We start from the raw sequence: 45,311 nt of genomic DNA, 5'->3' as shown, positions 1-45,311 counted from the left end.
GTCCGCGGACTGATCAACATCCAGTTCGCCCTGTCCGGCGACATCCTCTACGTCCTGGAGGCCAACCCCCGCGCCTCGCGCACCGTGCCGTTCACTTCCAAGGCCACGGCCGTCCCGCTCGCCAAGGCCGCCGCCCGCATCTCCCTGGGCGCCACCGTCGCCGAACTGCGCGCCGAGGGGCTGCTCCCGGCGGAGGGCGACGGGGGCACGCTGCCCGCGGACGCGCCGATCGCGGTCAAGGAGGCGGTGATGCCCTGGAGCCGGTTCCGTGACGTCCACGGCCGCGGCGTCGACACCGTCCTCGGTCCGGAGATGCGCTCCACCGGCGAGGTCATGGGCATCGACAAGGTCTTCGGCACCGCCTACGCCAAATCCCAGACCGGCGCCTACGGCGCCCTCCCCACCAAGGGGAAGGTCTTCATCTCGGTCGCCAACCGGGACAAGCGCAACCTGGTCTTCCCGGCCCGGGCGCTGGCCAGCCTGGGCTTCGAGATCCTCGCCACCGCCGGCACCGCCGAGGTGCTCCAGCGTGCCGGGATCCCCGCCACCGTGGTGCGCAAGCACAGCGAGGGCGAGGGCCCGAACGGCGAGCGGACCGTCGTCCGGCTGATCCACGACGGCGAGATCGACCTCGTCGTCAACACGCCGTACGGCACCGGCGGCCGCCTCGACGGCTACGAGATCCGCACCGCCGCCGTCGCCCGCTCGGTGCCCTGCCTGACCACCGTGCAGGCCATGGGCGCCGCCGTGCTGGCGATCGAGGCCCTCCAGTCGGCGACCGCCATGACGGTGACCCCGCTTCAGGAACTGAGCGTCCGGTACGACCGGTCCGCGTAGACCAGCGGGTCACCGCCGTCCGCGAGCCGGACGGCGGTGACCTCGCCGACCAGGATCAGGTGGTCGCCGGCGGGGTGCCGGTCGTACACCGCGCAGTCGAGCTGGCAGAGGGCGTCGGCCACGGCCGGCAGGTCCCGGGGCGTCGGCTCGGTGTCCGCCGCGCGGAACTTCTCGGCCCCGCGGGTGGCGAACCGGGTCGCCACGGCGGACTGCTCCCGGCGGAGCACGCTCACCGCGAACTCCTCGCAGCCGGCGAGCGCCTTGTAGGCACCGGCCGTCTCGGCCACGCAGACCAGGATCAGGGCCGGTTCCAGCGAGACCGAGCAGAACGAGGTCGCGGTGAGGCCCTGCGGGGCGCCGTCGCTCCCCCGGGTCGTCACCACCACCACGCCGGCGGCGGTCCGGGCCATCGCGGCGCGGAGGTCGTCGCGGGTCACCGTCCGGCCGGTCACGGCAGCACCACCGTCTGCGCCGCGTAGTTGAGTCCGGCCCCGAAGCCGACCAGCAGCGCGGTGTCCCCGCTCGCCGCCGTGCCCTCGCCGAGCAGTGCCTCCAGCGCGAGCGGGATCGAGGCGGCGGAGGTGTTGCCGGTCTCGACGACGTCGCGGGCGACGGTGGTCGCGGCGGTCAGGCCGAGGCGCTCGACCATCAACTCGGTCATCCGGAGGTTGGCCTGGTGCGGGACGAAGGCGCCGAGGTCCGCGACCGACTGGCCGGCCGCGTCGAGGGCCGCCAGCGCGGCCGGCGCCACCTCCTCCATCGCCCAGCGGAACACCCGGCGGCCGTCCATCCGCATCCAGGGCCGTTCGTCACCGGCCCACGGCGCGGTCATCCGCAGGGCGTCGGCGTACGCGCCGTCGGAGCGCCGGACCACCGGGCCGATGCCGGGGTGACGGGCCGCGCCGACCACGACGGCGCCGGCGCCGTCCGCGAAGAGCAGGGCGCTCGTGCGGTCGGTCGGCTCGACGATGTCGGTCATCCGCTCCGCCCCGATCACCAGCACCCGCCGGGCGCCGCCGGTCCGTACCGTGTCGGAGGCCACCGCGAGGGCGTGGCAGAAGCCTGCGCAGGCCGCCGACAGGTCGAACGCGGCGGCGCCGCCGGCGCCCAGCCGGTGGGCCACCACGGCGGCCAGCGCCGGGGTCTGGACCAGGTTGGACATGCTCGCCACCAGGACGAGGTCGAGATCGGCGGGGCGCGCCCCGGCCCGGTCGAGGGCCTGCCGGGCGGCCGCGACGGCCATCACCGGCAGCGTCTCGTCGGGGCCCGCGAATCCGCGCCGGCGAATTCCGCTGCGGGTCTCGATCCACTCGGGGGTGGAGTCGATGCTCCGGCAGAGCTCGGCATTGTCGACGCGGCGGCGGGGCCGGTAGCCACCGACCCCCTGTATTCCGCTGTGCCCCGTGCCGGCGACGCGTATTGGGCGTTTCCTCGCGTTCACCACTTCGGTTCTCCATTTCGCGTCCACGATGCGGGCGAGGCGATCCTCACAATCGACACTGGAAAAGCCCTTGAGGCTCGCTGGGCGGCCCTACAATTCACCTGACGCACCGTCACACCGAGGGACGGCTGCGAACGGGGAAAGGGGGACTCGGTGATCCGGCTGCTCATCGCCGAAGATGTACGGATGGTACGCGGCGCACTGGTGGCGCTGCTCGAACTCGAACCTGACGTCAAGGTGGTCGCCGAGGTCGGCAGCGGCGACGCCGTGGTGCCGGCCGCGCTGGAGGTCCGGCCCGACCTGGCGATCCTGGACATCAACCTGCCGGGGCAGGACGGCCTCACCGCCGCCGCGCAGCTGCGGTCGTACGTACCCGACTGCCGGGTGCTGCTGCTCACCAGCCTGAGCCATCCGACCGTGTTGCGGCGGGCGCTCGCACTGCCGGGCACGGGGCTGCTCCTGAAGGACGCACCGCCGAGCGAGCTGTTCGCCGCGGTCCGCCGGACGATGACCGGCGAGCGGGTCGTCGATCCGCAGCTCGCGCTGAGCTTCTCCACTCCGGTGGACGGGCTGCTCACCCCGCGCGAGGTCGAGGTCCTGCGGCTGGCCGCCGAGGGCGACGACGTCCGGCAGATCGCGCGCCAGCTCCACCTGTCGGTGGGAACGGTCCGCAACTACCTGACCGCGGTCGTCCAGAAGCTGGACGCCCGCAACCGGGTCGACGCCGTCCGGATTGCCCGGGAATCGGGCATGATCTGACGGTGCGTGCACGGTCCCGGTATGAGAAATTCACAGACCGCCCGTGAGATCATCACTAGGGCTCCCTCAGTTCCTCGTGCCACACTCGAGGAAACCGAGATTTCCATGGAGGCGCACGTATGGACATCAGTGTTCTGGGGCCGCTGGAAATACGAATCGACGGAAACTTCATCGTGCCGAGTGCCGGAAAGCCGCGACAATTGCTCGCACTGCTCGCACTTCGGGCGGGCCGGCTGGTCCAGGTCCCCACACTGATGGAGGAGGCCTGGGGGGCCCGAATACCGAGGAGCGCCCAGACGACGTTACAGACCTACGTCCTCCAGCTCCGCCGGCGGATCGCGGCCGCGCTGCCGGCCGGCACGCCGCAGACGGCCAAGGAGGTGCTCGCCACCCGGCTCGGCGGCTACCAGCTGACCGGCGCCGTGCACGACTCCGACCTACGGACCTTCCACCGGCTGACCGCCGAGGGCAGCGCGGCCCTCGACGCCGGGGACGCCCACCGGGCCGCCGACGCGCTCGGCCGGGCGCTGCGGCTCTGGCGCGGCCCGGCGCTGGCCGACGTCCCGGTCGGGCCCGTACTGGAGACCGAGGTCCTGGGCATGGACGAGGCCCGCACCCGGGCGATGGAACTGCGCGTGGAGGCGGACCTGAGGCTCGGACGGCACGCCGAGATCCTCGGCGAACTCCGGATGCTGACGGCCCGTCACCCGTTGCACGAGAACTTCTCCGCCCAGCTGATGGTCGCCTACTACCGCTCCGGCCACACCTGGCGGGCCCTGGAGACGTACCAGCGGCTGCGCGGCGCGCTGGTCGGCGAACTGGGGGTCGAGCCCTCCCGCCGGGTGCAGCGGCTGCACCAGCTGGTCCTCGGCGGCTCCCCCGAGCCGGCCCACCCGGAACTGCCCGAATTCGCCCTGGAGGTGGCGCGGTGACCGCACGTCCGACGACCTACCGCAGCGCGGCGGTGATCGGCACCGGCACGATCGCGCTGGGCTGGATCGCCCTGTTCGCCGCACGCGGGCTGGAGGTGCGGATCAGCAGCACCCGCGCCGACGCCCGCGCCCACGTCACGGCGGCGCTGCCGCTGTACGCGGCCTCCCTGCCCGACGGACCGGCCGACCCCGACGAGCTGGCGGCCCGGCTGGTCTTCGCCCCCGACCTCGCCGGCGCGGTGGCAGGCGTCGACGTGGTGCAGGAGAACGCCCCGGAGGACCTCCCGCTCAAGCAGCGGCTGTTCGCCGAGGTCGCGGCGGCGGCAGCACCGGACGCCCTGCTGCTCTCCTCCACCTCGACCCTGCTGCCGGACGACCTGGGCGCCGGGCTCGACACCCCCGGCCGGGTCCTGGTCGGCCACCCGTTCAACCCCCCGCACATCGTGCCGCTGGTCGAGGTGGTGGCCGGCCGCGACACCGATCCCTCGACCGTCGGGGCCGCGGTGGAGTTCTACCGGTGGCTGGGCAAGACACCGGTCGTGCTGCGCCGCGCGGTGCCGGGCTTCGTGGCGAACCGGCTGCAGTCGGCCCTGCTGCGGGAGAGCATCCACCTGGTGCGCGAGGGCGTGGTGACGGTGGACGAGCTGGACGAGGTCGTGACCGCCTCGATCGGCTCCCGGTGGGCCGTGGTGGGCCCGTTCCACGCCTTCCACCTGGGCGGCGGGCCCGGCGGCCTGCGGCACTGGCTGGAGCACCTGGGCAGCGGCCTGGAGCGCAGTTGGTCGCTGCTCGGCTCGCCGCCGGTGGACCGGGAGACCGTCGACACCATCCTGGCGCAGGCCGACGCGTCGTTCGGGGCGGTGCCGTACGAGGAGCTGGCCGCCCGGCGCGACCGCGGGCAGAACGCGGTCATCGCGGCGGCGGCCCGGGCACGCGAGGACTGAGGACGCGCGCCGCACGCCGGTGCCGAACGGGAGGCGGGAGGGAGCGCCGACCGTCGGCACCGGCCCGGGGCGACGCCCCGGGGGCGGACGGACCGAGTGACGACGGGGCTCCCGGCCGTGACGGCCGGGAGCCCTGCCCGTGTGCCCTGCCCGTGGGCCCGGCCCGGGTGCCCGGATCAGAACGAGGCGTGGTCCTGGGTCACCCGCCGTTCCAGGGTGCGCAGTTCACCGTCCTCACGGACCAGGACGTCGCGGACGACACAGCTCGGCGCGATGACCGGCTGGAACTGCCCGGGCCGGGTCGTCACGACGAGGGCGTAGAACTCGGTGTGCACGCTGCCGTCGGGCTGCTCGCGGACGTCGAGCATGTTGAACCAGTGCCGGCGCCGGACCGGGTCCTGGGCGAACCGGCGATCGTTGTAGGAGCGCACCTCGGCGGCGATCGCCGCCCGGCCGCGGACGGCGGGTGCGTCCGGCGAGTGGTCGAACACGCCGTCCGCCGCGAAGGTCGCCGCGAACGGCTCGGCCCGCACCGCGTCCAGGTGCTGCATCTGGCGGGCGTAGAACAGTTGCACCTCGGCGTAGAGCCCGGTACGGGCCGGATTCGCCACGGGGGTGGTGGTCTCCACCAGCTTCCTCCTCGGTAGGAACGGTTCGTGGAAGGTCCCGGCCACCCTCGCCGGGCGGGCTCAACCCGTCCTGGAGACGGTCTGGAGGAACTCGGCCGCGTGGTCCTCGACCCAGGCGCGGAACGGCCGGGCCGGGCGGCCCGTGTACTCCTGGACGGTGCCCGTCAGCGGCGGCGGCACCCGGCGCAGGTACTCCTCGACGCCGAGCAGCGCGCGGGCGTAGGCCTCGGGCAGCCGGTCGCCGGCCAGTCGCACCCAGGCCTCGGCGCTCAGCCTGCGGACGGTCAGCGGACGGCCGGTCACCTCCGCGAGGATCCGCACCCGTCCGTGGGTGTCCAGGGCCTGCGGGCCGGAGAGGACCAGCGGTCCGGGGGCGGGGGCGGGGCCCGCGAGGACGGCGGCGGCGACGTCGGCGATGTCCCGCGGGTCGACCACCGGAAGCGCGAGGTCCGGGTGGACGGCGCCGATCACCCCCGCGCCGCGCACGGCGGGGATCCACTGCCGCGTGAGCGAGGCGAACGGGCCCGGCCGCAGCACGGTGACCGGCCGGCCGGTGACCGCGAGCGCGGCCTCGCCCTGCCGGTGCTTGCGGAACAGCGGGTTGTCCGGCACCGGGGCGTCCGGCACCGGGGCGTCCTGCGTCGGGGCGTCCTGTGTCGGGTCCTCCTGCGCCTCGGCAGCCTGCGCGGCGGGGGCCGCAGGGGCGGCGGGAGCCGCCGCGGAGAGCAGGACGAGGTGCTCCGGACCGCCTCCGGGCACGTCGCGCAGCGCCTCGGCGACCGCGGCGCCGGCGTCGTCGGCCAGCAGGACGAAGGCCCGCTCGACCCCGACGAGCGCGGCGCGGACCGCCGCCGGGTCGGTGAGGTCCCCCGGGGCGAGGTGCACCCCGGCCGGCAGCAGGGCCGCGGCCCGCTCCGGCTCCCGGACGAGGGCACGGACCTCCGCGCCGTCCTTCAGCAGACGGCGCACCAGATGGCTCCCGACCGTCCCGGTGGCCCCGGTGACCAGTACTTTCCTCGGCATGCCGCCTCCCTGCGGTCCGTGGGCGGCGGTGTGCCGCCCCGGCGACCAGCAGAGCGTGCGGGGCTCGAAGAACGCTCCAGCGGGACTCGGCCGCCGGTGCCGGACCTACGGGCGGGGGCGGGAGGCGCCGTTCTCGTAGGCCTCGATGGTGCGGACGAACAGCGCCCGGTCCTCGGGGGCGAGCGGCTCGAACGCCCTGCGCCAGGCGTCGGCCCCGTTGGCGAGCCAGCGCTCGATGGCCTCGCGGGTGGCGGGCTCCTCGGTGATGCTGACGATGGTGCGACGGCGGTCGGCCGGGTCGGCCAGCCGTTCGACGACTCCCTGCCGGGTGAGGTCACTGACCATCAGGCTCACCGTGGTGGGGGCGACCTCCAGGCGCGCCGCGAGCTGGTTCACCGGCATCGGCCCGTCGAAGAGCAGGTAGGACAGCATCGACAGGTGACGGGGCGCCAGGTTCATCGACTGGAGCCGGTCGGGCACGGGCGTGCGCTTGAGCCGTGCCGCCACGCGCGGCATGAGGAGCAGCATCGCGCGGATCGCCTCGTCGGTGCTGAGCCCGTGCGCGGACGAGGCGTCGGACACCTGTTCCGTTGACATCCTCCACCCCTCCCCATAGCTTTGCTTTCAAAGCAAAGTCTCCTGTCGGCTTCTCACACAGTACCGGAAGGGGCGCTCCATGCCCGAGCCCCGGCCCGCATCCCCGCAGTACAGCCCACGTCGCTGGGCGGCCCTGGTGGTCACCATGGCGGCCACCGTGATGGACCTGATCGACGGCACGGTCCTCCAGGTCGCCTTACCCACGCTCCGCCGCGAGCTCGACGCCTCCTCCACCCAGCTCGAATGGGCCATGGCCGGCTACACCATCGCCTTCGCCTCCGGCATGATCACCGCCTCCCGGCTCGGCGACCGCTACGGCCGGCTGAAGGTCTTCCAGGCCGGGCTGATCACCTTCACCCTCACCTCGCTGCTCACCGGACTCTCCGTCAACCCCGAGATGCTGGTCACCGTCCGGATCCTCCAGGGGGCCTCCGCCGCCCTGATGGTGCCCCAGGTGCTCGCCATGCTCCGGGTCGAGTTCCCGCCCGGCGAGCAGCAGCGCGCCGCCACCGTCTACGGCCTGACCTTCTCGATCGGCGGCGTCGGCGCCCCGCTGCTCGGCGGCCTGCTGCTCGACGCCGACCTGTTCGGCCTCACCTGGCGGCCGATCTTCTTCGTCAACGTGCCCGTCGGCATCGCCGCGCTGATCGGCACCGTGCTGCTCTGCCGGGACTCCCGCTCCGAGCACGCCTCCACCATCGACGCCCGCGGCCTGGCCATCGCCGGCGTCGCGGTGCTCGCCCTGCTCTACCCGCTGGTCGAGGGCCGCACCCTGGACTGGCCGTGGTGGACCTTCGCCGTCATGGCGGCCTGCCCGGTGCTGCTCTGGCTCTTCGGCCGCTACGAACGGACGGTCGTCGCCCGGGGCCACACCGCGCTGATCGACCCGGCACTGCTGCGCCAGCGGGCCGCCCTCGGCGGGCTCTCCGTCGCCGTGCTGTTCTTCGCGGGCGCCGCCTACCCGGTGATCCTGACGGTCCATCTGCAGAGCACCGTCGGTTTCACCCCCCTGCACACCGCGCTGACCATGGTCCCGGCCGCCGTCGGCGTCGGCCTCTTCTCGCCCTTCGCCACCAGGCTGCGCCAGCTCGGCCGTCCGCTCGCGGTGGTCGGGTGCGTGGTGCTCGCCCTGGGCATGGGCCTCACCACGCTCGCGGTGGTCCGCTACGGGACCGGACTGCACTCCTGGCAGCTGATCCCGGGCCTGCTGATCGGCGGCGTCGGCATGTCGATGGCCTCGGGCGTGCTGATCGCCACCGTCCTCGCGAAGACCCCGGGCCATCACGTGGGCGCTGCGGCCGGACTGGTCAACACGGCCATCCAGATCGGCACCGCCTCCGGGGTGGCGCTGCTCGGCACCGTTTACTTCGGCCTGCTGGACGACGGCCACCCGCCGATCCGCTCCGCCGCCACCGGCCTGCTGGTCGTCGTCGGGCTCTACCTGCTGGCCGCCCCCGCCGCGATGATCCTGCCCGGCGGCCGTCTGGTCTTCATGGCCGCCCGGCCCCCGCAGCAGCAGCCCCAGCCGCAGGCCTCGACGACGCGGCCGGGCCGGCCGGACGGCGCCGACGCGGAGGCCACCCGGACCTGACCGCCCGAACCCCCGGCCACCCGAACCCCGCTCCCTGTCTGTCGATCTGTCGACCCGCCGACCGCCCGACCGGCGGTCCAGCCGGCCTCGACCGGACGCCGCGAGGCTGCGCTTCTCCACCGTTCTCCACCGTCCCACCGGAGGGAAGCCGCCGTGAAGGAGCATTCCGATCTGACCGAGGTGTGCCGGGCGGCCTCGGCGCACGCGGACCGGGCCGAACGCGAGTACCGGCTCGGGTCCGAGGTCGTCGAGGCCGTCCGGGAGGCCGGGTTCGCCCGGCACTTCGTCCCCGCCCGGTGGGGTGGCGACGAGGGCGGCTTCGGCACCTGCCTCGACGCCGTCGCCGCACTCGCCCGGCACGACCCGTCCGCCGCCTGGTGCGCGTCGATCGCCTCGACCCTCGGCAGGATGGCCGGGTTCCTGCCCGAGGAGGGCCGGCGCGCGCTCTGGGCGGACGGCCCGGACACCCTGGTGGCCGGCGCGCTGGTGCCTGCCGGGACTGCCGTCCTTGAGGACGGCGGCTGGCGGCTCTCCGGCCGCTGGTCCTACGTCAGCGGCGTGGACTCCTCCGACGCCGCCCTGCTCGCCTGTTCGGTCCCGGTGCCCGACGGCGCGCCGGACGACCGGCAGCCGCGCTTCCTGCTGGTGCCCCGCTCCGCCTACCGGGTCGAGGAGACCTGGCGGACCGTCGGCATGCGCGGGACGGGCAGCCACACGCTGGTCCTGGATCCGGTGCACGTGCCCGTCGGACACACCTTCGGGCACGCCGAGCTGCTGACCGGGCGCCCGGCGGGCGAGGCGCCCGCCCCCCTCACCGTGCCGCTGCGCGACGTCAGCGGGCTGACCTTCGCCGGGCCCGTGCTGGGGGCGGTGCGAGGGGCGCTGTCCGCCTGGTCCGCCGCCGCGGCCCGCCGGAAGCCCTCGGCCGCCGCCGAGTCCGCGCTCGCCCGGGCCGCCGCCGAGACCGACGCGGCCGCGCTGCTGCTGGCCCGGGCCGCCGAGGACGCCGACCGGGGCGCCCGGGACGAGTGGAGCGGGGCCCGCGCGCAGCGCGACCAGGCGGCCGCCGTGGAGCTGCTGCTGGCCGCGGTCAACGGGCTGGCCCGGACCGCCGGGACCGGTGCGCTGCAGGAGGACGCGCCGTTCCAGCGGTTCTGGCGGGACGCCACCACCGGCGCCACCCACGCCGTCCTCCAGTGGGAGCCGGCCGCCCACCGCTTCGCGACGGCGGAGCTCGTCACGTACGCGGCGAGCTGACGGACCCGGCGGACCCGGCGGGCCTGCGGGTACCGCGGACCGGCGGGTCGCCGCGCCTCACGGGGTGGTCGGGCAACCGGTGGTCGGGCGACCGCCCACCCGGTTGCCCGACACCGGACGCGGGACGCGGGACGACGCAGTGCCGCAGTGCCGCAGTGCCGCAGTGCCGCAGACGGAACGCCGCGAGGGGGCTGTGGGCATCCGCCCGCAGCCCCCTCCGGCACTCCGGCCGGGCCGGGTCAGCCGGCGGGCCCGTCGGTGACGGTGTACCCGCCGATCGTCAGTTCGGCGCCCTGGCCGAAGAGCCGGCTGCTCTCCCGGCTCTCCTCGTCGACGAAGGTCTGCTCGTGCGGCTCGCCCGCGTCGGGGCGGAAGTAGGTGGTCGCCCGGGAGAGGCGGACCAGGCCGCGCCCGGTCGGCCAGGAGCCGTCCAGCAGGCTGAGCAGACCCATCCCGAAGCTGAGCTGCCGCGGTTCGACCACCGTCAGCTCGCCGCCCTCGTCGAGGGTGAGCGTCTCCCGGCCGAGCGGCAGACCGATCCGGTCGACCCGCAGCACCTCCTCGTCCTCCAGCAGCCAGCGCACCACGCCTGCGCCCCGGTCGTAGGAGATCCGCACCCGGTGGCGGTCGTCCGGGGTCCGGTCCAGCAACGGCACGGTGCAGGCGAAGGAGCCGTACGGGCCGAGGTGGCGGCGGGCGAAGTTGGTCCGGCCGTAGAAGGCGTAGAGCCGGCGGTTGGTCAGGATGAAGTCGAAGGCGACCGAGGTCTCCGGGTCGATGGTGTTCAGCATGGCGCCGCCCAGCCGCAGGTCGTCCTCGGGGTCGCGGACCGCGTCGCCGAACGGGTGGCCCGCGGTGCCGTAGGTGCGGCCGGAGACGGTGGCGGAGACGGAGAGCACCCGGCCCGGTTCGGCCTCGAAGCCCTGGAAGCCGGAGGCCGCGGTGCGGTTGACGTAGGCGATCCACTTGGCGTGGTCGGCGAATCCGGGCACCACCCCGGCCTGTCCGCGCTCGCTGGGCACCGTCCGGGTGAAGGCCGGCTCGCCGGTCGCCGCGTTGCGGCCCCTGGAGACCAGGCGCAGGCCGTCCCCGGTGACGGTGGCGTCGGCGTCGTCGGCGATCAGCTCGGCCGTGGCCTGGACGTACCGCCAGCGGGCGTCCGGCCCGGTGGCGGAGAGGCCGTCGCGGAAGTCGTCCCGCCAGAGCTCGGCGGCCTCGGCGGGGACGGCGGTTTCGGCGGGGGTGGCGGGGGTGCGGGCGGGCGGGTTCATCACGGCTCCTCGGGTCGGTCGGTCGGTGGTGCCGGGGCGAGCAGGAGGTCGACGACCTCGGGGAAGGAGTCGACGACCCGCTCCGCGCCCGCGGCGGTCAGCTCGGCGGCGGTGGCCGCGCCGTACGAGACGCCGATGACGCGCATCCCGGCGGCACGCGCCATGCCCACGTCGGCGACGCCGTCGCCGACCACCACGCAGGACTCGGCGGACAGGCCGAGCCGGTCGGCCGCGTACCGGGCCATCGCCGGGTGCGGCTTGCCGTGCTCGACGCTGTCGTGGCCGGCGACCACGGCGAACGCGTCGGCGACGCCCATCAGGGCGAGGATCTTCTCGGCCGCCCCGCGTGGCTTGGAGGTGGCCACCGCGAGCCGCAGCCCCGCCCCGGCGAGCCGGCGCAGCCCGGTCGCCACCCCCGGGTAGCGCAGGGCCGCGCCGGTGGCCGTCAGGTGCGCACGGAAGCGCCGCTGGTAGTCGGCGGCGGCGGCGGCCACCTCCGGGCCACCGGCCGGCCGGCCGAGCAGCCGGGCCAGGCTCGGTTCCAGCGGCAGGCCGACGGTCGCGCGCACGGCGTCCGCGCCGGGGTGCACGCCGCGTTCGGCGAGGACGGCGGTGAGCAGCGTGGCGATGGCCTGCGGGGTGTCGGCGAGGGTGCCGTCGAGATCGAACAGGACGCCGGCCGTCACCGCCACTCCCCCGCCGCCTGCTCGTCCGCGGGCCGCGCGCCGGCGTGCTGCGCGGCCACCCGCGTGCCCGCCTGCTGCTCGTTCCCGGCCAGGGCCGACAGGGCGACCGACAGCTCGCCGGCCAGCCGCGCGGTGCTCAGCAGCAGGGACCGGCCGGCCTTCGCGGTGCGTCCCTCGGTGACCCGGGAGACGGCCTTCATCAGGAAGGGGCTGACGGCGTTTCCGGTGACCCCGGCCGCGTCCGCCTCGGCGAGCGCCCGCACGATGGCGGTCTCGATCACCTCGGCGTCCAACGCGTCCTCCTCGGCCACCGGGGTGGTGAGCAGGACCGTGCCGCCGCCGTTGACCTCCCAGTGCGCCAGGACGGCGCGGGCGGCCTGGCGGACGTCGTCCACCCGGCGGACCGGGACCTCGGTGGCCCGCGCGTAGAAGCCGGGCAGCCGGTCGGTGCCGTGGCCGAGCACCGGGACGCCGGCCGTCTCCAGGTACTCGGCGGTGAGCCGGGCGTCCAGGATGCTCTTGGCTCCGCCGCAGACCACGGTGATCCGGGTGCGGGTGAACTGGAGGAGGTCCGGCGAGATGTCGAAGGTCTGCTGCGCGCGGCGGTGGACGCCGCCGATCCCGGCGGTGGCGAACACCGGGATGCCGGCCCGCTCGGCGATGACGATGGTGCCGGCCACGGTGGTGGCGCCGGGGCCGCCGCCGGCCAGCACCGGGCCGATGTCGCGGGCGCTGACCTTGGGCACGCCGGCGGTGGTGCGCAGCCGTTCGATCTGGTCGGCGTCGAGGCCGACGAGCAGCCGGCCGTCCAGGATGCCGATGGTGGCGGGCACGGCGCCGCCGTCCCGGACGGCCTTCTCGATGGCGAGGGCGGCGTCGACGGACGGTGCGTGGGTGACGAGCGACGATTCGAGCGCGACCACCGGCCGCCGCTCGGCCAGTGCGGTGCCGACTTCCTCGGTGATGGCAAGGAGCTGGTCCACGGCCATCGCCTCCTTCCGGACAGGGGCTGGTCATCATGGGCTCGGGCAGCCTGTCCGGGGCGGCTGGAGCAGTGGTCGAGCGGGCGTGGAGACGGCGGTTCGACCGGAATTCGAGGGAGCGCGGCCAGAGTGTGCGGCGCACCACCCGAGGTGCTCGGAAGCTCGGAAGTGCTCTGTGGTGCTCTGTCGAATGCGCAGGGAGACGCGATGAACGGGAAAGTGAAGGCGGCGATCGGCGTCGCGATGACGATGGCCGGCGTGGCCGGGGCCGGCGGGACAGCCGTCGCGGACGCCGGTGCGGCGGGGAGGCCCGGGCAGGTCCTCTTCCACGACGAGTTCCGCGACGGCTTCGACTCGGCGCAGACCTGGCAGTTGGGCTCGTCGAAGACCGCGACCGGCGCGGTGCTGCCGCAGGGCGACGGTGTGATCACCGCCGGCCGGCGCGGCATCACGGTGGTGCCGACCGGGACCAACCCGGTCACCGGCCGGCCGGCGTTCGCCGCGACGACCGACCAGAACGCCACCGGTTTCGGCGGTGGCACCGGCGACCACCTCAAGTGGGTGGCGCAGCCCCGGCAGTCCTCCGCCAACGGCGTGCCCGTCCCGGACACCGGTGCGCTGGTCTGCTCCAGCCAGGTGTCGGTCCGGTCGGACTACGTCGACCAGCACCCGTTCGGCCGGGCGGTGTCCGATCCGCAGACCGATCCCCGGCTGGCCAGTGCCACGCTGATCTCGGTGGACCACACCACCCACACGGTGGCCAACCTGACGGTCACCAACGGCGAGATCCACGCGGTGTACGAGCGGCTGCCGATCCCCGGCAGCACCTACGCCTCGTACCACTACTCCGTCCCGGTGGCCAAGCGCACCCCGGGCCGGACGGACGACCTCCAGATCAAGTTCGACCAGGGCGGCCGGCGGGTCACCTGGCTGGTGAACGGCAGGAACGTGCTGTCCACCGACCGGATCGGGACGCCGGCGTTCGACCGCAAGTACCTGCGGCTGGACCACGGCGGCACCCCGGAGCAGGTCCGGGCGACCTCGGTGCAGTGCGGCCTCGGCACCGGGAACCTGCTGGACGGCGCCGGCGGTGTGCGTGACCGGGACAAGCGCGGGCTGGTCCGCCTCGGCAAGGAGGAGAACTTCTACTACAAGCCGTCGCAGGGCGCGCCGGCGCCGCAGACCTTCCTCGACGACCGGAGCCTGGAGCAGAACCGGCTCTGGGGTCAGGGTGTGACGCTGAAGGTGCGTTCGTTCGACATGCGGTACGTGCGGTAACGCCCGTCCTGGCCGTCCGGCCTGCGCCCCTTCCGTCGGCCGGCCGCGTGCCGGAGGGCCGGAGGACCGCCGCCCGGAGGACCGCCGCCCGGTCCGAGGGGACGACGGACGGCCGGGGCCCCGGGGCTAACCGGAGTCCTCGGCCGTCTGTCGTCGGTCCCGCCCGGGCGCTACCGTGCGGCGGTACCGTAGAGGTCGTCGGCGACGGCCCGGCGGACGGTGGTGCGCCGGTCGTCGACCTGGTCCCACTGGTCGCCGTAGATCAGCCGGACCATGGCGGGGAACCGCAGGAACGCGTGCGGGAAGCCGGCCGGCACCGCACTGACCCGGTCCAGTGCGGCCAACTGCTCGGCGTCCAGCGAGAGTTCGGTGGCCGCCAGGTTCTGCCGCAGCTGCTCCTCCGAGGTGGCGCCGACCAGCGGGATCACCGTGCCGGGGCGCGAGCGGAGCCAGGCGAGCGCGACCTGCGCGGGCGGGCGGCCGACCGCCTCGGCGACGGCCAGGACCTCCCGGACGACGTCGTCGCCCTCGCCGCGGGCCCGGCCCCAGGCGACGCTGTCCAGCCGCCCGGTGCCGCCGGTCAGGTACTTGCCGGTGAGCCGGCCGTCGGCCAGCGGCCCCCACGCGAGCACCGGGAGGTCGAAGGCGTGGGCCATCGGCAGCAGTTCACGCTCGGCGGTGCGGTCGAGGAGGTTGTAGTGCAGCTGGAGGCCGACGAAGGCGGACCAGCCGCGCAGTTCGGCCAGGGTGTTGGCCTGGGCGACCTCCCACGCGGGCCAGTCGGAGACACCGACGTAGAGCACCTTTCCGGCCCGGACGACGTCCTCCAGGGCGCGCATCACCTCGGGCACCGGGGTCAGCGTGTCGCGGGCGTGCACCCAGAGCAGGTCGAGGTGGTCGGTGCGCAGCCGGCGGAGGCTGGCCTCCAGGGAGTTGACGAGGTTCTTGCGGTGGTTCCCGGCCGAGTTGAGGTCTCCGGGCCGGGTCTGCATCGTGTACTTGGTGCTCAGCACGAACCGGTCGCGGCGGCCGGCGAGGAGTTCGCCGAGCAGTGACTCGGCGGTGCCGTTGCCGTACTCGTTGGCGGTGTCCAGCAGGTTGCCGCCGGCGTCGGCGAACTGGTCGAGCAGGCGGCCGGGGACCTCGGGCGGCAGTTTCCAGTCGGTTCCGAAGGTCATGGTGCCCAGGGCGAGTTCGGAGACCCTCAGGCCCGACTTGCCGAGCAGCGTGTAGCGCATGTCAGCACGCTCCGTGGTTCGGGGGCCCCGGCCTGCCCGGGGCCCGGTCAGGATGGACGGGGCACGTCCAGCGCCGGCAGCAGGTGCTCCTCCTCGTAGGCGAAGTGCGCCTCCAGACCGTCGATCACCCGGTCGAGCTCCGTCCTGAGGGCGGCGACGTCGCCGCCCTCGGCCGCGAGGCCGCGCTCCAGCACCGCTTCGAGGTCGGCCAGCTTCCGTTCGACCACCTCGTGCTCCTCGCGCAGCCTGGTGATGGCCGGCACGAGGTGCGGGAACTGTTGCTCGAAAGCGGTGAAGGAGCCGTCCTCGCGGGTGTGGTGCAGCTGGAGTCCGTAGCAGAACGTGAGGCAGCGGCGGTGCAGCTGCCGGGTGAGGTCGGGAGTCGGACGAGCCTCCTCCCCACCGTTCAGCACGCTCTCGACGGCGGCGCGGACCTCGGCCAGCTCGGCCCTCAACTCCTCGTGGTGGATGATCAACTGACGCCCGATCATCCGGTTGCGGTCGCTGTCCGTGGAGAGGTCCAGCGCGTGCAGGGCGACCACCGGAATCACCCGGGTGGTCTTCTCCTGGTACTCGCGGAAGGCCGGGCTGAGGGTGCTCTGCAGCTCGTACAGCCGGTCGCGCTCCTCCCCCTCCAGGACGACCGCGCGGGTGGCGAAGGGCTTCACGCGCCCCTCGTCGGTGCCGATCTCCATCGTGACCTGGGGTGCGGCGACCAGGTTGTGGTACCAGTCGGGGTGCTGCGAGTTGCCGAGGTTGGAGGCGAAGACCAGGTACCGGTCGCCGTCCCGCAGGTAGATCGCCGGGTTGGTGTGCGGCTTGCCGGTGCGGCGGCCGGCGGTGGTGAGGACCACCATCGGGGCGCCTTCGAACATGCCCCCCACCTTCCCGTTGTTCTCCCGGAACTCTTTGATGATCCGTTCGTTCCAGCTCATGAGGGCGCTCCAATCGTTTGCTTTGAAAGCAAATGTAAGCTAACGGGGTCGCCGACGGCTGTCAACACCCGTCCGCACGCGCACCGCAGGCACCTCGCGCACCTCACGCGCCTCCCGGACGGTCACCTCACGCACCCTCAACACCGCACCGGCGCCGAAGAGTCGGCTCTCCGGCCGGCTCCGCTCGTCCACGAACGCCTGCGGCGCCGGCGCCCCGGACCGCACGTCGTAGTAGTGCCCCGGCGCGGCGTCCAGCCGCACCAACCCCCGGCCGTCCGGGCCGGCGCCGTCCAGCAGCGTCATCGTCGCCAGCCCGACCGCCAACTGCCCGAGCCGGACCGGCTCCCCCGGCTCGCCCCCGTGGTCCAGCAGCAGGTGTTCGCGCCCCGCCGGCCGGTGGCCGATCCGGTCCACCGCGAACACCTCGGCGCCGTCCAGCAGCCAGGTCACCCGGGTACCGCCGCGGTCCACCCGGACGGCGCAGCGGTGCCACGACTCCGGCGTCCGGACGGCCACCGGCACGGCCTGGCTGAAGGCCGCGGAACGCGGTGCGCCGGAGCCCGCCGGTTCCGGCAGGCGCTCGTACAGCGCGTACACCCGGGTATCGGTGAGCAGGAAGTCGAAGGCCGCCCGGCTCGCCGGGTCGAAGGCCACCAGACCGGCCGCAGCCAGCCGGAGGTCTGACGCCGGGTCGGCCACCGCCGCCCCGAACGGGTGCCGTCCGGTGCCCGGAAAGCGGGCCGTCAGCACCGCGCCGACCGTCAGTGCGCCCCCGTCCGGCACGTCGAACCCGGGCAGTCCCGAGCCTGCGGTGTGCCGCACCAGGGCCGTCCACTTCAGGTGGTCGCCCCGGCCGCCGCCCGGTGCGGCCGGGTCGCAGGTCGCGGTGAAGGCCGGCGCGCCGGTGACCGGGTCGGTCCCGGCGGAGCGCACCAGCAGGCCGTCCGCCGAGACCGTGGCGACACCGTCGCCGCGCGCCCGCCAGTCCGGCCCGGGATCGGAGCCGGCGCGGCGACCGTCGTGAAGACCGTCGTGAAGACCGCCCCGGAAGCCGTCAGGGAAGCCGTCGCGGAACTCGTCGTGGAAGAGCACATCCGTCACGCCCTCACCCTCCCGGCGCGGCCAGGAGTCCGGCTTGAGGCCCGGTCCATCCCGGGTCAAGGCATCACCCGCACGCTCCCCACGACCGGGGACGAACGACGAACGACCAACGCGAGCGACGCGAACGACGCGAACGACGGACCACCCAGGGGAGACGACGATGACCGAACACCGCCGCACCGTGCTGCTCCTGCCCGGCCAGGGCGCCCAGCGCGAACGCATGGCCGCCGGGCTGTACGGCACCGAGCCGGTCTTCACCGAGCACCTCGACCGGCTGTTCACCGCCCTCGGCGCACGCGGCGACCGGCTGCGCGAGAACTGGTTGAGCCCCGCGCCCAATCCCGCGCTGGACGAGGCGGAGGCCGCCCAGCCGCTGCTGCTGGCCGTCGGCCACGCCCTCGGGCGGGCCGTCGAGGCCGCCGCCGGCCTGCCCGATCTGCTGCTCGGCCACAGCATCGGCGAGCTGGCCGCCGCAGCCCTGGCGGACGTCCTCCCCGCCGACCGGCTGGCCGTCCTCGTCGACGCCCGCACCGGCGACCTCGACCCGGGTACCCGGGGCGGCCTGCTCGCGGTCGCGGCGGCCCCCACCGACCTGCCGCCCCGGCTCGGCCCCGGCATCGCCGTCGCGGCGGTCAACGGCCCCCGGCAGACCGTCCTCGCCGGCCCCTCCGCCGCCCTCGACGCCGCCGCCGACCTGCTGCGCGCGGCCGGCCTCACCGTCCGCGCGCTGCGCTCCGGCCACGCCTTCCACTCCCCCGCCCTGGCTCCCGCGGCACGACGGTTCGGCACGGCGCTCGGCGACCTCGGCCTCCGACCGCCGCGCACCACCGTGTTCTCCGCCCGCACCGCCGCCCCGGTCCGTCCCGGAGAGGCCCTCGACCCGCGCTTCTGGGCCGACCAACTCGCCCTCCCGGTCCGCTGGTGGCCCGCCCTGTCGGCCCTGCTCGACCGGGCCGGCACCCGGCCCGGTCTGCTGCTCCTCGACGCCGCGCCCGACCGCAGCCTCTCCACCCCCGCCCGTCGCCACCCCGCGGTCCGCTCCGGCGCCAGCGTGATCGTCCCCCTCCTCGCCGACCACCGGCGGACCGGCACCCCTGCGGACCGCGCCGCGTTCGACGCCGCCGTCGCCCTGCTGGACGCCGAGGCCGGCCCCCACCGCCCGGCCGCCCGGCCGGTCTGACCCGTCCGGGGCGGGCCCCGGACGGGAGGCCCGAGGGAGCCCCGGAGGTGCTCCAGGCGAGCTGGAGAAGGGCTCCAGAGGGGGCGGGGACGCTCGGAGGTATGACAGCCGAGCCCTACCGTGCCCGGGGCGGCCCCGGGGAGGACGATCTGCTCTGGTCGGTCGTCCTGCCCGTCCGGCCCTTCGGATCGGCGAAGCAGCGCCTGGCCCTGCACAGCGGCCGCCACCACGCCGAACTGGCCCACGCCTTCTACCTCGACACCCTGCGTGCGGTGCGGGCCACTCCGGGCGTGGGGCTCGTCCTGGTGGTGACCGACGACCCGTTGGCCGCCCGGCAGGCCCGGACGCTCGGCGCCGCGACCACCCCGGAGGGGCGGCGCGCCGGGCCGGACGCGGCGGCCCTGGCCGGGGCCGCCGCGCTCGCCCCGGACTGCCCGGTGGCCGTCCTCGCCGCCGACCTGCCGACGCTGCGGCCAGAGGAGCTGGCGGAGGCACTGGCCGCCGCCCGCCGGCACCGCCGGGCCCGGGTCGCCGACCACACCGGCGCGGGCACCACGGCCGTGACCGCGTTGCGGGCGGCGGACCTGGTCCCGTCGTTCGGCCGGGCCGCCGAGTCCCGGGAGCCGGTGCTGGCCGCCGCACCGGGCCTGCGGCTGGACGTCGACACGCCGGCCGACCTCGCCCGGGCCCGCGTCCGCGGACTGGGCCTGTTCTCCGCCGCCGTCCTGGACACCTGGGTACGCCCCTCGGCCGCCCGGTCGCGCAGCCGGACGGAGCCCGACCTGCCGGCCCTCCGGGCACGACGGTGACCCCGGCAGGGTCCGCCCCCGAGGGGGCCGCTCCTACCGGGGTCACCGACCGGCACCTCCCCCACCGGGGCCGCACCGCGGTGGGGGGTCAGGCGTAGCAGTCCGGCAGTCGCCCGCCGTTGTACTCCACCAGCTCGCCGAAGATCCGCACCACGTCCAGCGCCACGCCCTCCGGTTCGCCGTCGAGTTCGGCGTAGGCGCGGTGCAGGTTGCCGACCACCCGTTCGCCGTCCAGCCAGTCGGGGTACGGGCCGGGACCGGCGTCGCGGGCCGTCTCCAGCGGGCTCAGCCCGGCGGCCCGGCCCGCTTCGGCCGTCCGCAGCAGCCAGTCCAGGTAGGCGGCCGTCTCGTCCAGCACCTCCGGACCGGCGACCGGCCCGTGGCCGGGCACCACCGTCCGGGGCGCCAGCTCGCGCAGCCGCTCCAGCGTGCGCAGGGTGCCGCGCACCGAGCCCATCAGGACGAACGGCGTGCAGCCGTTGAGCACCACGTCCCCGGCGAACAGCACGCCGTCCTCCGGCAGCCACACCAGGGTGTCCCCGGTGGTGTGGGCAGGCCCGAAGTGCAGCAGCTCGACGGGGCGGTCGCCGACGTGCACGGTGAGACGGTCCCGGTACGTCAGGTGCGGCAGCCGCACCTCGATCCGGCCCCAGTCCACGTCGGGCCAGAGCCCGGTGAGGCCGAGGCCGGCCTCGGTCATCTCCCGGCGGGCGTGCTCGTGGGCGACCACGGCCGCCTCGGGCGCCGCCACCGCGGAGCCGAAGACGTGATCGCCGTGGAAGTGGGTGAGCACCAGCAGCCGCGGCGGGGCCGCGGTCAGACCGTTCACGGCCTCGCGGAGACGCCGGGCCCGCCGCTCGGTCGCCGCCGTGTCGACGAGCAGGCTCTCCCCGCCGCCGAGCACCACGCCGGCGTTGTTGAGGCACCAGCCGCCGGGCTCCTGGACGTAGGCGTAGACCCCGTCCGCGACCTCCCGCACGCGGACCCGGTCGGCGTCCGGCGCACCGTGCGGGGCGAGCAGCTCCGTCATCGGGCCACCTCCCGGGCAGCGACACGGGCATCAGCGACGGCAGCGTCGGCGTCGGCGTCGGCGTCGGCCAGGAACGAACGCGCCCACTCCAGCGTGCGCAGGCTGTTCCCCCCGAGCACCGCGCGCACCCGCTCGCGCACCACCGCGAGCTCGGTACCCGCGCCGAACAGCCGGGGCAGCGCGTCCGCGTCGAGGGCGACCCGGTGCACGGCGGTGACCGCGGAGCCCGCACCGTGCGGGGTGACGATCCACTCGCCGCTGTGGCCCAGCAGACCGGCCGGCGGGGCGGTCTGCTTGTAGACGATCCGCTCGTGCGGGAAGCAGAGCCGCACCGAACGGGTCCGGTGCACCGAGCCGTCCTCGGCCCGGGTGTCCATCGACAGCCGCTGGACCTCCGCGCCGCCGGTGACCGGCGTCGCCGGGACCGTGGTCAGCTCGACCGCGTCCACGTGGGGCAGCCGGTCCGGCCACAGGTCGGCGCGGTGCAGGACGTCGTACACCGCCCCGGGCGGGGCGGTCGTCTCGACCCGGTCCGCGAAGGAGAAGACCAACTCCTCCGGCGGCTCCGGTCGTTCGGCCCAGGCCCGGACGGCGCCGATCTCCTGCTCGCTGTTGCCGTCCAGAGCCCGGGCGATCAGGTCGGCCTGCTCGGGCGCGCCGGCGGTGACCCACTCGTGGCCGAGGACCAGCCGGGTGGCGCTCTCGCCGCCCGCGCCGCGCTCGAACTCCCAGTGGCCGCCCATCCAGGTGAGCGGCGGGCTCGGCGTCTCCTGGCGGAAGTCGATCCGCAGCCGCTCGCGGTCGAGGGTGCGCAGCGAGGTCCAGCTGCGCACCTCCTCGCCGACCAGGGCCCAGAGGCGGATCCGCTCGGAGTCGAGGTCGGACTCCAGCACGTCGGCGGCGACGCAGGGCGGGAAGAGCAGCGGCCAACGGGTGACGTCGGCGATCAGCCGGAACGCCCGGTCGGCGGGTGCCCGGAGGTCCGCGGTGTGCTCGGCGGTGCGGCGGGTCGGTGGCGTGGTCATGGGTCCCTCCGTCGTCGTGGTGGGGCGGCCCGTCGTGGCGGGCCGCCCCGTCGGCCCGGGCGGCCCGTCCGGCGGGGCGGGCGGGGCGGGCGGGTCAGTACGTGCCGAGGCCGCCGCAGATGTTGAGCGCCTGCGCGGTGATCGGGGCCGCCTCGTCGGTGACCAGGAAGCCGACGAAGGCGGCCACCTCGGCGGGCTCGGTGTAGCGGCCGAGCGGGATCTTGGCCAGGAAGCGTTCCAGCACCTCCTGCTCGGTGACGTTCCACAGGCCGGCGAAGCCCCGGCGCACGCCCTCGGCCATCGGCGTCTCGACGTACCCGGGGCAGACCGCGTTGACGGTGATGCCGGTCTTGGCGAGTTCGAGGCCGAGCGCCTTGGTGAAGCCGACCACGCCGTGCTTGGACGCCGAGTAGGGCGCCCCGTAGAGCACGCCCTGCTTGCCGCCGGTCGAGGCGATGCTGATGATCCGGCCGCGTTCGCGCTCGCGCATCCGGCCGGTGGTGAGGACCTCCCGGGTGACCAGGAAGACGCTGTTGAGGTTGGTGTCGATGACGTCGTACCAGGTCTCGTCGGGAAGGTCGGCGGTGACGCCGCCGCCGCCCCGGCCGGCGTTGTTCACCAGCACCTCCGCCGGGCCGTACCGCTCGACGGCGGCCGCGACCCAGCCCCGCACCTCGTCGCGGGACCGCACGTCGCAGGCGGCGCCGTCCGCCGTCAGGCCCTGCCCGCGCAGCTCCTTGACGGTGGCGGCCACCTGTTCGGCGTCCCGGGCGGCGAGGAAGACGGGGTGACCGCGCCGGGCGAGCGTCTCGGCGACGGCCCGGCCGATGCCGCGGGTCGCCCCGGTGACCAGGGCCGGGCCGGGTGGTTGCTGCACTCCCATGCTCGCGCTCCTCTCGGGTTCTCTCGGGTTCTCTCGGACTTCTGACTTCACTCGGGCTCTCGGGCTCTCGGGCTCTCGGATCCGGCCCGGCGGCCCGGTCCGCCGCGGCGGCTCAGGCCGCCTCGGCCATCGCGCTGTTCACCAGGTCGAGCAGCTGGCGCGGGGTCTCGACGGCCGCCATCACGTCGTCGGCGAGGTCGGTGCCGTAGCGGCGGGTGATCACCGCCGCCGTCTCCAGCAGGGCCAGCGAGTCGTAGCCGAGGTCGGTGAACGGGAGGTCCAGGGCCTCGGGGTCGATCCGGGTCTGTTCGTCCTCGCCCGCGCACTCGGCGAGGATTTCTCGGAGGTCGTCGAAGGTCAGGTGGCTCATGGCCGGTCCTCCCGGGCGGTCTCGCGGACGGATGGGCGGGTCGTGCCCCGGGCGGCCCCGCGGCCCGGCTCCACGGCGCGCACCACCAGGGCGGAGTTGAAGCCGCCGTGGCCGCGCGCCAGGACCAGCGCGGCCCGGACCCGCAGCGGGCGCGGTTCGCCCCGCACCAGGTCGAGCCGGTGGCCGGGCACCGGCCGGGTGACGTGCGCCGCCGCGGGCAGCACGCCGTCCCGGACGGACAGCAGCGCGGCGGCGGTGTCCAGCGGCGGGCCGCCGCCGGTGAGCCGGCCGGTGAGCGTCTTGGGCACGCTCACCGGGACCCCGTACGGGCCGAACAGCGCCTCGATCGCCGCCGCCTCGGCGTCGTCGCGCTCGCGGACGCCGGCCGCGTCGGCGAAGACCACGTCGATGTCCCCGGCCGCCAGGCCGGCGTCCGACAGGGCCAGCCGGGCGGCGCGTTCCAGGCCGGGCGGGCGGCCGGACCCGGGCGCCGGGTCGAAGGTCGCCGCGTACCCGGCGATCTCGCCGTAGACCTGGTGGGCACCGCGCGCGGCCGCCGCCGCGGCGCTCTCCACGATCAGCACGGCGCCGCCCTCGCCGGGCACGTGCCCGGCGGCCCCGGTGTCGAACGGCAGGTAGGCGCGGGTCGGGTCGGCGACCGTCGAGACCCCGCCGCCGGACAGGTGCGCCACCAGCCCCCACGGGTCGAACGCGGACTCCACCCCGCCGCTCACCACCAGCGAACTCCCCCCGCGCAGGGTGCGCCGGGCGTGGCCGAGCGCGTCGAGCCCGCCGGCCTGGTCCGCCACCAGGACGCTGCCCGGCCCGCGCATGCCGTGGCGGATGGAGATCTGACCGGTGTTGGCCGCGTAGAACCAGGCGAAGGACTCGTAGACGCTGACGTGCTGCGGGCCCTTGGTCCACAGCTTGCGCGCCTCGCGGTGGGTGAACTCGAAGCCGCCGGTGGCGTTGGAGGTCACCACGCTCATGCCGTACTCGGGCAGCTCGGCCGGGTCGGCGCCGGAGTCGGCGAGCGCCCAGTCGGCGGCGGCGACCGCCAGCCGGGTGACCCGGTCGGTCTGCGGCAGCAGGCGGCCCGGCAGGTGGGCGGCGGCGTCGAAGTCCGGGATGAGCCCGGCCAGGCGCACCGGGTACTTCGTGGCGTCGTAGCGGGTGATGGGGCGGATCCCGCTCTCGCCGCGCAGGGTCGCCGCCCACCAGGTCTCCGTACCCAGGCCGTTGGGCGCGGCCACGCCGATGCCGGTGACCACCGCGGTGTCCGCGCCGGTGCCGGCTGCGCCTCCGGCACCGGCTGCGGGCCCGGTGCGGACGGCGGGCCCGGCGGCGGCGCCTCCGGTGTCCACGCCGCTCATGCGGCGTCCGCCCGGGTCAGGACCATCGCGCTCTGGAAGCCGCCGAAGCCGCTGCCGACCGACACCACGGTGTCCAACCGGGCCTCCCGCGCCTCGTTGGGCACGTAGTCGAGGTCGCACTCCGGGTCGCGCTCGTGCAGGTTGGCGGTGGGCGGGACGGCCCCGTGCTCCATGGCCAGTGCGCAGGCGGCGATCTCGATCGATCCGATCGCCCCGAGCGAGTGACCGACCATCGACTTGATGGAGCTGACCGGCACCCGGTAGGCGTGGTCGCCGAGTGCCTGCTTGAAGGCCATCGTCTCGTGCCGGTCGTTCTGCTTCGTGCCGGAGCCGTGGGCGTTGACGTAGTCGACCGCGTCGGGTGCCCGCCGTGCCTCGGCCAGGGCGTGCCTGACGGCCTCGGCCATCTCGCGGCCGTCCTTCTTCAACCCGGTCATGTGGTAGGCGTTGCAGCGCGTGGCGTACCCCGAGACCAGCCCGTAGACGTGCGCGCCCCGGGCCCGGGCGTGCTCCAGCTCCTCCAGGACGAACATCGCGGCGCCCTCGGCGATCACGAACCCGTCGCGGCCGCGGTCGAAGGGGCGCGAGGCGTGGGCCGGGTCGTCGTTGCGCACCGAGGTGGCGCGGACGGCGTCGAAGCAGGCGACGGCGATCGGTGAGATCGGGGTGTCGGCCGCGCCGGCCAGCATGACGTCGGCGCTGCCCTCCGCGATCAGGTCGCGGGCGTAGCCGATGGAGTCAAGACCCGAGGTGCACCCCGTGGAGACCACGGCGGCAGGGCCCTCGGCGCCTGCCGTCCAGGCCACCTCGGCCGCCAGCGAGCTGGGCACGAAGGCGTCGTACAGGTGCGGTGACACGTAGTCGCCGTCGACCTCCCACTGCCGGCCGCTGTCGCTGAGGACGAGGTACTCCTGTTCCAGGGTGGTGGTGCCCCCGACGGCGCTGCCGACGCTGACCCCGACCCGGTGCGGGTCCAGCGCGGCGAACTCGAGTCCGCTGTCGGTGATGCACTCGCGGGCGCTGACCACGGCGAACTGGGCCGCCCGGTCGAGCCGGCGGACCTCCCGGGGGGTCAGGCCGTACAGCGCCGGGTCGAAGTCCACCTCGGCCGCCACCCGCGAGCGGAAGCGGCCGGGGTCGAACAGCGAGATGGTCCGGGTGGCGGTGCGCCCGGAGACGAGCAGGTCCCAGAACGCCTTCCGGCCGATCCCGCCGGGCGCGACCACACCGATGCCGGTGATGGCGACGCTACGGTTCATAGTCGGTTCTCCTCTTTTCCTCTTCCGTCCTCTGCCGTCGGCAGCCGTCCCCGCGGCTGCCCTCCGGTCGCTCCGTCAGCTCGCGGCGGGGATGCGGGCACCGATGTACGCGATGAAGTCGGCGGGCGTCTTGAGGTCGTCGAGGTCCTCGTCCGGGATGGCGACGCCGTAGTCGTCCTGGATCCGGACGGCGATCTCGTAGACCACGATGGAGTCGTAGCCGAGGTCGCCGAACTCGCTGTCGACCGAGGCCGCGTCGAGCTCGCCGCCGTCGGTGCCCTCGAAGCACTTCGCCACGATCTGCTGGAAGTCGGTGAGCGTGAAGCCAGCCATGGGGTTTCCTTCCGTTCGGTGAACATCGCCACCGTCGGCAACCCGGCTGGGGACGCGGTCGAGCGGCGCTGGACAGCCGACGGCGCGGCTGGCTCCGGCCGGGTTCCAGGCAGGCCCCGGACGCTGTCCCCGGAGTGCTGACCCGAGCGGCCCGAAGGGGAGTCGACGATGGCCGAGCAGAGTGCGGTGCAGAACGCGGTGCGACCGGAGCGTCCGCGCCCGGACCGGCCGGAGGCGGACGGGGCCTGGGCGAACCGGGCGGAGGCGGACGGGCCGGAGGCGGACGGGGCGCGGACGGACGGGTTGCGGGCGGCCCCCGTCGGTCACAGCCGGCTGCTCGGGGTCGGCGGGTACCGGCCCGCCCGGGTGGTCGGCAACGCCGAACTGGGCCGGCTGATCGGGCACCCGGAGGAGTGGATCACCGGCCGCAGCGGCATCGTGGAGCGCCGGTTCGCCGGGCCGGCGGAGACCCTGGCCGTGATGGGCGCGGCGGCTGCCGACAAGGCCCTGGCCCGCGCCGGGGTCCGGCCCGCCGACATCGACCTGGTGCTGCTGGCGAGCACCTCCAACATGCTGATGACCCCGCCGACGGCCGTCCGGATCGCGCACGAGCTGGGCGCGCACGGCGCCACGGGGATCGACCTCTCGGCCGCCTGTGCGGGCTTCTGCCACGCCCTCGCGCTGGCCGCCGACTCGATCGGCGCCGGCAGCGCCGGTCACGTCCTGGTGGTCGGCGCCGAGCGGATGACCGACATCGTGAACCCGACGGACGACTCGATGGCCTTCCTGTTCGCCGACGGCGCGGGCGCGGCGGTGGTCGGCCCGGCCGACCGGCCCGGGATCGGACCGGTGGCCCGCGCCGCCAACGGCCGGTACTTCGACTCGCTGCGGATGTCGCACGGGTGGGACGCCTACGCGGGATCACCGGGCACGACCGAGCGGCCCTGGCTGCGGATGGACGGCCGCCGGGTGTTCCGGTGGGCGATGGAGGAGGTCTGCCCGGGCGCGCGCCGGGCGCTGGACGGCGCGGGGGTCGCGCCCGGGGACCTGGACGTGTTCGTGCCGCACCAGTCCAACGCGCGGATGATCGACCTGATGGCCGAACGGCTGGAGCTGGGCCCGCGGACGGTGGTCTCGCACGACGTGGCCCGCACCGGGAACACGTCCTCCGCCTCGGTGCCGCTGGCCCTGGAGGCGCTGCTGGAGGCCGGGGAGGCCGGTCCGGGCGACACCGCGCTCCTGGTCGGCTTCGGCGCCGGCCTCAACTACGCGGGCCAGGTGGTCCTGCTGCCGTGACGCCCGCCGCCCGGCCCTCGCCGTCGGCCCGGGAGGGCGCCGGGGTTCGGCTCGGCCGACCCGGTGGAGCACGCCGGCGGGGACCGGTCCGACGGCTCCGCACCCGCCGAAACGCCGGGCCCGGGAGAGGGTGCCGGCGCTTCGGCGTCCGCGCGGTGCGGCCTGCCGCGGTGTCAGAAGTAGATCGTCGGCGAGACCCGGAGCGGACCGGGCGACTTGGAGGCCAGCTCGGCGACCCGGGCGGCCACCTCCAGGGACTGGGCGCGGTTGAAGCGCGGGTCGCAGGCCGACTCGTACCGGTCGGCGAGGTCGTCGGCGGAAACTCCGCCGGTTCCGCCGACGCACTCGGTGACGTCCCGGCCGGTCATCTCCAGGTGCAGGCCCCCGGCCACCGTGTCCAGTGTGCGGTGCACTTCGAAGAAGCCCCTGATCTCGTCCATGACCGTGTTGAAGTACCGGGTCTTGTGTCCGGAGGGCGCGGTGACGGTGTTGCCGTGCATCGGGTCGCACACCCACGCCGTGGGGAAGCCCTCGGCCGCCACCCGGGAGACGAGCTCGGGCAGGACGTGCCGCACGGCCCGGGAACCCATCCGGCTGATGAAGGTGAGCCGCCCGGGCTCCCGCTCGGGGTCGAGGCGGTCGGCCAGCCGCAGCACGGTGTCCGCGTCCGCGGTCGGGCCGAGCTTCACGGCGATCGGGTTGTCGACGGTGCTGAAGTACTCGACGTGCGCGCCGTCCAGGTCGCGGGTCCGCTCGCCGATCCACAGCAGGTGACCGGAGCCGGCCCAGCGACGCCCGGTGCGCGGGTCGGTCCTGGTCAGCGCGGCCTCGTAGTCCAGGAGAAGACCTTCATGGGAAACGAAGAACTCGTCTCCCTCGTCCGCGAGTTCGCGGAGATACCCGATGGTCACCGCAGCGACGTGACGGCTCCGGAGGAGGCGGCCTGGGTCGGGCGTCCGCGCCTCGGGGGTGAACTCGGTCCCGTTGACGGCATCACCCCGGTAGACCGGCAACGTCACACCGCCACGGGTCTCCGTGTTCCGGGAACGGGGCTTGGCGTACTGGCCGGCGGTCCGCCCCATGGTGACCACCGGCATGGCCAGGGCGTCCGACAGGGTGGCCGCCATGCTGCGCAGCGTGCCACGGGTGGCACCCACACCTTCGGGGGTGATCATGTCGAAGGTCTCCGCGCAGTCCCCGCCCTGGAGCAGGAAGGACCGGCCGCGTGCCACGTCGGCCATGCGCAGACGGAGGCGCTCGCACTCCTCGGCCGGGACGAGGACGGGCAGGGACTCCAGCCGACGCACGGCGTCCCGCAGTTCGGAAACGCTGGGCCAGTCCGGCTGCTGGGCCGCCGGCCTGGTCCGCCAGGCGTCGTCCGGTACGGGCAGGGGGACTTCGAGGTCGGGGCGCACGCGGTGTCCTGACTGGTGGATGGGCTCGACGGCCCGGCTTCCGGGGGGATCGGCGCCGCGTCCGGGCCTGAGCGCCCGGGCGCGGCGGCGCGATGGCGCTGCGGGGAGGTGGTACTGCGGGGAGGTGGTGCGGAACGTCGGGGAGGAGCTTCAGCCGAAGCGATAGTTAGGTTAGGTTAACCTAACCCGAGCGGTCCCGACACCCTCACCCCCGCCGGCCGATGACACCCCCCTGAGGCTCCGCCGACTCCAGAGGCGGCGTCACGCCGTTCGGACCCGGGGAGAGTTGGAGTTCGCGGAGGCGGGCGTCGACCCTTCCGCTCCGCTCCACCCGCAGCCGGCCGGTGGCTCAGTTCTGGACACCTGTCTATGATTACTGGACACTCGTCCAGAACGGAGCCTCGTCATGGGTATCGTCGCGAACACGCTGGTGGGCCTGGTGGCCGCCCTGCACGGCTACATCCTGGTGCTGGAGATGTTCCTCTGGGAGCGCGCGCCGGGGCGCGGCCTCTCCGGCTTCGACGCCACGACGGCGAAGGCCACCGCCCCGCTGGCCGCCAACCAGGGCCTCTACAACGGCTTCCTGGCCGCCGGCCTGGTCTGGGGGCTGCTCGCGGACGACCCCACCGGCTTCGGCGCCCAGGTCTTCTTCCTGTCCTGCGTCGTGGTGGCCGGCCTGTACGGCGCGGCGACCGCCAACCGCCGGATCCTCTTCGCCCAGGCCCTGCCCGGCGCCCTCGCGCTCGCCGCCGTCCTGGTCGCCCGGTGAGCGACGCACGGGCCGACCGCACCCGGGCCAAACTCCGCGCCGCGCTGCTCGCCGAGTGCGCCGAACGCCCGCTCGGCGAGGTCAGCGTGGCCGCCGTGGTCCGGCGCGCGGCCGTCGGACGCGCCACCTTCTACCTGCACTACGAGGACCTCCGGGCCCTCGCCGTGGACGCCTGCGCGCAGGTCGCGCGCGAGGGCGTCGACGCCCTGCACGCCTGGCGCGGCGTCCCCGACCCGGCCGCCCCGCCCCCGGCGCTCGCCGCGTTCCTCGCCGAGGTGGCGGAGCACGCGGCGGTCCACCGCTCGCTGCTGCTGCCCGGCGGCACCGGACCGCTCGGCGAGGTCCTCCACCGCGAGCTGCGCGAACGCAGCCGCACCGAGCGGGCCCTGGCCGGTGCGCCACACCCCGACCTCGTCGCGACCGCCGTCGCCGCGACCTTCACCGCACTGCTGGCGGACTGGCTGCACGCCCTCGTCCCGGCCACCTCCGAGGAGCTCGCCGCCCGGAGCTGGCGCCTGCTGATCTCCCTGCACCGCACCCCGTTCGAGTGAAGCCGCGGGCCCGGCCCGGGATCACTCGCCCGCGAGGAGGCGGCGTACGCGCTCCAGGGTCTCGGGGTCCCGGGCGGCGGTGAGCGGGAGGGTGTTCCCCCCGGCGAGACGGAAGGGCACGCCACCCCGGGTGGTGTGGGCGCCGCCGGCCTCGGTGACCAGGAGGAGGCCGGCCGCGTGGTCCCAGGCGTTCTCCCAGCAGAAGGCGACGGCATCGAGGGCGCCGCGGGCGATGGCGAGGTATTCGAGGCCGGCCGACCCCGCGCACGGCCGGGTGGTCACCCCGTCGGTGCGCAGACCGAGCAGCGCACGCCGCTGGTCGGGCGTGGTGTAGTCCGGGTGCGAGGAGGCGATCTCCAGCGGAGCGCCGGGCCCCGGGGAGCCGGCGAACAGCGGGACGCCGTCGAGCCGGGCCCCGCCGCCCCGGAGCGCCGTCGCCATCTCGTCACGCGCCGGCGCGTACGTCCAGGAGGCCAGCAGCTCGCCGCGGTGGGCGAGGGCGACCAGGGTGCAGAACCCCTCCTCGCCGCGGACGAAGGTGCGGGTCCCGTCGATCGGGTCGACGATCCAGACCGGAAGGTCGCCGCCCAGGGCGCCGTAGCGGGAGGGATCCGCGTCGACGCCCTCCTCCCCCACCACCACCGAGCCCGGGAGCAGCGCCGTCAGCGCCGCGGACAGGTAGGCCTCGGCACGCCGGTCGGCGATCGTCACCAGGTCGTGCGGGCCCTTCTTCTCGGCCACCTGGTCGGCGGCGAGCGACCGGAAGTGCGGCATGATCTCGGCGGAGGCCGCCTGCCGGACCACCTCCGCGACGGGCGTCAGGCACTCTGCGGCGAAAGCTTCGTCGATCATCGCACCATCAGACCACACCCCCGGGGAGTCCCGGCCTGCCGAGCCGGCCGTACTGTCCGCGCAGGCCGCGCCGCCCGCGCCGTCGCGGTCAGCCCTGCCGGCCGGCGAGCCGCTGCGCCGCGGTGTCGCCGCGCTTCCCCACCGGCTGCGTACCGAACGCCTGGCCGAGACCGAAGGACGGCATGCCGACGTAGACGGACTCGTGCCCGCCGGCGGGCACCTGGAAGGTCTCGTGCCAGATCCCCACCGCCGGCGCCCTGTCCGCCGCCGACGCGGAGCGGGCGCGGCGGTTGAACGCCTGCCAGGCGGGCCGGTGGTGGCGGTCCGCCGCCGACGCGTAGGCCAGCAGCCGGTCCGCGTCCCGCCAGTACTGGATCAGGGTGATCTCGCGCAGTCCGCCCCCGACCACGACCCGGAAGCCCGCCATGCCGGAGTCCGGGTCCTTCGCCAGCTCCCGCAGCATGGCCGGCATGGCTTTGAAGGTGGGCCACCACTGGCGCACGGCGCGCCACCGGTTGATCCGCATACCGATGAGGAAGACGACGACGACGCCTTCGTGGGCATCGGTGGTTCGCCCGCGTGAAAGGGTAGTTGGTGCCATGACTCACCCCTGAGGTCAATGGATAGTGTCGCTATCCCTATTAAGATAGTGACACTATCCCCTTGGGGTGTCCAGTCGATCCGAAAGGAAAGCCCGCCATGCGGCTGTCCGACCTCAGTACCCGCAGCGGCGTGCCGACCGCGACGATCAAGTACTACCTGCGCGAGGGCCTGCTGCCCGCCGGCGACCGCGTCACCGCCTCCCGCTCCGAGTACACCGAGGCGCACCTGCGCCGGCTCCGGCTGGTCCGCGCGCTCGTCCAGGTCGGCGGCATGAGCATCGCCGCGACCAAGGAGGTGATCCGGGCCGCCGAGGACGACACGCTCGACCAGCACCAGCGGTTCGGCGCCGCCCAGGAGGCCCTCTTCAGCGGTCGCCCCGACGCGGAGGAAAGGCCCGAACCCGGCACGGCGGCGCGCGCGGCCGTCGACGAACTGCTGGCCGAGACGGGCTGGGGCGAGTGCGTGGACCAGCCGCTCTACTGGAACCTGGTCGACGCCGTCACCGCGCTCGAACGGCTCGGCCACCCCTGCGACATCACCCGCCTGCGTCCCTACGCGGCCGCCGTCGCCCCCCTGACCGAGTACGAGGTGGACGTCCTGGCCGGATATCCCGACGAGGAGCAGCTGGAGGCGATGGTGGCTCTCACCGTGCTCAACGAGCCGATCCTCCTCGCACTGCGGCGGATCGGGCACGCCGAGGTCTCGGCGACCAGGTTCGGGTCGTCCGGGACCGCCGGGCACCCCGCCGGAGCGGGCGCGCCGAACGTCGGCTGAGACCCGCGGGGTCCGCCGCTACGCCGGAGCCGTCGTCGTCGCCGCCGAGGTGGGCGGGGTGGGCCGGTCCGCCCACCTGTCCGCCTGCGCCGAACCGCCCGCAGGGGCGGTCAGCCGCGCGTCGCGGCCGGGGCGGCGTACCGGTCGCGCGCCTCGGCGAGGGCCGCCGCGAGGGCGGTCGGGCGGCGGGTCGAGAGGTAGACGTACGGGCAGAGCAGGGACGGCTCCGCGACCTCGACGCGCACGGCACGGGGCAGGTAGGTGCGGATGAGCAGACGCGCCCGGGGGCCGGCGAGGCGGGTGCGCCAGGCGAAGGCGGCGGCCTCGTCGAGGATCTCGACCGCGCCGGTGTGCTCACCGCGCAGCACGATCGGGCCGGCCACCAGGACACCGTCACAGATCCGGATCCTGACCGCGCCGTACCAGCGCAGCGCCGGGACCGCCGCGGTCAGCAACAGGGCGCCGGCCGCCGCCGCGGCCGTCGGACCGAGTGGCAGCAGGGCGGCCGTGAGAGCGCCGGCCGCCACCAGGACGGCCAGCCACCAGCGCCTCGGGACGGAGAGACGTTCGTCGTAGATCACCACACCCGGGATGCTGTCACGGCCTCACACGCCCCCCGCAGGTGGGTCACCGGTGGGAGCGCGGGCACCTCGCCACACGCCGCGCGGCCCGGCGGGCGACCAGGCGGGTGAACATCCGCGCACCGCCCCCGTCCTCCCGGTCCGCCGTCCCCCGCCGGCCGGGACACTGGGCCCCGGGACACGGGCGCCCACCGACACGGCGACAGGAGTGCACATGGACGTGGTCATCGGCACGTGGAACCTGGAGAACCTCTGCCGGCCCCGGGAGGACGGTGCGCCGCCCTCGCACCGGTGCGCGGCCAAGAACCAGGACGTCTACGACGCCAAGCTCGGGGCCCTGGCCGAGGTCGTCGACCGCATCGCCCCGGACGTCCTCGGGGTCCAGGAGGTCGGCGGCCCGGCCGAACTCGACGACCTGGTCGCGCGCCTCGACGGCGACTGGCACACCGAGCTGTCCGACCACCCCGACGAGCGCGGCATCCGGGTCGGCTTCCTCAGCCGCCACCCGCTCACCCGCGTCGAGGACCGGACGGCGTTCCCCCAGCGCCTGCGGCCGATCCAGGTCGAGGACTTCGGCGAGCCGATCCACACGATGGGGCGCGGCGCGCTGGCCGTCTCCGTCGAACCGAGCCCCGGCCACACCCTCCACCTCGCGGTCTGCCACCTGAAGTCGAAGCTCCTCACCTTCCCGGGCAACCGGCACAGCACCGAGGACGAGGGCGAACGGGCCCGCTACGCCGCCTACGCCCTGTTCCGGCGCGGCGCCGAGGCCGCCGCGGTGCGCGAACTGGCCGACCGTCTGCTGGCCGACGAGGGCCGCACCCGCGACGTCGTCGTCCTGGGCGACCTCAACGACGAGTGGCAGGCCGCCACCACGCAGATCCTGTACGGACCGCCCGGCTCCCAGATCGGCACCGGCGGCTTCGACAGGCCGGACCTCCGCGACGGCGGCCGCCTCTGGAACCTCGCCCCGCGCATCCTCGCCGCCGGCGGCTTCTCCCGGGTCTTCGAGGGGCAGCGCGAACTCATCGACCACATCCTGGTCAGCCACGCGCTGCTCGAACGGGTGACAGCCGTCTCGACGGGGGCGGGGAGCCTGCCCGATGTGAACGGTGCCCAGCCCACCGCCCCGCACGCCGGCCCCTCCGACCACGCTCCCGTCCTCGCCCGGCTCGCCTTCCCCTGACCCGGCCGGGCGGCGGGCGCCGTCAGGCGGCGGACGGGCGCCGGACGGGCACCGGACGGGATACCGGGACGGGGTGGCGGGCGCCCCGTCCCGCCGTCAACTGCGTTCCGGGTGCCCGCGCCGGCCCGGGGGCAGGGCCGCTGGCAGTTGCTCCGGGCCGGTCGGAACCGGTCGGACCCGGCCGGTCAGGGCTGGTCGTACCAGGAGAACGCGACGATCCGCCAGCCCTCCGGGGTCCGGACGAACTGGATGGTCTTGGTCCCGCCGCCCTCGAACGGCTCGCCGTCCAGGACCCCGGACTTGCGGTACTCGCCGAAGCGGGACGCGATGTCCCCCTCGATCTCGGTCCGGGCCGAGGTCTCCCACTCGGAGAAGTCGACCAGCCGCCCGTCGTTCAGCAGCCGCTCGCGCGGCTCGACGAACTCCTCGACGGAGTAGACCGTGAACTCCGGGCCGGTCTTGACGATCACACCTCCCGGCACGAGCAGGCGGCGGATCCGGGCCACGTCGGCCGGCCTGCCGTCCCGGTTGTCGAAGGCCCCGAAGAACTCGGCGGTCAGCAGGTCGATTTCGATCGTGGACATGATCCGACCGTAGCACCGGCCGGTTCCGCGATCATCACTTTCGACAAGATGTGACACTTCATTCCACGACGAACCATGAAGCCGCCTCCCCCGCACGACGATCAGCGACCCGACGTCGCACACGGACGACCCCCGGGCAGTCGACGGCGACACCCCTCCGCAGCCCCCGGGACTCGCGGAACGGTCCCGCCCCCACAAGTCCACAGATGTGGTGATGTCGCGCCCCTATGGTGAATTGGTTGGGATGGCTAGCATGGGCATGCCGCAAGGAATCCGCCAACCCGTATGGGAGGAACCACCCATGAGTGCACTGGCCCTGGACATCCGCGACGCCGGTCTGCTGGACATCGACGACGAGACCATCACCTTCGAGGACGAGTTCGACGCGGACCTCGCCCCCGTGGCGTGTCTCGCCGACCCGTGGGTCACCTACGTCCCGACCCGCTTCGAGTGTGCCGTCAACTCCTGACCCCGTCGGGAGAGTCGGACAACCGTCGGCCGCCGCCCGCGAATCCGCGCGCGGCGGTCGCGCGTACGGCCCCCGAGACCCGCGCGGCTCCGCCCTCCGGGCCGGGACAGCGGGCCGAAGCGTGCAGAACACCGGACAGGGACCTCGGGGAGGGTGCATCCGTGCCGTCGACAGCAGCGGTGAACGCACGGACGGACTCCGGGACGGCCGGGGCGCTGCACGGACGACTGACGGAGCTGGTGGCCCTGGCGACCACCGCGTCCAGCACGGCCGCCGCGTCCGGTGCCCGGCGCGAATGTCACGCCGGGGACGGCTGGTTGTACCTCCACGACCCCGACATGCCGGAGCTCGCCCACGGCTGGAAGCTCCACGTCTCGACCCGCCCCGACCTCCTCCCGCTCCTGCTGGAGGTGGTGGTACCGATCCTGCTCCGCCGCACCTGTGACGCCAAGTTCGCCGCCGACGCCGCCGTGCTGCGCGAACTGAACGCCGGAGTTCGCGGTGCGGCAGCCGTCGGCAAGGCGGTCACGGTGTACCCGTCGGCGCATGAACCCGCCGCTCTCGGAGAGGAGTTGGCGGAGGCACTGGCCGGCTGGGACGGCCCCCGCGTGGTCAGCGACCGGCGGGTCCGGGCGGACGCCCCGGTCTACTACCGCTACGGGCCGTTCCGCCCCTCCGCCGACGACCCCGAACTCGTCATGACCGGTCCGGCCGGCGAACGGTTCACGGGTCTCGCCCGGGACGCCTACCGCCAACCACCCTGGGCGGAGGACCCGTTCGACACCCGAACCCGGCGGCGCCGCGCGACCACCCGGGTCGGCGACGGCCGCTACCGGATCACCGCCGGGATCACCCGCTCGCCGAACGGGCACGTCTACCGTGCGGTCGAACTCGCCACCGGCCATGAGGTGGTGGTGAAACAGGCGCGGGCCTTCGTCGCCGAGGACACCACCGGAGTCGACGCCCGCGGCCGGCTCCGGCACGAGCGGCAGGTGCTCACCGCACTCGCGGGCGTGGCCGGGGTGCCGCGGCTGGTCGACTACTTCCGGCACGGCGAGGACGAGTACCTGGTGAGCAGCGCCTGCGGACCGCGCGACCTGCGCCGCGAGGTGCTCGGGTCGGGACCGTACGACACCACGGCCGACCGGCGGGGCTCCCGGCCCGGCGCCCCGCCCGCGCAGGAACGCGGCTGGTGGACCCTGGCCCGCGGGCTGTTGCGGATCCTGGACGCCGTGCACGCACGCGGCGTGGTGGTCCGGGACCTCAAGCCCGCCAACGTCGTGCTCGACGCGTCCGGCGGATGCTCGCTGGTCGACTTCGGGGTCAGCGCCCTCGACGGCGCTCGCCCCGACGGCGCGACCCGGGGCTACGGCCTTCCGCTCGCCACGGAGACCGAACCGGCCGACGACTACTACGCGTTGGGCACCACGCTGTCCTACGCGGCCACCGGACTCGACCCGGTGGTGATCGACCCGGATCCCGCGACCAACCGTGACCGCACCCTGGACTGCCTCGCCGCCGCACTCGCGCGGACCGGGCGCCCGGCGGCCCCGGTGGTCACGATGGTGACCGGCCTGCTGAGCCTCGATCCCGCCGAGCGCACGGCAGCCGCAGCCACGCTGCGGCGCGGTGAGACCCCTCCCGCCACCCGTGCCGCGTACGGCCCGCCCGCCGTCACCGCCGGGCTCCTCGACGAGGTCGTCGGCCACCTGCTCACCCGCTGCGTCCGGACGGCCGACGAACTGGTCGCCGCCGACCGGCGGGGCGGGGAGCCGCGCAAGCTGCTCTCGCTCTACGACGGCGGCGCGGGCCTCGGCCTCGAACTGCTGCAGCACGCCGACCGTCCGGACGCGCGCGCGGCGGTCGTCGCGCTGGCCCGGTGGACGGCCGACCACCCGTCGATGGACCGGCTCGGCCCGGGACTGTACGACGGCCGGGCCGGGGTCGACCTGTTCCTCGCCCACGCGGCCGACCCTCTCGGTACCGAGCCACCGGCCGGCCCGCCGGCCGGTGGTCCGGGCCCAGGTCCGGGCCCCGGCGCCGGGACCTGGGCGGACACGGGCGCCGACCCGCTCCGGACGGACCAGATCTCCGGCGCCGCAGGTGTCGGCACAGCCCGGCTGCTGCTCGCCCGGCGTGCGGCGGCGGCCGGCCGGCACGGGGACGCCCGGATCCACCTGGCCGTGGCGACCGCGTGCGCCCACCGGCTCACCGCCGGCCCCGCCGACCCCGCCGACCCCGGGGAGGCTCCCAACCCCGGAACCGCCGCGCTCGCCGAGGGCTTCGCCCACGGCCGGGCCGGCCTCGCCCACTTCCTGCTCGCCCTGCCCGGCGCGTACGCCGAGGCCGCCGCCGCGGACCGGTCCGGCACCGAGGCCCGTGCACCCCGCGGCCCCGCCGCAGAGGCGGCACAGGCAACCCAGGCAGCAGAGGCGGCACAGGCGGCACGGGCCGCACAGGCGGCACGCAGCATCCTGGACGCACTCGCCGCCGACGTCCCGCGCCTCGTCGCCGACGCCGCGCGGCCCGGGGCCACCCGCCGCTACGGATCCTGGTGCCGCGGCCTGGCCGGAATCGGAACGACACTGGTCCAGGCGGGCCGGCACTACGGCGAGGACGGGTTCACCGCCCGCGCCGCCGAAGCGGCGACCGCCTGCCGCGCCCTGGCCCCGAGGATGGGCACGGTCGGGCAGTGCTGCGGTCTGGCCGGCGTCGGGGAACTCCTGGTCGACCTCGCCGTGGCCACCGGGGACGAGCGGCACTGGCGGGCCGCCGAGGAGATCGCCGGGCTGATCCTGACCCGCGGCGGAGGCCCGCCCGGCCGGCCGCTGCTCCCCGGCGCCGACCCCGCCGTCGAGTCCGCCACCTGGGCCGTCGGGACCCCCGGGGTGCTGTCCTTCCTGCGCAGGCTGCAGCGCCGGGGCGGGCCCCGGCCGGGCATGCTGTTACCGTCCTGACCGGGGCCGGCGCCCCCGCCCCGCGCCGGACGCCGGCCTGCGGGGTGTCCGTGCGGTCTCCGGTCAGGGGGTTCCGGTGGCCGCCCGCTCCTCCGCCTGGCCGCGGGTGAGCCGCCAGACCTGTTCCTCGCCGCTCTCCGCCGGGGCCAGCCGCTCGGCCGGGCGGCGGACGTCGGCGGTGAACCCCAGGCGCGCGGGGACGGCGCCGCTGGCCCGGTTGGCCAGGTCGTGGACGATCTCGACGTAGTCGACGCCGGGGAGGCGGAACGCCTGCCCGACCAGGGCGACGACGCTCCGGCTCGCGACCCCGCGGCCGGTAGCACCGGGGTGCAGCCAGTAGCCGATCTCACGGGCGCCGTCCGCCGTGCCCTCCCGCCGGAAGAGCCCGCAGGCACCGACGATCGCCCCGTCCAGCACGACCGCGTACGTGAAGTCCGTCCCGCTCTCCCAGCGCTCCGGGCGGGCCGCCAGGAACTCGGCGGTCCGTTCCCGGCTGTGGTCGGCGATCCAGGACATCCACGGCCGCAGATGCTCCAGCGACTCCTCGATGACCCGGAAGTACTCCGGGAGGTCCGCCTCGCCCTCGAAGCGGCGGAGCGTCAGCTCGGTGTCCAGTTCGATCACCCGCAGGGGAAGGTCCATGCCCGAGGATCGTCCTCGACCGTTCCCGGCGGCAAGGCGTTTTCCGGGCGCACCGCAGCAGACCACCGAGCTCCCCCGCTCCCCCGGCCCTGCGGGGGGGGCAACCGTTCCACGGCTGCCCCCCGTTCTGCGTCCCGGTCCGCCCGTGAGGTCGCAGGCTCCGCCATGACCCTGCTGCGCTCCCGTGCGGACGTCGAGGCGCCGCGCTGGACGTGCGGGCCGTACTGGCGGCGCCGGAGGCGGGGTTCCGCCTGCGCCCGCCGGCCGACGGCGAGTTGCCGGCACTGCTCGTCCCGGCCTCCGTCACCGCCCGGCGGACCGGGCCGGCCGCGGCACGGTCATGTGGTCGGGGTGGTGGGAGGCGACGTCGTGGGCGGCTCGGACGAAGGCGGCGACGGCTGCGGATCGCGAGGTCTCCGGCCAGGCGACCACGACCGCGCTGGGGCTGAGGCCGGTGACCGGCCGGTATGCGATGTCCGGGCGCTGGTGCCGCTCGGTGGTCGAGCGTGACAGGAACGCCACCGCCTGCCCCAGCGCGACCACCTCCAGGAGTTGCTCGACGCTGGCCACGAGCGGCCCCTCAGGAGTGCCGTCCGGAGCCAGGTCTGAGTGGCCGTCGCCCGGTTCCGCTCCGTCGCCTCCTGTGTAGTAGGCGGTGGTGGAGGGGGCGGCCCCCTTCCAGCGCGGGATCGGTTCGCCCCTGAGGTCGGCCAACCGCAGTCGCCGGCGCCCGGCCAGGCGGTGCGCGGCGGGGAGGACGGCCAGTCGCGGCTCGACCACGAGCGTCTGGGAGTCCAGCCCCTGACCGTCGAACGGGCTGCGGAGCAGCGCTACGTCGGCACGGCCGTCCCGCAGCATGGCGATCGGCTCACCGCTGCCGCCGACGACGACTTCAGGCGGCGGCAGATGCGAACCCGTTCCCCGGTAGGCGGCGAGGATCTCCCGCAGCAGCCCGGCGTCGCCTCCCGGTTTGACCGCCACGACGAGCTGGGGTGTCGGCTGACCGGCCCGGCGTGCTCGCCGGGCCGCCGCGTGCACCGCGTCGACCGCGATCCGGGCCTGGTCGAGAAGCACCTGGCCGGCGTTGGTCAGCCTCACCTGCCGGGTGGTGCGCTCCAGCAGCCGTACCCCGAGCCGGGACTCCATCTGAGCGATCGCCTTCGACAGCGGGGGCTGCGCCATCCCCAGGCGTTGCGCGGCCCGACTGAAGTTCAGTTCCTCGGCGACCGCGACGAAGTACCTCAGCTCCCGCACCTCTAGCTCACTCATATCTGTGGACTATAGATCCAGAGTCTTCTGGTCTTTCCCTGCCGCCCCTGGGTGAGGGGAGGCTGGGTGCCATGACGACTTCGCAGAAGACTGCTCTGATCACCGGCGCGAACAAGGGCATCGGCAAGGAGACGGCGCGCAGGCTCGCAGCCCGCGGCATCACCGTGCTGATCGGCGCCCGCAACGCCGAGCGCGGCGAGGCTGCGGCCGAGGAGCTTCGCGCGGGCGGCGCCGACGTTCGGTTCGTTCCGCTGGACGTCACCGACGAGATCTCGGTCCAGGCCGCCGCCAAGCACATCGACGCCACGTTCGGTCGCCTCGACATCCTCGTCAACAACGCCGCGATCGCCGCCGGACCGCAGAAGCCGAGTGAGACCCCGGCCGCCACCGTCCGGCAGGTCTACGAGACCAACGTGTTCGGCGTCATCGCGGTGACCCACGCCATGCTCCCCCTGCTCCGCCGCTCCGCCGCCGCACGCATCGTCAACATGTCCAGCGAACTCGGCTCCCTCACCCACCTGGCCGACCCGGACAGCCCGTGGTCCGCCTACTCCTCGATCCTCCTCCCTTACTGCACCTCGAAGAGCGCGCTGAACGCGATCACCGTGCTCTACGCCGATGAACTGCGCGCCGAAGGGATCCTGGTCAACGCGGTGAGTCCCGGCTACTGCGCGACCGACCTCAACCGCCACACCGGGATACGCACGGCCGAGGAGGGCGCGGCCGTGGCGGTCGACCTGGCGACGGCGGGCGAGGACGGCCCGACGGGCGCCTTCTTCGCCGAGGACGGGCCGATTCCCTGGTGAGACCGTGCCGCCCGCGGCCGAGCTGCTTGTTGCTCGTGGACGACGAGGGTGACGGCGACGCCGGAGGAGCGGATCTCCCCGGCGGGCTTCACCGCGCCCTCCGGCTCGGGGCCTTCGATACGCGGCCCCGGGCCCCCGGCGCCACCGGACCCTCTTGGGCCACCGGTCGCCGGTACCCGCCGGGATCTCGGCGGGTACCGGCGCCGTCCACCGCCTACCGTCTGCCGACGGCTCGGCGGCCCGGCCTCACTTCAGGTGCCGGCCGAAGAACCGGACCCCGTCCTCCACCTCGAACCAGGGCGTGCCGGTGTGCCCGCCAAGGTTGGAGTGCAGCGTCTTCTCCTCGGCGCCGAACGCGTCGAACAGGTCCAGGGCCCGCTGCCGGGGGTTCCCTTCGTCGTCCCACTGCAGCAGGAAGAGCAGCGGGACGGTGACCTGCCGGGCTTCCTCGCGCTGGGCGCGCGGGGCACGTAGCCCCCGGCGAAGAACCCGGCCGCCGCGATGCGCGGCTCGACCGCCGCCAGCCGGATGCCGACGGCCGTCCACCCCGAGTACCCGACCGGGCCGCCGATCCCGGGCAGAGCGAGGAGGGCGTCCAGGGTGGTCCGCCACTCCGGGACCGCCCTCTCGACCAGTGGGCCGATGAAGGATTCGAAGATCTCGTCGACCGGCTCGCCGGCCTGCACCGCCCGGCGGATGTCGGCCCGGGCCCGGTCGTCGGCGGCGGAGCGGGGCCGGTCACCGCACCCCGGGGCGTCGATGGAGGCCACCGCGTAGCCGTGCGCCGCGGAGTGCCGGGCCCGGGCCACCAGCCGGGACGCGCTCTTGGGCAGGCCGTTGTTGTGGGCCATCAGGATCAGCGGCAGCGGTGCCGCCGATTCAGGGGTCCACAGGGTGCCGGGGATCTCCCCGAGGGTGAATTCGCGTTCGAGGACGCCGTCGTCGAGGCGCTGCTCGGAAGTGAAACGCATGGTCATGCCTTTCGGGAGTGCTCGTGAACGGCGCTCCCGGGCGACCTATCGCCCGACCATGACCCCGGAAAGGAGCACCCATGTCGATCCTGCGTTCACGGGTACCACCTCCTCGGTCTCTCGCACGGCCTCCGGAAACGTAGCAGTGGTCGCAGTCGTCCGCCAACAGGTTTTCGCGGAGGCTCCGCGGCCGGATGCCACGGAGCCGGAGCGCTCCGCCGAGCCCTCGGCGGTCATCGTGCCGCGGCCTCGGGCGTCTGCTCGACGAGGGTGGCGGTGGCACGGTCGGGGAACTCGCAGAACCGGCGGTGTTCGTCGGCGTCGAAGCGGAGAGTCGAAGCCCTGACCGGGCTCACGCCCGGCCCTGGTCCAGAGCACCGGCACCGGCACCGGCACCGGGTACGGCGTCGTCCGGCGCGCGGGACGGGCCGGGGGCGTACAGCTCCAGGTGCATGCCCCAGGGGGTGAGGACGTAGACCCAGCGGGTGCCGGCCACCGGGTGGGCGGCGTGGATGGTCTGCGGGTCGGCGAGGACCCGCACGCCACGGGCGCGCAGGTACGCGGCGGCCGCGTCCACGTCGGCGACGCGCAGGGCGAGGTGGTGACCGCCCCAGTCGCTGTTGGCCGGCTGGATGCGGCGCTGGTCCGGCGCCTCGTACTCGAAGAGTTCCAGCTCCAGTCCGTCGGGCAGGCGGACCACCGCGACCATGGCCCGGGCCCGCGGGTGGACGTTCAGGTGGCGGGCCATCCAGTCGCCGTCGTCCTCCACCGGCCCGGCCCGGTAGACCTCGGTGGCGCCGATGACGCCGGTGAAGAACTCGACCGCCTCGTCCAGGTCGGGGACGGTGTAGGCGGCGTGGTGCGCGCCCAGCAGCCCGGGCAACGCGCGCGTCAGGGGGTCGGTCGTGGTCACGGCTGGAGCTCCGGGGTGGTGGTAGGGGCCAGCGCGGCGGCCGGGACACCGGCGCGCAGGATCAGCACGGTCAGGGCGGCCGCGCCGGCCAGCAGCAGCGGGACCAGCAGGAACCCGGCGCCGGGACTGATCCGGTCGGAGAGCGCGGCCAGCAGCATCGGGGCGGCCCCGAAGGCCGTCCCCGAGGCGTAGCCCATCCGGCTGGAGGCGGCGTCGGGCCCGTTGGTGGCGGTGTCCAGGACCAGCACGATGGCCATCGGGAACTGCAGGGCCATCCCCAGGCCGCAGACCACCAGGCCGGCGACCGCGACGGCGGGTGCCGTCGAGGCCCAGAACAGCGCGAAGCCGACGGCCGAGAACGCGAGCGAGCCGAGCAGGACCGCCCCGGCGGGGAAGCGCAGGGTGAACCGGGCGCCGAGCAGTCGCCCGACGAAGATCCCGACGACCAGGGCCGCGCCGGCGGCGGTCGCGCCGGCGGCACTCACCCCGGCGTGTTCGCGCAGGTAGTCGGACTGCCACTGCGTCAGGCAGACCTCGACGCCCGCCACCGCGACGATCACGCCGAGGGCGGCCAGGAAGAGCCGGGGGTCACCGCGCCCGGTCACGGCGGGGGCGGGGGTCCGGTCGGCCGGTCCACCGGCGGACCGGCCCTTCGACGTCGTCGCGTCCGCCACCGGGTGACCCGAGGGCAGCCGGTGGCGCAGCAGCCGGCCGAGCAGCACGACCGCCAGCACGAGGACGGCGGTCACCGCGATACCGGGCCGCCAACCGAGGTCGGCGCTCACCGAGGCCCCGACGATCAGCGGCGCCAGCAGCCCGATCCCGGACATCGCCGCGTTCGCCTCGCTGATGGCGGCCGGCCCCGCCGCACCGTGGTGGTCGCTCAGCGAGGGCCAGATCGCGGTCAGCGCCACACAGCCGAAGAAGGCCGTCAGCAGCGTCGCGCCGAGCGTCTGGACGGTGCCGTGCGCCAGGGCGAGCAGCAGGGAGCCGACGGCCACCCCGCCCATCGCGCCCCAGAGCGTCCGGCTGCGGCCGAACCGGGCCACGAGGCGCGGGAACAGCGGCGCGCAGAGCAGCATCGCCAGCGAGAAGGCGGTGCCGTGCAGGCTCGCGACGAAGCGGCTGGTGTGCTGCTCGTCGCGCAACAGGGGCACGAGCGGGCCGAATCCGAAGACGAAGTACCCGTACGCGGCGATCTGCGCGTAGAGGAGCCACGTGGTGGCGTCCCTGGTCAGTCGAGGCATTGGCCGAAGTTAGCGCTACGCCGGGCGGAACGTCTGTACGCGGCTGTGGTACCCGACCGGGTACCCCGGCCGTGCGCCGCATCCGGCCATGCCGCAACGGGCCGACGGCGTGTCAGCATCACGACTCCGGCACGACGCCCGGTGCCGACGCCGATGCGGCCGGGACCGGTCGGGCGGCGCCGAACGGCCGGGGGGCTGACGCCGCACGTCGGCGAGCGGCTCCGGAGCACCGGCGGGCGGCGCCCTGCACGACGACGGAACGGCGCCGACCGCGACGACGGTGCCGGCGCGCCGCACGGCGTCGCGCCGCATCGGCGGCACACGACGGGTGCGGCACGCCCGGCGCACGACAGCGCGAGAAGGCGGCCGACGTCCGCGGCACCGCCGTGGCACGAACACGGCGCGAACGCGGCGAAGTCTCGTCAGGGGCACGCGAAAGCACGGCACGGCACGCGAACGGCACGCGAACGGTCCGGCACGGAAACGGCCCGGTGGGAACAGCCCGCCGGCGTCGACGGAGGGGAGCTCGGGGATGGACACGGTGCACAGCGGCAGGGTCCGGGTCAGCGGGGCGGTGATGACGCACCCGCGCCGGGCAGACCTGGCACGGGAGTTGATCGGCCGCTGCCGGCCGGAGGAACTGGACCTGGTGCTCGACCCGGAGCCGGACGGCCCGCCGACCGGACTGCGCACCGCCGTGGCGGCCTGGTCCTCCGTCCCGGCCGGCTCGACCCACCACCTCGTGCTCCAGGACGACGCGGTGCTCACCCCCGGCTTCTTCGAGCACGTGCGCGCCGCCGCCGAGGCCGCGCCCGACGCCGCCCTGTCCTTCTACACGCACTGGCAGTCGCGCAACGCCGCCGCCGTCCGCCTGGCCGTGCTCTCCGGACACCGCTGGGCCCCCGCCACCGGCGAGTACACCCCGACCGTGGTCCTGCTGCTGCCCGCCCCGGTCGCCGCCGGGTTCGGCGCGTACGCCCGCGAGCACGGTGCGACCTGGGCCGACGACGTGGTCATGAGCCGCTACCTGCGCGAGCACGGGGTGCCGACGTACCTCTCCGCGCCGAACCTCGCCGACCACGCGGACGTGCCGAGCATGCACGCCAACGGCGGCCACGGGCCTCGGCGTGCGGCCTGCTTCGCGCCGGTCGCGCCCGGCGCGTCGTGGGAACTCGACGGCGGTCTGGCGCAGTTGGACGCGATCCCGTTCTTCAAGCACGGCCGGGCCCAGGTCGCCACCCGGCTCGGCGACGGCGGCTGGGCCGGCATCGAAGCCCACCGCTACCTGAGCCGGCTGGGCCTCGACGCGCAGGACACCGCCAAGCGCCTCGACGACCTGCTCGCCGAACCGGCTCCGGGCCGGGACGTCGTCCTGGCCGAGGTCGACCGGCCCGCGCTGCTCGCCCACTGGCAGACCGCCCTGCTGATGGGCGTGGTGACGGCCGCCCGGACCGGGGCTGCCGCCGGCCCCGACGGCGCGCTCGCCGAGTCGGCGCTCGCCACGCTCGGCGCCGGCGGACTCTGCACCCGGTTCGGCGACGACGACCTCGTCAGGCTGCGCCCCGGGCTCCTGGACCTGGCGCGCGCCGGGTACGCGGAAGGGCTCGCCGCCGGCGCCCGGCTCGGCGCCGCGCCGACCGGGGGCGGCCCCGCCCGCCCGGC

General features: G+C 74.9%; 44 protein-coding genes and 3 pseudogenes. 18 read left to right on the top strand and 29 right to left on the bottom strand.

Features of this window, described 5'->3' with window-relative positions; all coding sequences use genetic code 11:
- A pseudogene (gene carB / locus ABZY91_RS26120) lies at positions 1-837 on the top strand (carbamoyl phosphate synthase large subunit); the annotation flags it as partial.
- On the opposite strand, the gene ABZY91_RS26115 reads toward carB, so the two are convergent.
- Both ABZY91_RS26115 and ABZY91_RS26110 read right to left on the bottom strand, forming a co-directional pair.
- A complete protein-coding gene (locus ABZY91_RS26115; protein ID WP_329885112.1) occupies positions 801-1,289 on the bottom strand; it encodes a flavin reductase family protein in 489 nt (162 codons plus the stop codon). The pseudogene carB and the gene ABZY91_RS26115 sit on opposite strands and share 37 nt — an antisense overlap.
- Entirely contained in the window at positions 1,286-2,278 is a 993-nt protein-coding gene (locus ABZY91_RS26110; RefSeq protein ID WP_329885111.1) for a beta-ketoacyl-ACP synthase 3, read from the bottom strand. Before ABZY91_RS26110 ends, ABZY91_RS26115 begins: the two co-directional genes overlap by 4 nt.
- Positions 2,279-2,431: 153 nt before the next feature.
- Here ABZY91_RS26110 and ABZY91_RS26105 point away from each other — a divergent pair, with 153 nt between their 5' ends.
- The 3 genes from ABZY91_RS26105 (at position 2,432) to ABZY91_RS26095 (ending at position 4,913) form a co-directional block, all read left to right on the top strand.
- Positions 2,432-3,037, top strand: a complete 606-nt coding sequence (locus ABZY91_RS26105) for a response regulator transcription factor (protein ID WP_329949476.1) — start codon at positions 2,432-2,434, stop codon at positions 3,035-3,037.
- A gap of 119 nt (positions 3,038-3,156) precedes the next feature.
- Positions 3,157-3,969: an AfsR/SARP family transcriptional regulator gene (locus tag ABZY91_RS26100; RefSeq protein ID WP_355405468.1), complete on the top strand. Its 813-nt coding sequence runs from the start codon at positions 3,157-3,159 to the stop codon at positions 3,967-3,969.
- Positions 3,966-4,913, top strand: a complete 948-nt coding sequence (locus ABZY91_RS26095) for a 3-hydroxyacyl-CoA dehydrogenase NAD-binding domain-containing protein (RefSeq protein WP_355405467.1) — start codon at positions 3,966-3,968, stop codon at positions 4,911-4,913. Before ABZY91_RS26100 ends, ABZY91_RS26095 begins: the two co-directional genes overlap by 4 nt.
- Before the next feature lie 176 nt (positions 4,914-5,089).
- On the opposite strand, the gene ABZY91_RS26090 is transcribed toward ABZY91_RS26095, so the two are convergent.
- The 3 genes from ABZY91_RS26090 to ABZY91_RS26080 all read right to left on the bottom strand — a co-directional run bounded on the left by ABZY91_RS26090 (position 5,090) and on the right by ABZY91_RS26080 (position 7,162).
- Positions 5,090-5,542 carry a nuclear transport factor 2 family protein gene (locus tag ABZY91_RS26090; RefSeq protein ID WP_329949474.1) on the bottom strand — a complete coding sequence of 151 codons (453 nt, stop codon included), beginning with the start codon at positions 5,540-5,542 and terminating at the stop codon, positions 5,090-5,092.
- 60 nt (positions 5,543-5,602) lie between these two features.
- Positions 5,603-6,565 carry an SDR family NAD(P)-dependent oxidoreductase gene (locus ABZY91_RS26085; protein ID WP_355405466.1) on the bottom strand — a complete coding sequence of 321 codons (963 nt, stop codon included), beginning with the start codon at positions 6,563-6,565 and terminating at the stop codon, positions 5,603-5,605.
- 105 nt (positions 6,566-6,670) lie between these two features.
- Entirely contained in the window at positions 6,671-7,162 is a 492-nt protein-coding gene (locus ABZY91_RS26080; RefSeq protein WP_329885105.1) for a MarR family winged helix-turn-helix transcriptional regulator, read from the bottom strand.
- Positions 7,163-7,241: 79 nt separating this feature from the next.
- On the opposite strand from ABZY91_RS26080, the gene ABZY91_RS26075 reads away from it, so the two are divergent.
- Entirely contained in the window at positions 7,242-8,753 is a 1,512-nt protein-coding gene (locus ABZY91_RS26075) for an MFS transporter (RefSeq protein ID WP_355405465.1), read from the top strand.
- Between the two features lie 153 nt (positions 8,754-8,906).
- Positions 8,907-10,010, top strand: a complete 1,104-nt coding sequence (locus ABZY91_RS26070; protein ID WP_355405464.1) for a hydrolase — start codon at positions 8,907-8,909, stop codon at positions 10,008-10,010.
- Positions 10,011-10,249: 239 nt separating this feature from the next.
- Here ABZY91_RS26070 and ABZY91_RS26065 read toward each other — a convergent pair whose 3' ends face one another.
- The 3 genes from ABZY91_RS26065 to ABZY91_RS26055 are packed head-to-tail and all read right to left on the bottom strand — an operon-like array spanning position 10,250 to position 12,956.
- Entirely contained in the window at positions 10,250-11,281 is a 1,032-nt protein-coding gene (locus ABZY91_RS26065; RefSeq protein WP_355405463.1) for a DUF6081 family protein, read from the bottom strand.
- Positions 11,281-11,967 carry an HAD family hydrolase gene (locus ABZY91_RS26060; protein WP_355405462.1) on the bottom strand — a complete coding sequence of 229 codons (687 nt, stop codon included), beginning with the start codon at positions 11,965-11,967 and terminating at the stop codon, positions 11,281-11,283. Before ABZY91_RS26060 ends, ABZY91_RS26065 begins: the two co-directional genes overlap by 1 nt.
- Positions 11,964-12,956, bottom strand: coding sequence for a pseudouridine-5'-phosphate glycosidase (locus ABZY91_RS26055; protein ID WP_355405461.1), 993 nt, complete (start codon positions 12,954-12,956; stop codon positions 11,964-11,966). The genes ABZY91_RS26060 and ABZY91_RS26055 overlap by 4 nt, the downstream gene beginning before the upstream one ends.
- A 201-nt stretch (positions 12,957-13,157) precedes the next feature.
- On the opposite strand from ABZY91_RS26055, the gene ABZY91_RS26050 reads away from it, so the two are divergent.
- Positions 13,158-14,228, top strand: a complete 1,071-nt coding sequence (locus tag ABZY91_RS26050; protein WP_355405460.1) for a DUF6081 family protein — start codon at positions 13,158-13,160, stop codon at positions 14,226-14,228.
- A 170-nt stretch (positions 14,229-14,398) separates the two neighbouring features.
- Here ABZY91_RS26050 and ABZY91_RS26045 read toward each other — a convergent pair whose 3' ends face one another.
- From ABZY91_RS26045 to ABZY91_RS26035, 3 genes are read right to left on the bottom strand one after another with little or no spacing between them, the layout of a single operon-like run.
- Positions 14,399-15,466, bottom strand: coding sequence for an aldo/keto reductase (locus tag ABZY91_RS26045; protein WP_355405459.1), 1,068 nt, complete (start codon positions 15,464-15,466; stop codon positions 14,399-14,401).
- A 47-nt stretch (positions 15,467-15,513) separates the two neighbouring features.
- The gene (locus ABZY91_RS26040) at positions 15,514-16,401 is read right to left on the bottom strand and encodes a nitroreductase/quinone reductase family protein (RefSeq protein ID WP_355405458.1); all 888 of its coding nucleotides are present in this window, start codon (positions 16,399-16,401) and stop codon (positions 15,514-15,516) included.
- A gap of 39 nt (positions 16,402-16,440) precedes the next feature.
- Positions 16,441-17,502, bottom strand: a complete 1,062-nt coding sequence (locus tag ABZY91_RS26035; protein WP_355405457.1) for a DUF6081 family protein — start codon at positions 17,500-17,502, stop codon at positions 16,441-16,443.
- A 160-nt stretch (positions 17,503-17,662) separates the two neighbouring features.
- Here ABZY91_RS26035 and ABZY91_RS26030 point away from each other — a divergent pair, with 160 nt between their 5' ends.
- Both ABZY91_RS26030 and ABZY91_RS26025 read left to right on the top strand, forming a co-directional pair.
- Entirely contained in the window at positions 17,663-18,682 is a 1,020-nt protein-coding gene (locus tag ABZY91_RS26030; RefSeq protein ID WP_355405456.1) for an acyltransferase domain-containing protein, read from the top strand.
- Positions 18,683-18,783: 101 nt separating this feature from the next.
- Positions 18,784-19,491, top strand: a complete 708-nt coding sequence (locus tag ABZY91_RS26025; RefSeq protein WP_355405455.1) for an NTP transferase domain-containing protein — start codon at positions 18,784-18,786, stop codon at positions 19,489-19,491.
- Between the two features lie 88 nt (positions 19,492-19,579).
- Here the strand turns inward: ABZY91_RS26025 and ABZY91_RS26020 are convergent, their stop codons facing one another.
- From ABZY91_RS26020 to ABZY91_RS25990, 7 genes are all read right to left on the bottom strand, one after another.
- Positions 19,580-20,521, bottom strand: coding sequence for an MBL fold metallo-hydrolase (locus ABZY91_RS26020; RefSeq protein ID WP_355405454.1), 942 nt, complete (start codon positions 20,519-20,521; stop codon positions 19,580-19,582).
- Positions 20,518-21,546 (bottom strand): aromatase/cyclase, encoded by a 1,029-nt coding sequence (locus ABZY91_RS26015; RefSeq protein WP_355405453.1) that lies wholly within the window; start codon positions 21,544-21,546, stop codon positions 20,518-20,520. The genes ABZY91_RS26020 and ABZY91_RS26015 overlap by 4 nt, the downstream gene beginning before the upstream one ends.
- Before the next feature lie 94 nt (positions 21,547-21,640).
- Positions 21,641-22,429 (bottom strand): SDR family NAD(P)-dependent oxidoreductase, encoded by a 789-nt coding sequence (locus ABZY91_RS26010; protein ID WP_329885091.1) that lies wholly within the window; start codon positions 22,427-22,429, stop codon positions 21,641-21,643.
- A gap of 112 nt (positions 22,430-22,541) precedes the next feature.
- Complete coding sequence (locus ABZY91_RS26005) at positions 22,542-22,799, bottom strand: acyl carrier protein (protein ID WP_355405452.1); 258 nt, start codon at positions 22,797-22,799, stop codon at positions 22,542-22,544.
- On the bottom strand, positions 22,796-24,172 hold the full coding sequence (locus ABZY91_RS26000; protein ID WP_355405451.1) for a ketosynthase chain-length factor: 1,377 nt from the start codon (positions 24,170-24,172) through the stop codon (positions 22,796-22,798). The genes ABZY91_RS26005 and ABZY91_RS26000 overlap by 4 nt, the downstream gene beginning before the upstream one ends.
- Complete coding sequence (locus ABZY91_RS25995; RefSeq protein WP_329885088.1) at positions 24,169-25,431, bottom strand: beta-ketoacyl-[acyl-carrier-protein] synthase family protein; 1,263 nt, start codon at positions 25,429-25,431, stop codon at positions 24,169-24,171. Before ABZY91_RS25995 ends, ABZY91_RS26000 begins: the two co-directional genes overlap by 4 nt.
- A 75-nt stretch (positions 25,432-25,506) precedes the next feature.
- On the bottom strand, positions 25,507-25,764 hold the full coding sequence (locus ABZY91_RS25990; protein WP_329885087.1) for an acyl carrier protein: 258 nt from the start codon (positions 25,762-25,764) through the stop codon (positions 25,507-25,509).
- Between the two features lie 168 nt (positions 25,765-25,932).
- Here ABZY91_RS25990 and ABZY91_RS25985 point away from each other — a divergent pair, with 168 nt between their 5' ends.
- Entirely contained in the window at positions 25,933-27,060 is a 1,128-nt protein-coding gene (locus tag ABZY91_RS25985; protein WP_355405450.1) for a beta-ketoacyl-ACP synthase 3, read from the top strand.
- A 173-nt stretch (positions 27,061-27,233) separates the two neighbouring features.
- Here the strand turns inward: ABZY91_RS25985 and ABZY91_RS25980 are convergent, their stop codons facing one another.
- Positions 27,234-28,475, bottom strand: coding sequence for a 3-deoxy-7-phosphoheptulonate synthase class II (locus ABZY91_RS25980; protein WP_355405449.1), 1,242 nt, complete (start codon positions 28,473-28,475; stop codon positions 27,234-27,236).
- Positions 28,476-28,881: 406 nt separating this feature from the next.
- On the opposite strand from ABZY91_RS25980, the gene ABZY91_RS25975 reads away from it, so the two are divergent.
- The gene (locus ABZY91_RS25975; protein WP_329885084.1) at positions 28,882-29,244 is read left to right on the top strand and encodes a DUF1304 domain-containing protein; all 363 of its coding nucleotides are present in this window, start codon (positions 28,882-28,884) and stop codon (positions 29,242-29,244) included.
- Positions 29,241-29,795, top strand: coding sequence for a TetR/AcrR family transcriptional regulator (locus ABZY91_RS25970; RefSeq protein WP_355405448.1), 555 nt, complete (start codon positions 29,241-29,243; stop codon positions 29,793-29,795). The genes ABZY91_RS25975 and ABZY91_RS25970 overlap by 4 nt, the downstream gene beginning before the upstream one ends.
- 21 nt (positions 29,796-29,816) lie before the next feature.
- On the opposite strand, the gene ABZY91_RS25965 is transcribed toward ABZY91_RS25970, so the two are convergent.
- Together ABZY91_RS25965 and ABZY91_RS25960 are read right to left on the bottom strand one after the other, a co-directional pair.
- Positions 29,817-30,647, bottom strand: a complete 831-nt coding sequence (locus tag ABZY91_RS25965; protein WP_355405447.1) for an inositol monophosphatase family protein — start codon at positions 30,645-30,647, stop codon at positions 29,817-29,819.
- A gap of 88 nt (positions 30,648-30,735) precedes the next feature.
- Complete coding sequence (locus ABZY91_RS25960) at positions 30,736-31,248, bottom strand: DUF4188 domain-containing protein (protein ID WP_355405446.1); 513 nt, start codon at positions 31,246-31,248, stop codon at positions 30,736-30,738.
- A gap of 98 nt (positions 31,249-31,346) precedes the next feature.
- On the opposite strand from ABZY91_RS25960, the gene ABZY91_RS25955 reads away from it, so the two are divergent.
- Complete coding sequence (locus ABZY91_RS25955) at positions 31,347-32,024, top strand: MerR family transcriptional regulator (protein ID WP_355405445.1); 678 nt, start codon at positions 31,347-31,349, stop codon at positions 32,022-32,024.
- 110 nt (positions 32,025-32,134) lie between these two features.
- Here the strand turns inward: ABZY91_RS25955 and ABZY91_RS25950 are convergent, their stop codons facing one another.
- Positions 32,135-32,608: a DUF3093 family protein gene (locus tag ABZY91_RS25950; RefSeq protein WP_329949454.1), complete on the bottom strand. Its 474-nt coding sequence runs from the start codon at positions 32,606-32,608 to the stop codon at positions 32,135-32,137.
- Positions 32,609-32,819: 211 nt separating this feature from the next.
- On the opposite strand from ABZY91_RS25950, the gene ABZY91_RS25945 reads away from it, so the two are divergent.
- Positions 32,820-33,791, top strand: a complete 972-nt coding sequence (locus ABZY91_RS25945; protein WP_355405444.1) for an endonuclease/exonuclease/phosphatase family protein — start codon at positions 32,820-32,822, stop codon at positions 33,789-33,791.
- Between the two features lie 185 nt (positions 33,792-33,976).
- On the opposite strand, the gene ABZY91_RS25940 is transcribed toward ABZY91_RS25945, so the two are convergent.
- Entirely contained in the window at positions 33,977-34,375 is a 399-nt protein-coding gene (locus ABZY91_RS25940) for a DUF4440 domain-containing protein (protein ID WP_329949452.1), read from the bottom strand.
- 301 nt (positions 34,376-34,676) lie between these two features.
- Here ABZY91_RS25940 and ABZY91_RS25935 point away from each other — a divergent pair, with 301 nt between their 5' ends.
- Positions 34,677-34,844, top strand: coding sequence for an SflA family class IV lanthipeptide (locus ABZY91_RS25935; RefSeq protein WP_329885076.1), 168 nt, complete (start codon positions 34,677-34,679; stop codon positions 34,842-34,844).
- Between the two features lie 179 nt (positions 34,845-35,023).
- Positions 35,024-37,801: a class IV lanthionine synthetase LanL gene (gene lanL / locus ABZY91_RS25930; RefSeq protein ID WP_355405443.1), complete on the top strand. Its 2,778-nt coding sequence runs from the start codon at positions 35,024-35,026 to the stop codon at positions 37,799-37,801.
- Between the two features lie 63 nt (positions 37,802-37,864).
- Here lanL and ABZY91_RS25925 read toward each other — a convergent pair whose 3' ends face one another.
- Together ABZY91_RS25925 and ABZY91_RS25920 are read right to left on the bottom strand one after the other, a co-directional pair.
- Positions 37,865-38,443 carry a GNAT family N-acetyltransferase gene (locus ABZY91_RS25925; RefSeq protein WP_355405442.1) on the bottom strand — a complete coding sequence of 193 codons (579 nt, stop codon included), beginning with the start codon at positions 38,441-38,443 and terminating at the stop codon, positions 37,865-37,867.
- Between the two features lie 303 nt (positions 38,444-38,746).
- The gene (locus ABZY91_RS25920; RefSeq protein ID WP_355405441.1) at positions 38,747-39,712 is read right to left on the bottom strand and encodes a LysR family transcriptional regulator; all 966 of its coding nucleotides are present in this window, start codon (positions 39,710-39,712) and stop codon (positions 38,747-38,749) included.
- A gap of 71 nt (positions 39,713-39,783) precedes the next feature.
- Between ABZY91_RS25920 and ABZY91_RS25915 the strand changes: the two genes are divergently transcribed.
- On the top strand, positions 39,784-40,518 hold the full coding sequence (locus ABZY91_RS25915) for an SDR family oxidoreductase (RefSeq protein WP_355405440.1): 735 nt from the start codon (positions 39,784-39,786) through the stop codon (positions 40,516-40,518).
- Between the two features lie 246 nt (positions 40,519-40,764).
- Here ABZY91_RS25915 and ABZY91_RS25910 read toward each other — a convergent pair.
- From ABZY91_RS25910 to ABZY91_RS25895, 4 genes and pseudogenes are all read right to left on the bottom strand, one after another.
- Positions 40,765-41,489: pseudogene (locus ABZY91_RS25910) on the bottom strand (alpha/beta hydrolase).
- A gap of 233 nt (positions 41,490-41,722) precedes the next feature.
- Positions 41,723-41,845, bottom strand: coding sequence for a hypothetical protein (locus ABZY91_RS25905; RefSeq protein WP_355405439.1), 123 nt, complete (start codon positions 41,843-41,845; stop codon positions 41,723-41,725).
- Positions 41,842-42,402: a VOC family protein gene (locus ABZY91_RS25900; RefSeq protein ID WP_355405438.1), complete on the bottom strand. Its 561-nt coding sequence runs from the start codon at positions 42,400-42,402 to the stop codon at positions 41,842-41,844. The genes ABZY91_RS25905 and ABZY91_RS25900 overlap by 4 nt, the downstream gene beginning before the upstream one ends.
- Entirely contained in the window at positions 42,399-43,649 is a 1,251-nt protein-coding gene (locus ABZY91_RS25895) for an MFS transporter (protein ID WP_355405437.1), read from the bottom strand. Before ABZY91_RS25895 ends, ABZY91_RS25900 begins: the two co-directional genes overlap by 4 nt.
- Before the next feature lie 532 nt (positions 43,650-44,181).
- On the opposite strand from ABZY91_RS25895, the pseudogene ABZY91_RS25890 reads away from it, so the two are divergent.
- Positions 44,182-45,311, top strand: a pseudogene (locus tag ABZY91_RS25890) (NAD(P)-dependent oxidoreductase); the annotation flags it as partial.

It is taken from the genome of Kitasatospora sp. NPDC002965 (genome assembly GCF_040611255.1).
Taxonomy (GTDB): domain Bacteria; phylum Actinomycetota; class Actinomycetes; order Streptomycetales; family Streptomycetaceae; genus Kitasatospora.
The sequence above is the reverse complement of the archived record's forward strand: the minus strand, read 5'-3'. Positions and strand labels throughout refer to the sequence as shown.

Bases quoted from the DNA above. Each gene is read 5' to 3' on its own strand.
- ABZY91_RS26100 (WP_355405468.1), top strand. From the start codon at position 3,157: ATGGACATCAGTGTTCTGGGGCCGCTGGAAATACGAATCGACGGAAAC.
- ABZY91_RS26085 (WP_355405466.1), bottom strand. From the start codon at position 6,565: ATGCCGAGGAAAGTACTGGTCACCGGGGCCACCGGGACGGTCGGGAGC.
- ABZY91_RS26080 (WP_329885105.1), bottom strand. From the start codon at position 7,162: ATGTCAACGGAACAGGTGTCCGACGCCTCGTCCGCGCACGGGCTCAGC.
- ABZY91_RS26075 (WP_355405465.1), top strand. From the start codon at position 7,242: ATGCCCGAGCCCCGGCCCGCATCCCCGCAGTACAGCCCACGTCGCTGG.
- ABZY91_RS26065 (WP_355405463.1), bottom strand. From the start codon at position 11,281: ATGAACCCGCCCGCCCGCACCCCCGCCACCCCCGCCGAAACCGCCGTC.
- ABZY91_RS26055 (WP_355405461.1), bottom strand. From the start codon at position 12,956: ATGGCCGTGGACCAGCTCCTTGCCATCACCGAGGAAGTCGGCACCGCA.
- ABZY91_RS26050 (WP_355405460.1), top strand. From the start codon at position 13,158: ATGAACGGGAAAGTGAAGGCGGCGATCGGCGTCGCGATGACGATGGCC.
- ABZY91_RS26045 (WP_355405459.1), bottom strand. From the start codon at position 15,466: ATGCGCTACACGCTGCTCGGCAAGTCGGGCCTGAGGGTCTCCGAACTC.
- ABZY91_RS26040 (WP_355405458.1), bottom strand. From the start codon at position 16,401: ATGAGCTGGAACGAACGGATCATCAAAGAGTTCCGGGAGAACAACGGG.
- ABZY91_RS26030 (WP_355405456.1), top strand. From the start codon at position 17,663: ATGACCGAACACCGCCGCACCGTGCTGCTCCTGCCCGGCCAGGGCGCC.
- ABZY91_RS26025 (WP_355405455.1), top strand. From the start codon at position 18,784: ATGACAGCCGAGCCCTACCGTGCCCGGGGCGGCCCCGGGGAGGACGAT.
- ABZY91_RS26020 (WP_355405454.1), bottom strand. From the start codon at position 20,521: ATGACGGAGCTGCTCGCCCCGCACGGTGCGCCGGACGCCGACCGGGTC.
- ABZY91_RS26015 (WP_355405453.1), bottom strand. From the start codon at position 21,546: ATGACCACGCCACCGACCCGCCGCACCGCCGAGCACACCGCGGACCTC.
- ABZY91_RS26010 (WP_329885091.1), bottom strand. From the start codon at position 22,429: ATGGGAGTGCAGCAACCACCCGGCCCGGCCCTGGTCACCGGGGCGACC.
- ABZY91_RS26005 (WP_355405452.1), bottom strand. From the start codon at position 22,799: ATGAGCCACCTGACCTTCGACGACCTCCGAGAAATCCTCGCCGAGTGC.
- ABZY91_RS26000 (WP_355405451.1), bottom strand. From the start codon at position 24,172: ATGAGCGGCGTGGACACCGGAGGCGCCGCCGCCGGGCCCGCCGTCCGC.
- ABZY91_RS25995 (WP_329885088.1), bottom strand. From the start codon at position 25,431: ATGAACCGTAGCGTCGCCATCACCGGCATCGGTGTGGTCGCGCCCGGC.
- ABZY91_RS25990 (WP_329885087.1), bottom strand. From the start codon at position 25,764: ATGGCTGGCTTCACGCTCACCGACTTCCAGCAGATCGTGGCGAAGTGC.
- ABZY91_RS25985 (WP_355405450.1), top strand. From the start codon at position 25,933: ATGGCCGAGCAGAGTGCGGTGCAGAACGCGGTGCGACCGGAGCGTCCG.
- ABZY91_RS25975 (WP_329885084.1), top strand. From the start codon at position 28,882: ATGGGTATCGTCGCGAACACGCTGGTGGGCCTGGTGGCCGCCCTGCAC.
- ABZY91_RS25965 (WP_355405447.1), bottom strand. From the start codon at position 30,647: ATGATCGACGAAGCTTTCGCCGCAGAGTGCCTGACGCCCGTCGCGGAG.
- ABZY91_RS25960 (WP_355405446.1), bottom strand. From the start codon at position 31,248: ATGGCACCAACTACCCTTTCACGCGGGCGAACCACCGATGCCCACGAA.
- ABZY91_RS25955 (WP_355405445.1), top strand. From the start codon at position 31,347: ATGCGGCTGTCCGACCTCAGTACCCGCAGCGGCGTGCCGACCGCGACG.
- ABZY91_RS25945 (WP_355405444.1), top strand. From the start codon at position 32,820: ATGGACGTGGTCATCGGCACGTGGAACCTGGAGAACCTCTGCCGGCCC.
- ABZY91_RS25940 (WP_329949452.1), bottom strand. From the start codon at position 34,375: ATGTCCACGATCGAAATCGACCTGCTGACCGCCGAGTTCTTCGGGGCC.
- ABZY91_RS25935 (WP_329885076.1), top strand. From the start codon at position 34,677: ATGAGTGCACTGGCCCTGGACATCCGCGACGCCGGTCTGCTGGACATC.
- ABZY91_RS25925 (WP_355405442.1), bottom strand. From the start codon at position 38,443: ATGGACCTTCCCCTGCGGGTGATCGAACTGGACACCGAGCTGACGCTC.
- ABZY91_RS25920 (WP_355405441.1), bottom strand. From the start codon at position 39,712: ATGAGTGAGCTAGAGGTGCGGGAGCTGAGGTACTTCGTCGCGGTCGCC.
- ABZY91_RS25915 (WP_355405440.1), top strand. From the start codon at position 39,784: ATGACGACTTCGCAGAAGACTGCTCTGATCACCGGCGCGAACAAGGGC.
- ABZY91_RS25895 (WP_355405437.1), bottom strand. From the start codon at position 43,649: ATGCCTCGACTGACCAGGGACGCCACCACGTGGCTCCTCTACGCGCAG.